Origin of the sequence: Flavobacterium petrolei (assembly GCF_003314435.2) — a bacterium.
GTDB classification, from domain to species: domain Bacteria; phylum Bacteroidota; class Bacteroidia; order Flavobacteriales; family Flavobacteriaceae; genus Flavobacterium; species Flavobacterium petrolei.
Window position 1 is genome coordinate 1 of record NZ_QNVY02000007.1, and the last position, 57671, is coordinate 57671.

General features: G+C 33.7%; 55 protein-coding genes (1 of these 55 running past the window's edge). 36 read left to right on the forward strand and 19 right to left on the reverse strand.

All coding sequences use genetic code 11. The features are described 5' to 3' along the window. Positions 1-150: 150 nt before the first annotated feature. The 3 genes from DR871_RS15535 to DR871_RS15545 all read left to right on the forward strand — a co-directional run bounded on the left by DR871_RS15535 (position 151) and on the right by DR871_RS15545 (position 2448). The gene (locus DR871_RS15535; RefSeq protein ID WP_129752554.1) at positions 151-819 is read left to right on the forward strand and encodes a hypothetical protein; all 669 of its coding nucleotides are present in this window, start codon (positions 151-153) and stop codon (positions 817-819) included. Between the two features lie 141 nt (positions 820-960). Beyond that, positions 961-1704, forward strand: coding sequence for a lipoprotein (locus DR871_RS15540; RefSeq protein WP_113667115.1), 744 nt, complete (start codon positions 961-963; stop codon positions 1702-1704). A 180-nt stretch (positions 1705-1884) separates the two neighbouring features. After that, positions 1885-2448, forward strand: a complete 564-nt coding sequence (locus tag DR871_RS15545; protein ID WP_129752555.1) for a hypothetical protein — start codon at positions 1885-1887, stop codon at positions 2446-2448. Positions 2449-2865: 417 nt separating this feature from the next. Here the strand turns inward: DR871_RS15545 and DR871_RS16470 are convergent, their stop codons facing one another. Both DR871_RS16470 and DR871_RS16475 read right to left on the reverse strand, forming a co-directional pair. Further along, positions 2866-3030 (reverse strand): hypothetical protein, encoded by a 165-nt coding sequence (locus tag DR871_RS16470; RefSeq protein ID WP_165355350.1) that lies wholly within the window; start codon positions 3028-3030, stop codon positions 2866-2868. 227 nt (positions 3031-3257) lie between these two features. After that, entirely contained in the window at positions 3258-3398 is a 141-nt protein-coding gene (locus tag DR871_RS16475) for a hypothetical protein (RefSeq protein ID WP_165355351.1), read from the reverse strand. A gap of 264 nt (positions 3399-3662) precedes the next feature. On the opposite strand from DR871_RS16475, the gene DR871_RS15550 reads away from it, so the two are divergent. The 7 genes from DR871_RS15550 (at position 3663) to DR871_RS15580 (ending at position 15418) form a co-directional block, all read left to right on the forward strand. Continuing rightward, positions 3663-4418 (forward strand): hypothetical protein, encoded by a 756-nt coding sequence (locus DR871_RS15550; RefSeq protein ID WP_113667113.1) that lies wholly within the window; start codon positions 3663-3665, stop codon positions 4416-4418. A 1561-nt stretch (positions 4419-5979) separates the two neighbouring features. Next, positions 5980-7755 carry an AMP-dependent synthetase/ligase gene (locus tag DR871_RS15555; protein ID WP_113667112.1) on the forward strand — a complete coding sequence of 592 codons (1776 nt, stop codon included), beginning with the start codon at positions 5980-5982 and terminating at the stop codon, positions 7753-7755. Positions 7756-7776: 21 nt separating this feature from the next. Then, the gene (locus DR871_RS15560) at positions 7777-8829 is read left to right on the forward strand and encodes a proline iminopeptidase-family hydrolase (RefSeq protein WP_113667111.1); all 1053 of its coding nucleotides are present in this window, start codon (positions 7777-7779) and stop codon (positions 8827-8829) included. A 511-nt stretch (positions 8830-9340) separates the two neighbouring features. After that, on the forward strand, positions 9341-9850 hold the full coding sequence (locus DR871_RS15565) for a MarR family winged helix-turn-helix transcriptional regulator (RefSeq protein ID WP_113667110.1): 510 nt from the start codon (positions 9341-9343) through the stop codon (positions 9848-9850). Between the two features lie 42 nt (positions 9851-9892). Then, complete coding sequence (locus tag DR871_RS15570) at positions 9893-12283, forward strand: 3-hydroxyacyl-CoA dehydrogenase/enoyl-CoA hydratase family protein (RefSeq protein ID WP_113667109.1); 2391 nt, start codon at positions 9893-9895, stop codon at positions 12281-12283. 83 nt (positions 12284-12366) lie between these two features. Beyond that, entirely contained in the window at positions 12367-13548 is a 1182-nt protein-coding gene (locus DR871_RS15575) for an acetyl-CoA C-acyltransferase (RefSeq protein WP_113667108.1), read from the forward strand. A gap of 64 nt (positions 13549-13612) precedes the next feature. Then, on the forward strand, positions 13613-15418 hold the full coding sequence (locus DR871_RS15580; RefSeq protein WP_113667107.1) for an acyl-CoA dehydrogenase family protein: 1806 nt from the start codon (positions 13613-13615) through the stop codon (positions 15416-15418). A gap of 83 nt (positions 15419-15501) precedes the next feature. Here DR871_RS15580 and DR871_RS15585 read toward each other — a convergent pair whose 3' ends face one another. Together DR871_RS15585 and DR871_RS15590 are read right to left on the reverse strand one after the other, a co-directional pair. Next, positions 15502-15930, reverse strand: a complete 429-nt coding sequence (locus DR871_RS15585; protein WP_113667120.1) for an META domain-containing protein — start codon at positions 15928-15930, stop codon at positions 15502-15504. Positions 15931-16065: 135 nt separating this feature from the next. Further along, a complete protein-coding gene (locus tag DR871_RS15590) occupies positions 16066-16983 on the reverse strand; it encodes a YihY/virulence factor BrkB family protein (RefSeq protein ID WP_113667106.1) in 918 nt (305 codons plus the stop codon). A 442-nt stretch (positions 16984-17425) separates the two neighbouring features. Here DR871_RS15590 and DR871_RS15595 point away from each other — a divergent pair, with 442 nt between their 5' ends. Both DR871_RS15595 and DR871_RS15600 read left to right on the forward strand, forming a co-directional pair. Further along, positions 17426-18058, forward strand: a complete 633-nt coding sequence (locus tag DR871_RS15595) for a superoxide dismutase (protein WP_455423247.1) — start codon at positions 17426-17428, stop codon at positions 18056-18058. 226 nt (positions 18059-18284) lie between these two features. Continuing rightward, entirely contained in the window at positions 18285-19484 is a 1200-nt protein-coding gene (locus tag DR871_RS15600; RefSeq protein WP_113667104.1) for an LETM1-related biofilm-associated protein, read from the forward strand. 44 nt (positions 19485-19528) lie between these two features. Here DR871_RS15600 and can read toward each other — a convergent pair whose 3' ends face one another. The 4 genes from can to DR871_RS15620 form a co-directional block, all read right to left on the reverse strand. Then, a complete protein-coding gene (can, locus tag DR871_RS15605) occupies positions 19529-20164 on the reverse strand; it encodes a carbonate dehydratase (protein ID WP_113667103.1) in 636 nt (211 codons plus the stop codon). 87 nt (positions 20165-20251) lie between these two features. After that, positions 20252-21922 (reverse strand): SulP family inorganic anion transporter, encoded by a 1671-nt coding sequence (locus tag DR871_RS15610; RefSeq protein WP_113667102.1) that lies wholly within the window; start codon positions 21920-21922, stop codon positions 20252-20254. Between the two features lie 87 nt (positions 21923-22009). Beyond that, on the reverse strand, positions 22010-22291 hold the full coding sequence (locus DR871_RS15615) for a hypothetical protein (RefSeq protein ID WP_113667101.1): 282 nt from the start codon (positions 22289-22291) through the stop codon (positions 22010-22012). 133 nt (positions 22292-22424) lie between these two features. Then, positions 22425-22904 (reverse strand): Dps family protein, encoded by a 480-nt coding sequence (locus DR871_RS15620; RefSeq protein ID WP_113667100.1) that lies wholly within the window; start codon positions 22902-22904, stop codon positions 22425-22427. A 98-nt stretch (positions 22905-23002) separates the two neighbouring features. Here DR871_RS15620 and DR871_RS15625 point away from each other — a divergent pair, with 98 nt between their 5' ends. Continuing rightward, complete coding sequence (locus DR871_RS15625) at positions 23003-23947, forward strand: hydrogen peroxide-inducible genes activator (RefSeq protein WP_113667099.1); 945 nt, start codon at positions 23003-23005, stop codon at positions 23945-23947. Positions 23948-23979: 32 nt separating this feature from the next. On the opposite strand, the gene DR871_RS15630 is transcribed toward DR871_RS15625, so the two are convergent. Both DR871_RS15630 and mnmD read right to left on the reverse strand, forming a co-directional pair. Further along, entirely contained in the window at positions 23980-24177 is a 198-nt protein-coding gene (locus DR871_RS15630; protein WP_113633621.1) for a hypothetical protein, read from the reverse strand. 169 nt (positions 24178-24346) lie between these two features. Then, a complete protein-coding gene (gene mnmD, locus DR871_RS15635; protein WP_113667098.1) occupies positions 24347-25009 on the reverse strand; it encodes a tRNA (5-methylaminomethyl-2-thiouridine)(34)-methyltransferase MnmD in 663 nt (220 codons plus the stop codon). Between the two features lie 300 nt (positions 25010-25309). Here mnmD and DR871_RS15640 point away from each other — a divergent pair, with 300 nt between their 5' ends. Then, positions 25310-26377, forward strand: a complete 1068-nt coding sequence (locus DR871_RS15640) for a branched-chain amino acid aminotransferase (protein WP_113667097.1) — start codon at positions 25310-25312, stop codon at positions 26375-26377. A gap of 90 nt (positions 26378-26467) precedes the next feature. On the opposite strand, the gene DR871_RS15645 is transcribed toward DR871_RS15640, so the two are convergent. Next, positions 26468-26857 carry a pyrophosphohydrolase domain-containing protein gene (locus DR871_RS15645; RefSeq protein ID WP_113667096.1) on the reverse strand — a complete coding sequence of 130 codons (390 nt, stop codon included), beginning with the start codon at positions 26855-26857 and terminating at the stop codon, positions 26468-26470. Positions 26858-27387: 530 nt separating this feature from the next. Here DR871_RS15645 and DR871_RS15655 point away from each other — a divergent pair. From DR871_RS15655 to DR871_RS15670, 4 genes are all read left to right on the forward strand, one after another. After that, positions 27388-28509 (forward strand): SRPBCC family protein, encoded by a 1122-nt coding sequence (locus DR871_RS15655; RefSeq protein WP_113667094.1) that lies wholly within the window; start codon positions 27388-27390, stop codon positions 28507-28509. Positions 28510-28570: 61 nt separating this feature from the next. Then, positions 28571-29113: an RNA polymerase sigma factor gene (locus DR871_RS15660; protein ID WP_113667093.1), complete on the forward strand. Its 543-nt coding sequence runs from the start codon at positions 28571-28573 to the stop codon at positions 29111-29113. Between the two features lie 32 nt (positions 29114-29145). Continuing rightward, entirely contained in the window at positions 29146-29559 is a 414-nt protein-coding gene (locus tag DR871_RS15665) for a hypothetical protein (protein ID WP_113667092.1), read from the forward strand. Between the two features lie 42 nt (positions 29560-29601). Beyond that, positions 29602-30060 (forward strand): sensor of ECF-type sigma factor, encoded by a 459-nt coding sequence (locus tag DR871_RS15670; protein ID WP_113667091.1) that lies wholly within the window; start codon positions 29602-29604, stop codon positions 30058-30060. Between the two features lie 84 nt (positions 30061-30144). Here DR871_RS15670 and DR871_RS15675 read toward each other — a convergent pair whose 3' ends face one another. Continuing rightward, positions 30145-31167, reverse strand: coding sequence for a quinone-dependent dihydroorotate dehydrogenase (locus DR871_RS15675; RefSeq protein WP_113667090.1), 1023 nt, complete (start codon positions 31165-31167; stop codon positions 30145-30147). A gap of 290 nt (positions 31168-31457) precedes the next feature. On the opposite strand from DR871_RS15675, the gene DR871_RS15680 reads away from it, so the two are divergent. The 4 genes from DR871_RS15680 to DR871_RS15695 all read left to right on the forward strand — a co-directional run bounded on the left by DR871_RS15680 (position 31458) and on the right by DR871_RS15695 (position 34715). Next, complete coding sequence (locus tag DR871_RS15680; RefSeq protein ID WP_129752556.1) at positions 31458-31958, forward strand: hypothetical protein; 501 nt, start codon at positions 31458-31460, stop codon at positions 31956-31958. A gap of 162 nt (positions 31959-32120) precedes the next feature. Beyond that, positions 32121-33374 carry a peptidase T gene (gene pepT, locus DR871_RS15685; protein ID WP_113667088.1) on the forward strand — a complete coding sequence of 418 codons (1254 nt, stop codon included), beginning with the start codon at positions 32121-32123 and terminating at the stop codon, positions 33372-33374. A 4-nt stretch (positions 33375-33378) separates the two neighbouring features. Further along, positions 33379-33963 carry a YdeI/OmpD-associated family protein gene (locus DR871_RS15690; RefSeq protein ID WP_113667087.1) on the forward strand — a complete coding sequence of 195 codons (585 nt, stop codon included), beginning with the start codon at positions 33379-33381 and terminating at the stop codon, positions 33961-33963. Between the two features lie 299 nt (positions 33964-34262). Then, complete coding sequence (locus DR871_RS15695; RefSeq protein WP_129752557.1) at positions 34263-34715, forward strand: hypothetical protein; 453 nt, start codon at positions 34263-34265, stop codon at positions 34713-34715. Positions 34716-34796: 81 nt separating this feature from the next. Here DR871_RS15695 and yajC read toward each other — a convergent pair whose 3' ends face one another. The 3 genes from yajC to DR871_RS15710 form a co-directional block, all read right to left on the reverse strand. Further along, positions 34797-35069, reverse strand: a complete 273-nt coding sequence (gene yajC, locus DR871_RS15700; protein ID WP_113634394.1) for a preprotein translocase subunit YajC — start codon at positions 35067-35069, stop codon at positions 34797-34799. 30 nt (positions 35070-35099) lie between these two features. Then, positions 35100-36011 carry a transcription antitermination factor NusB gene (gene nusB, locus DR871_RS15705; RefSeq protein WP_113667086.1) on the reverse strand — a complete coding sequence of 304 codons (912 nt, stop codon included), beginning with the start codon at positions 36009-36011 and terminating at the stop codon, positions 35100-35102. Positions 36012-36196: 185 nt separating this feature from the next. Continuing rightward, complete coding sequence (locus DR871_RS15710) at positions 36197-37303, reverse strand: Glu/Leu/Phe/Val family dehydrogenase (RefSeq protein WP_113667085.1); 1107 nt, start codon at positions 37301-37303, stop codon at positions 36197-36199. Positions 37304-37503: 200 nt separating this feature from the next. Here DR871_RS15710 and DR871_RS15715 point away from each other — a divergent pair, with 200 nt between their 5' ends. The 4 genes from DR871_RS15715 (at position 37504) to DR871_RS15730 (ending at position 42154) form a co-directional block, all read left to right on the forward strand. Next, positions 37504-39264: an ABC transporter ATP-binding protein gene (locus tag DR871_RS15715; RefSeq protein ID WP_113667084.1), complete on the forward strand. Its 1761-nt coding sequence runs from the start codon at positions 37504-37506 to the stop codon at positions 39262-39264. A 71-nt stretch (positions 39265-39335) separates the two neighbouring features. Next, positions 39336-39716 (forward strand): PUR family DNA/RNA-binding protein, encoded by a 381-nt coding sequence (locus DR871_RS15720; RefSeq protein WP_099715976.1) that lies wholly within the window; start codon positions 39336-39338, stop codon positions 39714-39716. A 94-nt stretch (positions 39717-39810) separates the two neighbouring features. After that, positions 39811-40635 (forward strand): sulfurtransferase, encoded by an 825-nt coding sequence (locus DR871_RS15725; protein WP_113667083.1) that lies wholly within the window; start codon positions 39811-39813, stop codon positions 40633-40635. A 598-nt stretch (positions 40636-41233) separates the two neighbouring features. Next, positions 41234-42154: a hypothetical protein gene (locus DR871_RS15730; protein ID WP_113667082.1), complete on the forward strand. Its 921-nt coding sequence runs from the start codon at positions 41234-41236 to the stop codon at positions 42152-42154. A gap of 1 nt (position 42155) precedes the next feature. Here DR871_RS15730 and DR871_RS15735 read toward each other — a convergent pair whose 3' ends face one another. After that, positions 42156-42491 (reverse strand): tRNA-binding protein, encoded by a 336-nt coding sequence (locus DR871_RS15735; RefSeq protein ID WP_113667081.1) that lies wholly within the window; start codon positions 42489-42491, stop codon positions 42156-42158. A 409-nt stretch (positions 42492-42900) separates the two neighbouring features. Between DR871_RS15735 and DR871_RS15740 the strand changes: the two genes are divergently transcribed. The 3 genes from DR871_RS15740 (at position 42901) to DR871_RS15750 (ending at position 45919) form a co-directional block, all read left to right on the forward strand. Continuing rightward, positions 42901-44454: an FMN-binding glutamate synthase family protein gene (locus DR871_RS15740; RefSeq protein ID WP_113667080.1), complete on the forward strand. Its 1554-nt coding sequence runs from the start codon at positions 42901-42903 to the stop codon at positions 44452-44454. Between the two features lie 6 nt (positions 44455-44460). After that, complete coding sequence (locus DR871_RS15745) at positions 44461-44850, forward strand: GreA/GreB family elongation factor (RefSeq protein ID WP_113667079.1); 390 nt, start codon at positions 44461-44463, stop codon at positions 44848-44850. 190 nt (positions 44851-45040) lie between these two features. Further along, complete coding sequence (locus DR871_RS15750; protein ID WP_113667078.1) at positions 45041-45919, forward strand: alpha/beta fold hydrolase; 879 nt, start codon at positions 45041-45043, stop codon at positions 45917-45919. A 112-nt stretch (positions 45920-46031) separates the two neighbouring features. Here DR871_RS15750 and DR871_RS15755 read toward each other — a convergent pair whose 3' ends face one another. After that, complete coding sequence (locus DR871_RS15755) at positions 46032-46964, reverse strand: peptidylprolyl isomerase (protein ID WP_113667077.1); 933 nt, start codon at positions 46962-46964, stop codon at positions 46032-46034. A 162-nt stretch (positions 46965-47126) separates the two neighbouring features. Then, positions 47127-47663, reverse strand: a complete 537-nt coding sequence (locus DR871_RS15760; RefSeq protein WP_113667076.1) for a lipocalin family protein — start codon at positions 47661-47663, stop codon at positions 47127-47129. A 360-nt stretch (positions 47664-48023) separates the two neighbouring features. Between DR871_RS15760 and trmD the strand changes: the two genes are divergently transcribed. From trmD to DR871_RS15790, 6 genes are all read left to right on the forward strand, one after another. Further along, positions 48024-48701, forward strand: coding sequence for a tRNA (guanosine(37)-N1)-methyltransferase TrmD (trmD, locus tag DR871_RS15765; RefSeq protein ID WP_091166587.1), 678 nt, complete (start codon positions 48024-48026; stop codon positions 48699-48701). A 179-nt stretch (positions 48702-48880) separates the two neighbouring features. Further along, complete coding sequence (gene rplS, locus DR871_RS15770) at positions 48881-49231, forward strand: 50S ribosomal protein L19 (RefSeq protein WP_073354306.1); 351 nt, start codon at positions 48881-48883, stop codon at positions 49229-49231. A gap of 265 nt (positions 49232-49496) precedes the next feature. Next, on the forward strand, positions 49497-51719 hold the full coding sequence (locus tag DR871_RS15775) for an NADP-dependent isocitrate dehydrogenase (protein ID WP_113667075.1): 2223 nt from the start codon (positions 49497-49499) through the stop codon (positions 51717-51719). A 141-nt stretch (positions 51720-51860) separates the two neighbouring features. Beyond that, on the forward strand, positions 51861-54242 hold the full coding sequence (locus DR871_RS15780; RefSeq protein ID WP_113667074.1) for a TonB-dependent receptor: 2382 nt from the start codon (positions 51861-51863) through the stop codon (positions 54240-54242). A 40-nt stretch (positions 54243-54282) separates the two neighbouring features. Further along, complete coding sequence (locus tag DR871_RS15785) at positions 54283-55104, forward strand: DUF4249 domain-containing protein (protein WP_113667073.1); 822 nt, start codon at positions 54283-54285, stop codon at positions 55102-55104. 213 nt (positions 55105-55317) lie between these two features. Next, positions 55318-55980, forward strand: coding sequence for a thiamine diphosphokinase (locus tag DR871_RS15790; protein ID WP_113667072.1), 663 nt, complete (start codon positions 55318-55320; stop codon positions 55978-55980). Between the two features lie 3 nt (positions 55981-55983). On the opposite strand, the gene DR871_RS15795 is transcribed toward DR871_RS15790, so the two are convergent. Beyond that, positions 55984-56850, reverse strand: a complete 867-nt coding sequence (locus tag DR871_RS15795; protein WP_113667071.1) for an alpha/beta fold hydrolase — start codon at positions 56848-56850, stop codon at positions 55984-55986. A 155-nt stretch (positions 56851-57005) separates the two neighbouring features. Here DR871_RS15795 and rlmF point away from each other — a divergent pair, with 155 nt between their 5' ends. Then, positions 57006-57671 carry the 5' portion of a 23S rRNA (adenine(1618)-N(6))-methyltransferase RlmF gene (rlmF, locus tag DR871_RS15800; RefSeq protein ID WP_113667070.1) on the forward strand. Its footprint extends 306 nt past the window's final position, so only the first 666 of its 972 coding nucleotides appear in the window; its start codon is at positions 57006-57008; its stop codon lies off the right edge, out of view.

Sequence of the window (57671 nt, forward strand, 5' to 3'; positions counted from 1 at the left end):
CATTTGTTGACGGGAAATACCTGTGATGTGTTGCATTCTTAAAAATACGAAAAATCTTCTTTTTATACTAGTATTTTGTTATATTTGATCATAAATACAACGGAGGTTTTTTCACAGACTGACGTTACCTGCAAGTATGAAAAACCGACCATGGACAATAAAGAACAATATATCAAACCGCTAATTAAAGTTATCGAGCTGAATGAAGACAAGTCATGGCTTGACGCTTTTCTTGGGTTAAGGACAGGAGGTTATTTACCAGGAGGTGGAGCGGGGTCTTTAAATGACTGGGGACCTTCTTATTTAGACAAGATAAAAAGCTCATGGTATTGTAATTTGTATGACATTTTGCGTCAGCTTTTTGACGATAATTTACCTGCTGAACAATCTAAAGAGCTTAAATTAATTAAATTCAGAAATAATATTAGAGTAATTAGATGCTTGAATTGTAATAAAAGCTATCAACACCCATCAGTTTTTGAATCATACATAGCATTAGATTTTTATTATAAAAACTTCATTGGACTTGCAGAAAATAAATTTTTATTAAATCTATTTATTCCAGAACTTACATATGAAAATCAAAAAACGAAAGATTTTAGAAGCTGGTTATTCAAACAATATGAAGCTAACAATATAAAAATTTATGACTTTGTAAATAACAAATACATTTGCCCTCATTGCGGAAAAGCACATGGAGAAACTGAACACGACCTATACTTTATAAAAATCGAAGGTATTGACAAAATGGAATTTCAACAAATAAAACTAAATGCAAATTGGGAAGACTTTGAGAGAATACCAGCAGGTAACAGCTAGTAAGCGATAGTCGGGAATTAGGCTGAATTTTAATGTTGTTTTGTATTTGGAGATATACCGATTAACCGAAATATTAGGATAACTTAGCCCGACCATCGCCTACTAGCAAAACGTTATGTGTAACTTTAACCAAAATGACGTATGAAAAAATATTTTTTGACATTATTTTTTGCTTTATTATTGACAAGTTGTTCCGGACAAACAAATAAGGAAAAATATGGGCGTCCAATAATTGCGCTTATTGAAACTGATCCTTGGCTTATGGTTATTGGCTCTGATGTTCCAACTTTCGCATTGTATGAAAATGGTCAAATCATTTATAAGAAAATTGTCGACAAGAAAACAAAATATTTTGAAGTAACAAATGATAAAGAAACAACTCAGAAAATAATTAAATCGTTTGGGATTACAGACAATTTGATGAAGCAAGAGGATTATATTGAAGCATCAACTGCGACTGATCAACCAACTAATGTTTTGCTATTAAACTTCGATCCTGTTAGACAATTAAGTGTTTATGGACAATTGCGTGACTTAAAAAACAAAGCAAGACAAAAAACTCCGACAGACTTTATTGATGTTTATGACAAAATAATCAAATTTGAAGACAATAAAGCGGTAGAATGGTTCCCAGACACTTTTGAAGTTATGGCTACAAAGTATAGTTATGCGCCTGAAAAATCGTTGAAATGGAATAGTAAATGGAATGATATTAAAAGTGAAACAACCGTAAAACGTAATGAAGATTTATATAGTATTTATTTAGATATAAAATACTATAGAGAATTTATAGAGCTTTCAAAAAGCGTAAAAGAAAAACAAGCTGTTGAAATCAATGGAGAAAAATATTCGTTGACCTATAGACTTCCTTTTCCAAATTTATAGCAAAAAGCAGCCCATAACCGCCATTTTGAGCTAGCTGGAGTTTAGTGGAATTATCGTTTCGCATCACGTTTTCGTTAATCCGAAAATGGAGCGGTTACGAATTTCCAGCCATCTCAAAGCCGCAAAACGTTATATGAGAGCTAATCAGAAAACATGAAACATAATTAAAATTCTATTGAAATGAGAAAATATACAATTTTAGCAGTCTTATTTTTTTTTAGTATGAATTTATTTGCGCAGAATCAAATCGAAAAAAATAAAAACTATTTATACCAAGAAAATGAAAATTATATTAAAAAATATAGTATTTTACCTACTAAACATTGGAGTTATTTAATCAAATTGAACACTCGTACTGGACAAATATGGCAAATCAAATTAAATCATAAAAACACGGATCAATTTGAAATCCCATTGACTAATTTGCCATTAGTTGAAAAACAAAATGAAGTAGATAATAGATTTAAACTATTTCCAGCTGATAATCAGAATTTCTTATTACTAGACCAAATTAATGGTAAGATCTGGCAAGTAACTTGGCATATTAATATTGAAAAAAATAAAATTTCAGTTATAAACAATACTTCTCTCATTGAAAAACAAAATATAAGTGAAAACAGATTCACGCTCAATCCAACTATAGATAGTAGATATTTTTTAATTCTTGATAAAATAAATGGTAAACTTTGGCAACTGAATTGGTCAGCAAAACGTGAAAAAAGTGAATTTTCACCAATTCGATAAATAATTTTATTCACACATTTATTCCAGTATAAGAATCATAAATTAGACGATCGAAAAAGTTATTTTATAAAAATTGAAACGTTAAAGTTGGAACCGAAAGCAAAAATGTCTAAATTAAATTGCGAGCATAATAAATACAAACTAAAAAGTAGAAACTTTAAAAATTTCGCATAAGAATTAAATTTTCCGTTCAAAATATCCCTCATATAACAGCTGTTTTGAACGAGCTGGAGTTTAGTGGAATTGCCGTTTCGCATCAAGTTTTCGTTAAGCCGAAAATTGAGCGGTTACGAACTTCTAGCCATCACAAAGTGGCAAAACGTCAGGTTGTGAAAAAACCTATTTTACTTTCAAAAACTTCAGATAATTCTACTCAAGAATTAAAAAAAAGGCACAATCACACAATCGCGTCGAGGGCTATGCCAAAAACTGACGGACTGCGCCTCTCACACCACCATACGTATAGGTTCTAGCATACGGCGTTTCGTCCCGAAGCTTCGGAATTACTTCAGATTCTTGTTTAACCTGTTCTGCTTTTCCGAGGCTATAACTTGCGTTATTCAGATGAAAATCAAGAACCACATTCGTTGGTCCTTCTTGTTTCTTATTCCTTTACCCTTTTTATTGGCAACTCGTTCCCCAAAGTACAATGACTTCTGCTGACTTCTATACTTAACCAACTCGTGGTTGCAAAGACTTCCCTCTGTAAGCATTTACTCTTTACTTCTATCCCTAACGCATCTACAAACTAAACCTGTTGTCTCAAGGCTTTGCATTGCTGTGTACAGTTACTTAATTTCATTAGCCTCTTATGCGCTTAACTCACGCTTTGCTATTGCTTTTTTTGTATTCGTTATGCGCTTCACTTGATTGCGTTCCTCGGTATAGACTTTTACCGTTTGACTTCCTTCAGCTTTTCTTGCAAAAGCTACAACTTTGCTCGTTTCCATAGCCTGTCCCGTTTTCACGGGATACTGCTCAAAAAACCGTAATGACGGATGTTGACCAAAATTTATTAAATTCTGGCTTTAATTCTGGGACTCTAAAAGCGATTTATAGACTATTTTAGTTTAATAATCATAAAGCGAATTTTATCAGAAAGAATTTTAATTACAGTTTAAATCATATACATTTACTACTTGATTTACTAAATACAATTCGTTTGGACGTTTTTAGACGAACTGACTTTAGCGACCATTATAAAAATACACAGAATGAAATTCAGATTATTATTTTTACTAGTACTTGTTTCCAAAATTGGTTATTCTCAAAGTGAAAAACTTGACGACAATAAAACAAACAACATCAAAAATGTTATAGCTTTATTCAAACAGAAAAACATTCACAAAATATCAAACATAATTTCTTTTCCTTTACGTAGAGAATATCCAATACCAAGCATTAATGACAAAAATGAATTTAAACAGCGGTTCAGTCAAGTTTTTGACCAAACTCTTGTAGACAAGATTGTTAATTCAAAAATTAAACAATGGTCAGAAGTTGGATGGAGAGGAATTATGTTGGACAATGGCATTGTATGGATAGAAAGTTATGAAGGTAAAATAACCGCAGTAAATTATCAGAGCACCTTTGAAAAAAAGTTACAAAAAGACTTGATAGCAAAGGAAAAAGAAAACTTGCATGTTTCATTAAAAACTTTTAATAACCCAACATACAAAATAAAAACTAAAAATTATTTGATTAGAGTTGACGAACTATCTAATTCCAAATACAGATATGCTTCTTGGAAAATAAACAAAATAGAATCTTCAAAACCTGACATAATTTTAAACAATGGAGTATTAGAATTTGAAGGAAGTGGCGGAAATCATGTTATTACTTTTTCAAATGGAAGCTACACATACAAAGTTTACAGAAATATTATTGGAGAAAAAAATGCTCCAGATATTACATTTGAAGTTGAAAAAGACGGAAAAATAATTCTTACCGAAGACGGAACAATAATGTAATAATAACAGTGAACCGCTATCATACTCTTGGTAAGATTTTTTTTTTGCTAAATTTAGAATTAGTTTTTAATTGTAAAATTCAGTTTTAAACTAAAAGTTTTGGTTTTCTTAATCCCCAACCTCGCCAAGCGCCAGGACATAATAAGGTAATCTGGACATGCTCTTAGCCATCATATAGAGTTAAGAGATAATCTTAATTGTAGCCTATAAAACAAGTTTGGAAATTTATGATAAAGCTTTTAAAGAGAATAATTACGCTGCACTCCTAAATTGCGTTCAAAAATTTTACACTGTAATTTTATTTTTTTCTAAGCCACCATCTGCATCACTACTTTTTCATTCTAACATCTACTTACACAAAAAGCTTAATTAAGTACTTTGCACTATAATAGATTTCTGAGAATAAAATTTAACACTCTTCAAAAAAAATAGTAGAACCGCTGTGTTTAAATAACACAAATAAGCCAGAACTCATTGCAAATGAGTATCAAAAGAAATACTATTGTAGTAGCCCTGCATGCAAAATTTGCCATTTAGAAATAATGGAAGCTTTGAAATATCAGTTTTAAACCTATCAACTATAACTGACTTTATATTTTAGAGGTGACAAATTACAGAAACCTATGCCAGATGTAGTACTTCATAAAATCATAGGTAAGATTTACGTAATTAACATTGGCAATATTGCAACTGAAAAATAGATATTTAAATACAAATGTGTTGTTTGTAACACTATGCCATGCTCCTAGATTTATTTGCTTAAAGCTGAATAGAAAATAAGCCAATTAAAGTATTATAAATTTATTTTATGCAAATAATAAAAAACATTAATAAAAACTTATTATAAAAAAATACCACATTTGTAATTAGTTAATTAATAGGATCACTCAAATAATAAAAAATAATTTAAATGTAATGAGTGGGTCAAAAAAATTGTTAATGGAATTGCGGTACGTACTTACGTATTAGAAATTTGCGCTGTATTATTTTCCTTTTCTAATATTTTGAATTAGTAAGCAAATACTAGAACCCAAGCGATAAAGACAGATGCCTATTGTGTTCGCTTAGCTTTTAACTAACCAAAAGTTGAGCGAAGCAATTCCTTTACGCTATCATCATAAAAAATTATTGATGAAAAGATAAATAGTTAACCAAATCATTAGAAATTTATGTGGCAAAAAGTTATTTTTAGAGGATTAAATTATAAAAAAGTACTTCCATTCTACTATTTAAACAAGATGCTTGAAAAACTACTTCCATTAAACAATAAAACTTATGTTGATGTTTGAAAAGTAAATCGTATACCATCCAAAAATGCCTTAAGAAAAGTTTAATTTAAACTTTTTACAAAACTTGAATTATCTAAAATTGCAAAAAAGGAGCACAATTACTTTAGAAAACAAATGCTTTTTTATCAGTAAAATCTATTTGACAATCCCTTAAAGAAAACGATTTCGTTGATAATCAACAATCCATTCAAAATTTTGCGATATAATTTCCAATTTTTAAAATTTATCCCTATTTTTTTTTTAATTTGCAAGCAAATCCAACATTATCCATAATGATAAATATCACCCGCCTCTTTGATTTCCCTTATTATCAGCAAGAAAAATACAATTCCATTCCGGATGCTTTAGTAAGCAAACAGAACGGTGTCTGGGTAAAAACCTCGACCCAGGAATACATAGCCAAAGCCAACGCCATTTCAAGAGCATTACTGCGATTAGGTGTTAATAAAGATGATAAAATTGCCATCATTTCCTCTAATAACAGAACCGAATGGAATATTATGGACATTGGTGTGCTGCAAACTGGCGCACAAACTGTTCCCATTTATCCGACTATTTCCGAAGAAGATTACGAATATATCCTGAATCATTCCGGTTCTATATATTGTTTTGTATCAGATGCTGAGGTTCTTCGAAAAGTAAACCTCATCAAACATAAAATTCCTACGCTAAAGGAAGTGTATTCATTCAACGAAATTGAAGGTTGTACCAACTGGAATGATTTGTTAATTCTTGGTGTAGACACCGGAAATCAAGACGAAGTGGAACTACGCAAAAACAACGTAAAAACCGAAGATTTAGCGACTATCATTTATACTTCGGGAACAACAGGAAGACCAAAAGGCGTTATGCTTTCGCACAAAAATATTGTATCTAATGTATTGGATAGTGCTTCTAGAATTCCATTTGAAGCCGGAAAAAGCCGCGCGTTGAGCTTCCTTCCTATTTGTCATATTTTCGAAAGAATGATTTTGTATTTATACCAATATTATGGTGTTTCCATTTATTTTGGAGAATCCATTGAAAAAATCAGTGACAACATCAAGGAAGTGAAACCAACAGTAATTACAGCTGTTCCAAGACTTTTAGAAAAAGTATATGATAAAATTTATGCCAAAGGAACGGAGTTAACCGGAATCAAAAAGAAATTATTCTTTTGGGCGATTGACTTAGGTTTAATCTATGAGCCGTATGGCAAAAATGGATTTTGGTACGAATTCCAACTTAAAATTGCGCGCAAACTGATTTTCAGCAAATGGAAAGAAGGTTTGGGCGGAAACCTCGATTTAATGGTTTCTGGAAGTGCTGCTTTGCAACCAAGATTAGCCCGCATTTTTGCCGCTGCAGAAATTCCGGTTATGGAAGGTTACGGTTTGACTGAAACTTCTCCCGTAATCTCCGTAAATGACATTAGAAATGGCGGATTCAGAGTGGGAACTGTGGGTAAAGTAATCGACAATGTGCAAGTTATTATTGCTGAAGATGGCGAAATCCTCTGTAAAGGTCCTAACGTAATGATGGGGTATTTCAAAGATGAAAAATTAACAAACGAAGTAATCACGGATGGATTTTTCCACACGGGAGATATTGGAATTTTTGACGAAGACGGATTCTTGAAAATCACCGATCGTAAAAAAGAAATGTTCAAAACCTCAGGAGGAAAATACATAGCGCCACAATTAATTGAAAATACAATGAAACAATCCCGTTTCATTGAACAAATCATGGTTATTGGTGACGGACAAAAAATGCCGGCAGCCTTTATTCAGCCAAGTTTTGATTTTATCAAAGAATGGGCCGTTATTCACGGAATCAACATTGGAAAAAGTAATGAAGAAATAATTGCCAATGAAAAAGTAATCGAAAGAATCCAGTTGGAAGTGGACAATCTGAACGAAAAATTCGGAAACTGGGAGAAAATAAAACGTTTTGAGTTAACACCGGATTTATGGTCTGTGGAAGGCGGGCAACTTACCCCAACCCTGAAACTAAAACGAAAAATAGTAATGGAAAAGTACATTGATTTATTTCATAAAATCTACAACTAGCCGTTATAAAACCGTTCCGTTATGAAACTAAAATTCTTAATTTGCTCCGTTATCAGTGTGTTCTTTTTTTCTAATTGTCAGGAAAAACCAAAGGAAGATCCTATCAAAGCAAATTATTTAGATTTCTCAAAACGGGACGACCAACTCACGGGCGGTATCAAAATGATTCCGATTCAAACACCAAAAGGCACGTTTAAAGTCTGGACCAAACGAGTGGGCAACAATCCTAAAATAAAAGTGTTGTTGCTGCACGGCGGTCCCGGTTTGACACATGAATTGTACGAGGCCTTTGATGGTTATTTCCCTAACGAAAGTATTGAATACATTTATTACGACCAATTGGGCTCGTATTACAGCGACCAACCCAACGACAATAGTTTGTGGACCAATGAACGTTTTGTGGAGGAAGTCGAACAAGTACGCATCGCATTAGGATTAGACAATTCTAATTTTTACCTGATGGGACAATCTTGGGGCGGAATTCTGGCAATGGAATACGCATTGAAATACCAAAAAAACATGAAAGGCTTGATTATCTCGAATATGATGGCGAGTGCTCAGGAATATAACGCTTACGCAAAAGACGTTCTGGCACCGCAAATGGATCCTAAAATCCTAAAGCAATTGCAGGATATCGAAAAAAATAATGATTTTGATAATCCAAAATACAGCGAATTACTGTTCAAACATTACTACACGGAACACATTTTGAGAATGCCTCTCGAAGAATGGCCGGAATCCATCAACAGATGTTTCAAGCACATTAATCCTAATGTATATGTGTTTATGCAAGGCCACAGTGAATTTGGTATTACTGGAAATGCGACCCTTAAAAATTGGGATGTCAAAGCCAGACTAAAAACGTTGACCGTTCCTACATTGAGCATTGGTTCTAAATACGACACGATGGATCCTGAACACATGAAATGGATTGCAAACGAAGTCCAAAACGGACGTTTCTTGTTTTGCCCTAACGGAAGCCACCTTTCGCAATACGATGATCCAAAAACCTATTTTCCGGGCGTGATTAAATTCTTGAAAGATGTAGATAATGGAGAGTTTAAAAAGTCTTAGAAAAAATATTTAGTTTACAAAAAACCACGAATTGATGTTCGTGGTTTTTTTATACTTTTTTCATCTAAAATTAATCTAGCGACCTGACTAATTCTTTTGAGTTTAAATTCTTTTTCGATAGAACAATTAACGGTCAGGAACATCTATTGATAAATTATTCAAAATAATTATCGCCAATCTTGTCATGCTGACGATGGAAGCATCTCTTTAGCAGATCTTACGGCTAAATCCCCAATCATTCTCCTTTGCAGGATTCGCGTAAGGGATGGAAGTGGCATCCTTTTATAAATCCTCATCCCGAAGCCTCGGGATGGGGATTTATAAAAGATACAACGAACAGCCAGACCCGCAGGGATACGCCCAAAAAATATTAATTACTCTTAAAAAACGGTATAATCTCCTCAATTTCAGCGGGGATTTTTTATATTTAATGCTTTTTAACAAAAAAATATTTTAATATATTATGCATGCATAGTATTTTTTATTATATTTGAAATCGATATAGTTACTTATGAAAGATAAAACGATAGATTATATTTTACGTGCCACCTGGCAAGCAGTGGCCAGAATGTATAATGAAGAAGCATCAAAATACGATGCGAGCATGGCTACTGGTTTCGCTTTATTGAGTATTGATAAGGAAGGTGGAACGCCATCGACCTCGTTAGGTCCAAAAATGGGAATGGAAGCTACGAGCCTGACCAGAACCCTGAAATCTATGGAGGAAAAAGGCTTAATCATTCGCAAGAAAAACCCTGTGGATGGCCGTGGGGTTTTGATTTACCTGACAGATTTTGGTAAAGAAAAAAGAGAATTGTCAAAAAATACGGTATTGAAATTTAATGAAACGGTGAAACAAACTATTTCGGCAGAGAAACTGCAGCACTTTATAGAAGTAGCGGAAACCATCAATGAATTAATTCAAGACAAAAATATATTTACACATACGAGCGTCAGCGAACTGGCGGAACAAACTGAAAAAACAGAGAATGACACTGCTAAAATTGATTCCCATCAATAAAATAGCGCTGTTGTTTTCTAATGAAAATCAAATATTATTTATATGAAACGCACAATTAAAAAAGTTGCAGTAATTGGATCCGGAATTATGGGTTCAGGAATTGCCTGCCATTTTGCTAACATTGGAGTTGAAGTCCTATTATTAGACATTGTTCCGAGAGAACTTACCGAAGCGGAAGCTAAAAAAGGACTAACTTTAGAAAGCAAAATCGTTAGAAACCGATTGGTAAATGAGCATTTGGCCAATTCCCTGAAATCGAAACCCTCTCCTATTTACAGTCAGAAATTTGCCAGCAGAATCACAACTGGAAATACTACTGATGACATGGCGAAAATCGCTACTGTGGATTGGATTATTGAGGTTGTAGTGGAACGTTTGGACATCAAGAAAATGGTTTTTGAACAAATTGAGAAATTTAGAAAACCGGGAACCTTAGTGACTTCAAACACGTCTGGAATTCCAATTCACTTTATGAGTGAAGGAAGAAGCGAAGATTTCCAAAAGCATTTCTGCGGGACACACTTTTTTAACCCTGCGCGTTATTTAAAATTATTCGAAATCATTCCTGGTCCACAAACAGCAACGGAAGTTTTGGATTTCCTAACTGATTATGGTTCAAAATTCTTAGGAAAAACTTCGGTCGTGGCCAAAGATACTCCGGCGTTTATTGGGAACCGAATCGGGATTTACGGGATTCAAAGTTTGTTTCATTTGGTAAAAGAAATGGGATTGACGATTGAAGAAGTGGATAAATTGACTGGTCCAGTTATTGGAAGACCAAAATCGGCTACTTTCAGAACGGTTGACGTGGTTGGATTGGATACTTTGGTACATGTTGCCAACGGAATCTACGAAAACTGCCCGAATGACGAGCAACATGAGTTGTTCAAACTTCCGGACTTCGTTAACAAAATGATGGAGAACAAATGGTTGGGAAGCAAAACAGGTCAAGGTTTTTATAAAAAAGTAGACAAGGATATTTTGTCTTTGGATTTAGATACTTTGGAATACCGTGCTGCTAAAAAAGCTTCTTTCGCCACTTTGGAACTGACAAAAACGATTGATAAACCAATTGACCGTTTTAAAGTTTTGGTAAAAGGAAAAGACAAAGCGGGAGAATTTTACAGAAAAAGTTTTTCTGGAATGTTTGCTTATGTTTCCAACAGAATTCCTGAAATCTCAGATGAATTATATAAAATTGACGATGCAATGAAAGCCGGTTTTGGATGGGAAAATGGTCCGTTCGAAATTTGGGATGCCATCGGTGTCGAAAAAGGAATCGAAATCATGAAAGCGGAAGGTCTTGAGCCAGCTGCTTGGGTTACTGAAATGTTAGCTTCGGGAAGTACAAGTTTTTATTCTATTAAAGAAGGAGCTACTTTTTTCTACAATATCCCTACAAAATCACAAACTAAAGTTCCCGGTCAGGATGCCTTTATTATCCTGAACAACATTCGCGAAAGCAAAAAAGTGTGGAGCAATAGCGGAGCAATTATACAGGATTTAGGAGACGGAATCTTGAATTTAGAATTCCAATCTAAAATGAATACGATTGGCGGCGATGTTTTACAAGCTATCAATAAAGCGATTGACTTATCTGAAAAAGAATATCAAGGATTGGTTATTGGAAATCAAGCAGCGAATTTCTCTGTTGGAGCTAATATCGGAATGATTTTCATGATGGCAGTCGAGCAAGAATACGATGAGTTGAATATGGCGATCAAAATGTTCCAGGACACGATGATGCGCGTACGTTACTCCGGAATTCCAGTTGTGGTTGCGCCACACGGAATGACTTTTGGCGGTGGATGCGAAATGAGTTTGCATGCTGACAAAGTTGTTGCTGCAGCAGAAACGTATATGGGATTGGTAGAATTTGGCGTTGGGGTAATTCCTGGCGGTGGAGGATCGAAAGAAATGGCATTGCGTGCAGCTGATTTATTTCATAAAAATGATGTTGAGCTGAATGTTCTTCAAGAATATTTCTTGACAATCGCTATGGCCAAAGTATCTACTTCAGGTTACGAAGCTTTTGATACCGGACTTTTACAACAAGGAAAAGATATCATTGTGGTAAACAAAGACCGTCAGATTGCGGAAGCGAAGAAACATGCATTACTTATGGCCGAAGCGGGTTACACACAACCAATTCGCAGAAGCGATGTTAAAGTTCTTGGAAAACAAGCTTTGGGAATGTTCTTGGTAGGAACGGACCAAATGGAAGCTGGGAAATACATCTCGGAACACGACAAAAAAATCGCAAATAAATTAGCGTATGTTATGGCTGGTGGTGATTTATCTGAACCAACTTTAGTAACTGAACAATATTTATTGGATTTGGAACGTGAAGCTTTCTTGTCTTTGTGTACCGAAAGAAAAACATTGGAGAGAATCCAATTTATGTTAACCAAAGGGAAACCGCTACGTAATTAGAAAATAGAACAAAGAGAATAGAGTATAAATTTAAGATATTCTATTTTCTATTCTCTATATTCTCAACTCTTAAAAGAAAAAAAATGAAAACAGCCTATATAGTAAAAGCATACAGAACAGCCGTGGGGAAAGCTCCAAAAGGCGTGTTTAGATTTAAACGTCCTGATGAATTGGCAGCAGAAACGATTCAGTTTATGATGAATGAGTTGCCTGATTTCGACAAAAAACGTATTGACGACGTAATGGTGGGAAATGCGATGCCGGAAGCAGAACAAGGACTAAACGTGGGACGATTAATTTCCTTGATGGGATTGAAAATCGAAGATGTTCCGGGTGTAACCGTAAATCGTTACTGTGCGTCAGGATTAGAAACTATTGGTATGGCTACAGCCAAAATCCAATCTGGAATGGCGGATTGTATTATTGCCGGTGGTGCTGAAAGCATGAGTTTTATTCCGATGGGAGGTTACAAACCAACTCCGGATTATGCTGTTGCAAAGGCAGGTAACGAAGATTACTATTGGGGAATGGGATTGACTGCGGAAGCGGTTGCCAAACAATTCAATGTATCTCGTGCCGACCAAGATGAGTTTGCGTACCAATCACACATGAAAGCCTTGAAAGCGCAAGCTGAAGGCAAATTTGACAAACAAATTGTTCCTATTACTGTTGAACAAACGTTTATCAATGAAAATGGTAAAAAAGAAACAAAATCGTATATCGTAAATAAAGATGAAGGTCCTAGAGCAGGAACTTCTGTAGAAGCTTTGGCAGGTTTAAGACCGGTTTTTGAAGCGAACGGAAGCGTAACTGCAGGAAACTCTTCTCAAATGAGTGATGGAGCAGCATTTGTTCTAATCATGAGCGAAGAAATGGTAAAAGAATTGAACCTTACTCCTATTGCCCGTTTGGTAAACTTCGCATCAGCTGGAGTGGAACCAAGAATCATGGGTATTGGACCGGTAAAAGCAATTCCAAAAGCATTGAAACAAGCAGGATTAACATTAAATGATATTGATTTAATTGAGTTAAACGAAGCTTTTGCATCACAAGCATTAGCAGTAACGAGAGAATTAAATCTAAATCCTGATATTATCAATGTCAATGGTGGAGCGATTGCATTAGGTCACCCACTAGGTTGTACCGGAGCAAAATTGTCTGTTCAATTATTCGACGAGATGCAACGCAGAGGAAGCAAATACGGAATTGTGAGTATGTGTGTAGGAACAGGACAAGGTTCAGCAGGGATTTACGAACTTTTGTAGTCATACATTTCCATCCCTTTATTGAGGATTTAGATTATAAATAAAACATATAAAAAAATAAAAAATGGCAGATACAGTTGAAAAAAACGTAACCCGTGGCGGTCAGTTTTTGGTTAAAGAAACAAAATGCGAAGATATCTTCACTCCAGAAGATTTTTCAGAAGAGCAATTAATGATGCGTGACTCTGTAAAAGAGTTTGTAGACAAAGAATTATGGGCACATAAAGATCGTTTTGAGAAAAAAGATTATGCCTATACAGAAGAAACCATGAGAAAAGCAGGAGACTTAGGACTTTTAGGAGTTGCAGTTCCTGAGGCTTATGGTGGATTAGGAATGGGATTTGTATCAACAATGTTGGTTTGTGATTATATTTCGGGAGCAACGGGATCTTTCTCGACTGCTTTTGGAGCACATACCGGAATTGGAACGATGCCAATCACTTTATACGGAACAGAAGAACAAAAACAAAAATACGTTCCTAAATTAGCTTCTGGCGAATGGTTCGGTGCCTATTGTCTGACAGAACCAGGCGCAGGATCGGATGCTAATTCTGGAAAAACGAAAGCCGTTTTATCAGAAGATGGAACACATTACAAAATCACAGGACAAAAAATGTGGATTTCAAATGCAGGATTTTGTTCTTTGTTTATCGTTTTCGCCCGTATTGGCGATGACAAAAATATTACTGGTTTTATTCTTGAAAACACTCCAGATAACGGAATTTCAATGGGTGAAGAAGAGCATAAATTAGGAATTCGTGCGTCTTCTACACGTCAGGTTTTCTTCAACGAAACAAAAGTTCCTGTTGAAAACATGTTGTCTGAAAGAGGAAACGGTTTCAAAATTGCCATGAACGCTTTAAACGTAGGTCGTATCAAATTAGCTGCTGCTTGTTTGGATGCACAAAGGAGAGTGATTACAGGTTCAGTGAAATATGCAAATGAAAGAATCCAATTCAATACTGCGATTTCTCAATTTGGTGCTATTCGTGCAAAACTAGCAGAAATGGCTACTAGTTGTTATGCTGGAGAAAGTGCTTCTTATAGAGCTGCAAAAGATATTGAAGATCGTATTATTGCTCGTGAAGCTGAAGGAGTTTCTCATCAAGAAGCAGAATTAAAAGGAGTTGAGGAATATGCAATCGAGTGTTCAATCTTAAAAGTAGCGGTTTCTGAAGATGTACAAAACTGTGCCGATGAAGGAATTCAAATCTTTGGTGGAATGGGATTCTCAGAAGATACTCCTATGGAGAGTGCTTGGAGAGATGCGCGTATAGCACGTATTTACGAAGGTACAAACGAAATCAACAGAATGCTTTCTGTAGGAATGTTGATCAAAAAAGCGATGAAAGGTCATGTTGATTTATTAGGACCTGCAATGAAAGTTTCTGAAGAATTAATGGGAATTCCATCTTTTGACACACCTGACTATTCTGAATTATTTGCTGAGGAAAAAGAAATCGTTAGAAATTTGAAAAAATCATTCTTGATGGTTGCCGGAAGTGCTGTTCAAAAATTTGGCGCAGACTTAGACGCTCACCAACAATTATTGATGGCAGCTTCAGATATGTTAATAGAAGTATATATGGCAGAAAGCACCATCTTACGTACTGAAAAACTGGCTAAAAAAGAAGGAGAAGATAAAGTACAAGAGCAAATTGCAATGGCAAAATTGTATTTATACAAAGCGGTAGATATTGTGAATCAAAAAGGAAAAGAAAGCATTATCTCTTTTGCCGAAGGCGATGAACAGCGTATGATGCTTATGGGATTACGTCGTTTTACAAAATACACGAATATGCCAAATGTAGTGGCATTGAGAGAAACAATTACAGCAAAATTAGTAGCTGAAAATGAATATTGTTTCTAATAAAAATTAGTTTTTAGTTTTTTTTTTAACCGCCTTGTTCCTGAAAACAAGGCGGTTTTTTTATTTCTACAAAAGTCTATGATCTATTTTTTCTCAAAACGCATCATTACAACGTCTCCCATTATAAAATTCAGCGTTTTTCCATCTTCAGAAACAGAATAAGAATCTATTTTTTGAAGGGTGTTCATGTAAACATTCTCCCCTTCTCCCGGACAAAACATTTTTGTTACCATCATCGGTTCTTTGAAACTAATTTTACTACCATCAATATTTAATTTCCCTGAATAGCTATTACAACTGTTATGTCCGGATACAGTTGTCTCTTCTAAGTTGAAAGTGATGGATGGTTTTTTATCTGGATACAATCCTGCGAAAGCTATTCTTGGTCCTGTGATATAATTTAACTCCCAACTTCCTTCAATAGAAGAAGTTTTACTCGATACTGATTTCACCGAATTACAAGAAACAAATGCTAGAGAAAGGACGGCTAATGCCAAAATTATTTTTTTCATAAAATCATCTTTAATATTTATACTTCTATAATAGAACAATAACATTGCCAGTTTACGGAGAAAAAAAAATAACATCAAAATAAGTATTCTTTTAAAAACTCAAACACTGTCAAATATTAAAAAATCGGCACTCTTTTATTTCTTTTTAATTTCAGTCACTTCAACTTTAATCCCCACGGCATAAGCATTTGGAATAATTTTTTTTCCATGTGAATTAGCGTATACTTTAGTAAATTCGGCTCCAAAATATAAGATTATAGCTGAATAATACACCCAAATTAAAATAATGATTACGGATCCAGCGGCACCGTAAACAGTAGCAACGGTAGAGCTTCCTAAATAAAAACCAATAGCAAATTTACCAAACATAAAGAAAAACGATGTAAAACTGGAACCAATTAAAGCGTCTTTCCAAGCGATATTTCCGTCTGGTAAGGTTTTAAAAATGATGGCAAATAACATGGTTGTCGTAGCAAATAATATCAAGATATTGAAAATATAAAATATGTAAACCGTGGTGTCCGGGAAATAAATAAGCAATCGTGCATTGATAACATCCATTACCGTATTCACCATCAAACTGACCATTAATAAAAAACCAACAGACGCAATCATGGAAAATGACATCAATCTGTTTTTAATAAATTTCATAATTCCTTTATTGGGCTTTGCTTTTAGACCCCAAATATAATTGATGGAACTTTGTATTTCAGCAAACACACCTGAAGCACCTATAAGTAACATTATACCTCCAAAAATGGCCGCAAAAGTGTTGCTATTAGACAATTCAATATTTTTTATGGTTTCCTGAATTTGAATCGCAGCTTCATTACCTACCATTCCATTGATTTGACCAAAAAAACGTCCTGTGACAGCTTCACTTCCAAAGAAAAAACTAAAAATCGACATAATAATAATCAATAAAGGCGGCAACGAAAATATGGTATAGTACGATAATGATGCACTCAATTTTATTGCATTATCATCATCAAATTCCTGATACGTGCGTTTTAATAAATCCCAACTTATAACTGCTATTTCTTTCTTCTTCATCTTAACAATGCTCTTTTATATTCATATACAACATCAAATTTAGACCTATCATTTTACCTGAATTCAAAAGCGAAGATGATACGCGGAAATCCTTTGTACTTTCATTCAAAATTACAAAGATTATTTTTATCAATTTGAACTGAATTTTACATAATTCCCATCCTTTCAAGTTGAGAAAAATACATTTTAAACAAAAAAATGAAACCAAACTTTAAGTCTTTATTAACCCATCTCTATCTTTAAATGTCTAATTTTATAGAAATATTAATACCTCTTTTAGGATAAATTTATCATTATGGAAAATAATAATACACGAAGAAATTTTTTAAAACAAACAGCCATACTTTCAACAGGGACTATTATTGGGTCTAGTTTATTTAATTCTGCTTTCGCTAATGAAACAGAATTAAAAATTGAAAATAAAAATTCAGCTTCCGAAATAATTAATGCGGCGGCAGGAATTTACAGTCTACCAAAATTAGCATACGCCTACGACGCATTAGAGCCACATATTGATAAAGCCACCATGGAAATTCACCATGGAAAACACCATCAAGCGTATGTTACAAACTTGAATAAAGCCCTTGAAACACTGGATGAAAAACTAGTTGATGATTCGAAATCCTTAGAAAGTATTTTTGAAAAAATGTCTAAATTTCCAGAATCTATCCGAAACAATGGTGGTGGACATTACAACCACAGTCTTTTCTGGACATTATTGAAACCTAATGGCGGCGGAAATCCAAAAGGAAAATTGGCAGAAGCTATAACTAGCGCTTTTGGTACTTTTGATGAATTCAAAAAACAGTTTAGTGATGCGTCTATGAAACGATTTGGTTCCGGATGGGCTTGGCTAGTGGTACAAGATGGAAAATTAGTCATTGGTTCAACGGCAAACCAGGATAATCCGCTGATGCGATTAAGAGGAAAAGGACTAAAAGGGAAACCCGTTTTAGCATTGGATGTTTGGGAACACGCATATTATCTTAAAAATCAAAACCGAAGAGCAGATTATATTGCTTCTTTTTGGAATGTTGTCAATTGGGATGAAGCAGAAAAATTATTCAATTCATAAAAAATACATTAAAAAAAGCCCTGAATTATACATCTATATTTCAGGGTTTTTACTTTTAAAAAACGACAATACACCCTGATAAATTCCTAAGATTATCCACTATAAATTATTCAAATTCAAATTCTAAAAAAAACAGCATCAATTAAATTTAATATCTGTGTTAAACTAAAAACACCCTTTAAAACTATCGCAAAAAAGTATAGCTTTGTACCTTCAAAATAAAGCAATGATTAACCCTTCAGCATCCGGTTGGATAGATAAATTTTTTATTGAACAAAAATTTTCAAAAGATACTGTTTCTAAAACTACTGATATTTTTTATCAAAAAGTGAGAGATACAGGATTTATTTATGGACATATAATTGCTTTTGAAACCGCAACCCCTATACAAACGAAAGGTTGGTTTAAAGAAGAGATTTCAAAAGTTGCACTTTTGAACACTTTATATCACGTTTTTTGTTTGACTAATGAAGATATTAGTCCCGAGAATTTTATCAAACAAGGAAATGCTTTTTACAATCAAATGAATCCTCAAGGTTTTAATTTGTTTAAAAAAATTCTTCCGAAAAACTCTCCTGCTTTAACTTTAGAAAAAATCATTGACGAACGTGTACAGACTAATGACAGCATCATCAGTAAAAGTTTCTCTCATCTGGTGACAAACGCATTATTATTTATTGACGTGCTTGCTTTTAGGCAATATTTGATTCACGGTGAAATTCCCGAAAAATATCTAAAAAAGATTGAAGAAACGGTCGTTAATATTGTAACACTTGCGCTAAAAATCAAGTCGAGAAAATCACAATATGATGATTTGTTAATCAAACTTTTTGAGGCTTCCATTCGCTACAGCAAATTCTCTAAAGTTTCTGTTCAAAGTTTAGAAACGCTACATTTAGATTACTTTACAAATGAATTGGAAAAATATTATTTGATAGATATTGCCGGAATGGCTTTGTGGAGCGATGGAAAAGTAGAAAATGATGAGAGGTATTTTTTGCATTCGCTAGCTGAAATTGTATTGGTTCCAGATTCCTTTGTTGACGAAAGTATCGATAGTACCAATGAATTTATTACCAAGCACAAAAAAGAAATTCCTTATTTCAATTACTCAAATCCTGTCAAACACTTCTATGACCAAACAACACAGAGCGTGGTTACACTTATTGGCAGGAACAAAAACCGATTGATTAAGGAAATTGTCCAAAGTAAAGAATTGATGGTGCTGCTTGCCTACTCCACCCGAAGAGATTTGGACGAAAAAGAAAAGAAAAAAGTCAAAAAACAATTACTGGAAATCTGTAAAACCATTCCGTCACTAACCATTTTTCTGCTTCCTGGCGGTAGTTTATTGTTGCCTATTTTAATCAAATTCATACCTACGTTATTGCCTTCTGCTTTTAATGAAAATCTGGATACCGAATAAAAAAAAATCCGCTTAAAAGCGGATTTTATACTATAATTCTTTTATTAAAATTTTAACTGGTAAACCGCATCCAAATCTTTTTCGGAACTGATGTTAACCTCTAAATCTGTTACAAAACCCGAGTTAAGTCCATAAGCCCATCCGTGTAAAGTCAAATCTTGACCGTTTCTCCAAGCTGCCTGAACGATTGATGTTTTAGCTAAATCAAAAACCTGTTCTTTTACGTTCAATTCTACAAAAGTATTAAAACGATCTGTTTCATCCTCAATTGAATCTAAATAAGCACTATGCAAACGATATACATCTTTGATGTGACGAATCCAGTTATCAATAATACCAATAGAATCATTGCCCATTGCCGCTTTAACACCACCGCAACCATAATGTCCACAAACTAAAACGTGTTTTACTTTCAATACATTCACGGCATAATCCAAAACACTCAACATATTCATGTCAGAGTGAACGACCATATTAGCAATGTTTCTGTGTACAAAAACTTCACCTGGTTTTGCTCCGACAATTTCATTAGCAGGAACACGACTATCCGAACACCCAATCCATAATAATGGTGGTGTTTGACCTTTGGCAAGATCTTGGAAATAATTAGGGTCACTTGCTAAGGAAGTTTCCACCCATTTTTTATTGTTTTCTAATATTTTTTTATAAAAATCGCTCATAATTTTTGTTTAATTATTATTTTAATACAAACGTTCTGTGACTGTACTACAATGTAAAGGAACTATTTTTCAGCTTGAATTCCTTACTTAGTTGCCATTATCTTGTTTAAGAAATTCTACGTCGGTGATTTCTTTTTTAACCATAACTCTTTTAGCCGCATCATAATAGTGCTCAATTGAAACATGATTCTGAGTTTCAATACTATTTTCCAGATGATAGGCTTTTTTAAATCCTTTTAATTTTACCTTAATGTTGTTGTCTAACGCTCTTGTAGTTTTAAACTCGTAGATTAAATCCAAAATATCATGTGCAATGTAAACCGTATCTTTTGCATCAATGATCACTTTTGAATTCTCCGGAAGATGATTCAAGGTTTGTTTAATGGCTGCTTTATTCAAAAAAGAGACTTCTTGAGCCAAATCAATATGAATCACATCACCATCGGCATATTGTTCTTTTCTAAAAAAGTAAGCTCTCTTGAGATTTCCCTTTAAAACAAAAATAATACTGATGATAATCCCCAAGGTTACACCTTTCAATAAATCTAAAAATACTACAGCTAGTAATGTGGCAATAAAAGGCACAAACTGATATTTCCCTTTTTCCCAAAAATGTATAAATGTTGCCGGTTTTGCTAATTTATACCCTACCAAAATTAAGATAGCTGCCAAAGTAGCCAAAGGAATTTTGTTCAGAATCGCTGGAATAGCAAGTACACTTACTAATAACAATGATCCGTGAATAATAGTCGACAGTTTAGATTTTGCCCCCGAATTGCTGTTCGCAGAGGAACGCACAATCACTGATGTCAATGGTAAACCACCTAAAAGTGAACTCACCATATTACCAATTCCTTGCGCTTTTAATTCCATATTCGTGTCAGTGTACCGTTTTTGTACATCCATTCGATCGGCAGCTTCTATACTCAATAATGTCTCAATAGACGCTACAATAGCTATGGTCAATGCAACCACCCATACTTTAGGATTCATTACTCCAGAAAGATTTGGCGTAACAATAATTGCTTTAAATTCCTCGAAAGAAGATGGAACCGGTAGCGAAACTAAATGTTCTTTTCCTATAGCTAATGCACTTCCGCTAGCCATGAAAATCTCATTTAAAATAACACCCAAAGCCACCGCAATTAAAGCTCCTGGAACTAATTTTAATTTTTTCAAGAAAGGAACTTTATCCCAAGAAATCAAAATAACCATAGAAACTACTGTGATTACAATTGAGCCAATTTGAATGTAATCAAAAATACTAAACAGCGTAGAAAAGGTGTTGCTGCCATCCGTTTGTGAAAACGCTTGATCTCCTTCAAAATCATTATCGTATCCAAAAGCGTGTGGCAATTGTTTGAGAATAATGATAATTCCGATACCTGCCAGCATTCCCTCAATAACATTCGTGGGGAAATAATTAGAAATACTTCCCGCTTTTGCAAATCCTAATATTAATTGTACCAGACCTGCGATGAAAACTGCAGTTAAAAAAATATCAAAAGCACCTAAATCCGTGATTGCCGTAAGAACAATAGCTGTTAAACCCGCAGCTGGACCGGATACGCTTATATGTGAAGTACTTAAATATCCTACTACTATTCCTCCTACAATTCCTGAAATAATTCCTGAAAACAAGGGAGCTCCTGAAGCCATTGCAATACCTAAACACAATGGTAGCGCCACCAAAAAAACCACTAAACCAGATGCGAAATCGGATTTAAGGTTAGCAAAAAGATTAATTTTTTTTGACATAATACCTAACTAAAATTGAATACAGCGTTTTTTTCGCAGAAAGTAATGCGAGGAAAGATTTTGAAATAATTCAAAATCATACTTGTATTAAACCTCGTTGGGTGGGGGAATAAATATCGAGGACGTGATCTTATCTTGCTTTGATAGATTTTCAGATAGAATGGCGCTAGAAGATGATTCTACTGGAACAATAACTTCTGAAAAATAATCGGTATAAAGAAAAGCCTTGATTTCTTTAAGCGCATGTTCTTCTTCTGAGATGCCATAGAAAATAGATATATCAGCGCTTTTCTCAATCACAGTAACAATTGTTGGTGTGACAAGAAATGCGAAAAATATGATTAAAAATATTTTAGATATAATTTTCATTGTCGCAAAAATAGAATTAAGTTCATTAGAAAAAACATAAGTTCTAATAAATTTAAAAAAAAATTAACATTCAAAAAAAAACCAGAATACAATCTTATGATTCCATCTGGCTTATTCTATTTCGTTCCTAAAACTATAAGGTTTCTTCCAACCAAGCTTGCATCATCCAAATTGTTTTTTCTTGCTCTGATATAAAATCACTCATCATTGAGTTGGTTCCTTCATCATTAATTTCCCCAGATTTAGTAAGAATCCCTCTTTCTATTTTTAGCAAATGTGACAATGAAGTAACAATCAAATGAACCGCTTTCTCGTCGTTTGAAACATTCTTCCCTACTACTAATTGATTATTTTTTATGTAATCCTCAAAAGTATGCAGTGGAGTTCCCCCAACTGTAAGAACCCTTTCAGCGATTAAATCAATTTTGATTTGGGCATCTGTGTACAATTCTTCAAATTTAACATGTAAATCAAAAAAACGTTTCCCTCTTATATTCCAATGAATTCCTCTTAAATTTTGATAATACACTTGAAAATTAGACAACAAAATATTCAATTCACTCACGATCAATTCTGATTCTTTAACTGGTAATCCTAAAATATTTGTTTTCATAATTTATTGTTTTAAACAAAAATACGCAAGAAAACGCCACTTTACACTATAAGTCAAATTGATTGTTTTTATATTTGCATTAGATATTACTATAAAAAATGACAATAACTCAATTAAAATATGTTTTGGCTGTAGCCGAACACAAAAATTTCACTCTTGCGGCCGAAAAATGCTTTGTAACTCAACCTACATTGAGCATGCAAATTCAGAAAATTGAAGAAGAGTTAAGCATTCAGATATTTGACCGATCCAAAAAACCAATTCAACTTACTGATATCGGTCAAAAAATAGTCAATCAAGCTAAAAATATCGTCAACGAAGCTGATCGTATACAAGATATTGTAGAACAGCAAAAAGGATTTATAGGCGGCGAATTCAGATTAGGAATAATTCCTACTATAATGCCTACTTTATTACCAATGTTCCTCAATAATTTCATTAAAAAATATCCAAAAGTAAAACTCATCATCGAAGAGTTGAATACCGACGAAATTATTACAAAACTTAATAATGGTCATCTGGATGCAGCCATAGCCGCAACTCCATTATTAGAAGATAAAATCAAGGAAATAGTATTGTATTTTGAACCTTTTGTGGCGTACATTCCGGAAACTCACCATAATTTTCAAAAGGAAGAAATAGAAGTTTCCGATCTAAACTTAGACGAGATTCTGTTATTGCAAGATGGTCATTGTTTTAGAGACGGAATTTTAAATTTGTGCAAAAACAACAGCAGCAAAAATGAAATTGGACATTTTCAATTAGAAAGTGGCAGTTTTGAAACCTTAATAAAACTAGCCGATGAGGGTCTGGGAACAACATTACTTCCTTATTTGCATACACTGGATTTAAAAGATAAAGATAAATTAAAGCTTCGCCATTTCAAGGAACCAAAACCGGCACGGGAAGTCAGCCTTATTTTTCCTAAAAGCGAATTGAAAATTCAAATAATTGAAGCTCTTAGAAGTACAATTGCCGGAGTCATAAAAGGTGCAATTGTTTTTCAGAACGTACAAATTATAAGTTCTATTCATAAAAAATAAAAAAAAGGAACCGTTTTTGCGGTTCCTTTTTTTTATGAATTTACAATAAGTAAACATTGTTTTAACTCTGGTTTTCCTATCGTATAGTTCAATAACCATTCTCGCAATTGTTCCATTTCATAAGGCAACAACATTTTGATGGCTTTTTCTAACTCTTTGCAAAAAAGCAACGGATCAAAACTTACTCTTTCTAGGACTGATTTTGTATAATCATACATGATTTTCGACATAGTAAATGAAGATTTTAAGTTAGATTTTAATAATAAATCGGTGTAAAAATACATTAATTATAATTGTAACATAATTATTTAACGTAGTTTTTAGTTTTTTATTTCAGATACAATTTACATCAATAAAACAAAAACAAACTATTGAAAACAAAGGTTTTAACAACTCTATTTAGTTTTTTGTAGCCCGAAACATTTCTCTTTTTCCCGGTGGCCCTGCGAGTTTTTCAACAGTAAAACCTACTTCAATCATGCTCCTTTTTACCACACCTCTGGCTGCATAGGTAACCAGCACTCCATTTGGTTTGAGCGCATTATACATTTTTTCGAAAATTGCTGTACTCCACAATTCAGGTTGTACTCTATATCCAAAAGCATCGAAATAAATCAAGTCAAATTTATTTTCATCATTGATTTCTTCAAAAAATTGTTTTCTTTTCGTCAATGTGAAATCATCATCCAGAATAATTTTTTCTTCCCAATTACTTTGATGCATGGTGTCAAAAATTGAACTTTGTTCCACTGCATTAAGTTCTTCTACATAATTCATCGACACTATTTCCTCTACCGTAATTGGATACGCTTCCACTCCAACATAATCAATGCTTTGATTCCTTTTTTTTGACTCCAAAAAAGTAATAAAAGCATTAAGGCCGGTACCAAAACCAATTTCTAAAATAGAAACATTCCTGTCTGGAAACAGCGAAAGTCCGTTTTTTATAAATACGTGCTGCGCTTCCTGAATGGCGCCATGTTTAGAATGATAACATTCGTCCCATTCCGCTATGTGGATGGTTGTTGAACCATCAAGTGTTTGGATTATTTCTCTTTTCAAAATTATTTTCTAAAGTTATTCGAGTGTGAAATTTTTTAAACTTGTCAAAATTAATGAAAACTAATGCGTTTACTGCTGATAAATCACTATTTATTATGTAATCGATAGAATTAAGCTCATTTTTTTTTTATTTTCTAAAACGTAAACAAATCGTAGTCAAAGGCTATAATTAATATTGTTTTGATAAGTAATTTGCTGATTTTTATTTAATTTTGCAAATATTAAACGCCAATTTATAGAAACCAGATTTTTTAAGCTTTAGCTAAAACTTTAAAAAAAATTAAAAAACAATACATTATTATGAGTACCACTCAAACTAACAAAATTGAAATTATAAAATCCGCTACTTCAAAAATAAGTGAAGTAGATTTTGAAAACTTAAGCTTTGGTTCCGTTTTCACAGATCATTTATTTGAATGTGATTTTAAAAATGGAGAATGGCAACAACCGGTCATTAAACCTTATGCTCCCTTTTTGTTAGACCCATCAACAAGAGTTTTTCATTACGGCCAAGCTATATTTGAGGGCATGAAAGCCTACAAGGATAGGAATGATGCTGTTTGGCTTTTTAGACCTGACGAAAACTACAAACGTTTCAATAAATCCGCAGTGAGAATGGCCATGCCTGAAGTTCCTGAAGAAATATTCATGAATGGGTTGAATCAATTGTTGCAATTGGATGAAGCTTGGATCAAAAAAGGTAAAGGGAACGCGATGTATATCCGACCATTTATGATTGCTACCGGAACAGGTGTGATTGCAAATCCATCCAATGACTACAAATTCATGATCATTTTATCTCCAGTAACATCTTATTACTCTGGTGATGTCAAAGTACTTATAGCGGAACATTTTAGTAGAGCTGCTAATGGAGGAATTGGAGCTGCAAAGGCTGCGGGTAATTACGCTGCGCAGTTCTATCCGACTGAATTAGCTAACAAGGAAGGATTCCAACAAGTAATTTGGACAGATGATGCCACGCATACCAAACTAGAAGAAGCAGGAACAATGAATGTTTTCTTTAGAATAAACGAAACGCTTTTGACTGCTCCGGTTAGTGAAAGAATTCTTGATGGTGTTACTAGAAAAACACTAATCGACTTGGCTAAAAGTGAAGGAATTGCTGTAGAGGTTCGTCCGGTTTTAGTTTCTGAACTTGTTGAAGCTGCGAAAAACGGAACTTTAAAAGAAATTTTTGGTGCAGGAACAGCGGCTGTAATAAGTCCGATATCAGGATTTTCATACCAAGACGTATACTATGAATTGCCAAAAATTGAAAAAACAGTAGCAATTCAGTTGAAAGACAAATTGACTAATATTCAAAATAAACTAGAAGAAGATACTTTTGGATGGACTGTTAAAATATAATTTTTCAACATTATGAATGCATACAAAAAGCGATTTTCACCATGAAAATCGCTTTTTGTATTTTGTAGATATTAAGACTCCGCCAATACTCTATTTATGTTCTAATATTTTAGAAAAATCAGGTTTAAAATAATTTGGTCCTTTCATCACTTTGCCATCTTCACGGTAAATAGGGTTCCCGTCTTCGCCTAACTTACTCATATTACTACGTTGGATTTCGTCAAAAACTTCCTCTATTTTGTGTTGTAAACCATGTTCAATAATGGTACCGCAGAGAATGTACATCATGTCCCCTAATGCGTCCGCAATTTCTATTAAGTCATTATTTTTAACTGCTTCAAGATATTCTTCGTTTTCCTCTTTCATTAAATTAAAGCGAAGTTCATGCTTACTTTCGCCTAAATTAGCTATTGGAATTTCACTGTGTCCAATTTTAAAAGCAGTATGAAATTCTTTCACTGAGTTTATCTGTTTTTGCATCTTTTTATTTTGTTAAATGAAAAGGCAAATTAGCAACTATTTCTAAACTATTAACTAAATTTGCCTGAAATAATTTAAACTATGTTCAGTCAAGGTCAATTAGTGTTTGCAGGCTTGTTTTTTGTTGCATTTGTTATTGCTGCAATTTATTCCTATCGAAAGGATATCAAAATACACAATGAGTTTTACAAGGGGAACTACAAAATTGTAATAGGATTTGTAGTTTTTATTGGTATTTTGTTCCTGATAAAAGTATTTTTTAAACGTTAGTTTTCTCTAAACAAAGAATCCAATTCCACTGTAAAGTGGATTTTTTTGTTTTGAAAAACATCGGAATTAACTATCAAAATTCTTGTTTTTGTATGAAATTTTAAATTTAATACATTTATAATCAATTCTTTAACCCCATCAGTACATACACAAACTATACATCCATTTTTTTAAACAAATTACCATCATATTTATTTAACACTTTCTGCTACTTGTAAATTAAATCTTTAACTTTACAAAAATTAATAAACCTGTGTATTATGAGGATTTTAAAATATTTATTTCTTTTACTGCTGCTTAGTTTTGTGGCTTTATCCATTTTTGTAGCTACTCAAAAAGGAGATTTTACCGTAGAAAGAAGTAAAATCATAAATTCTCCAAAATCAAACGTTTTTAATTTTGTCAATGATTACAGAAACTGGGAAGATTTTGGTTCATGGATTACCGCAGATCCAGAGATTAAAATTAATTATCCAGGTAAAACAATTGGTCCAGGAGCATCGTATTCATGGGAAGGAAAAGATGGAAACGGCGATATGAAAACTCTTTTTGTAAAAGAAAACGATAGTATTTCTCAGAAAATGAACTTTGGTGGTTCTGAATCTTCGGTTTTTTGGAAATTTAAAGATACCATTGGAGGAACAAAAGTAACTTGGAAAACAATTGGAAAAATGAGTTTTTCTATGAAAGTATACACCGCATTTAATGGCGGTATCGATAAAATCATTGGTGAAATGTATGAAAAAAGCTTAGCTAATCTTGATAAAACGCTAGATTTTGAAATAAACACCTATACGGTAAAAGTGAACGGACCAGCTAAAAAAACTGGAACCTTTTATTTGAAACAAACCTTCAACAGTAAAATTTCGACCGTTATTAAAAATTCAAGAATCGTATTTTATAAAATCATTACGTTCTGTAAACAAAATAATATCGAGTTGAATGGAAAACCATTTTTACTCTATCACACCTATGATTTAGCAAGTGGATTGACCAAAGTTTCGTTTTGTGTGCCCATAAAAACTCAAATTTTAACAAGTTCAGGAAGTGATATTTTAGCTGGAAAACTTGAACCATTCGACGCCATTAAAACAACATTAAACGGTAATTATTCCCATACTCAAAAAGCACTGGATCAAACAAAAATATACCTTAATGCTAATAAAATTGTAACAGATCTTGCGTTTTCACACTTGGAAGTTTTCACAACAGGTATAGCAGAAATTAAAAATCCTTCAAAATGGGTCACTGAAATTTACTATCCTTTGCAGCCAAAAATAATTCCAGTCAAATCTTATGTTCCAGCTGCCATTAAGAAAGTAGAGCCAGCAATAACTCCTGAACCAGTTATGAATAAGGAAGAAGAGCAATCTGAATTTTAAATTATTATTGAGTGGATTAAACCTTTTTGAAAAATTACACTCTAACCTATAAATAATAATTTTGCAAGAGGAACAGGAATTTATTCAGCAATTGTTATCCCCTAAAACGCATAATCAAGCGTTTCAGCGGTTGATTGCAGATTATCAAAGACCACTTTACAATCACATTCGTAATATCGTTTTGAACCACGATGATACAGATGATGTTTTGCAAAATACTTTTATTAAAGTATTTCAAAATTTAAAGAATTTTAAAGGCGAAAGCAAACTATTTTCATGGATGTATCGTATTGCTACCAATGAAGCTTTGACTTTTTTAAAACAAAAATCAAAAATAAGTGGCATCTCATCTGAAACATTGCAAAACAAAACGTTGGATAATCTAGAAGCTGATGTGTTTTTTGACGGAAATGATATTCAAATAAAATTGCAAAAAGCTATTGCACTATTACCTGAGAAACAACAATTGATTTTTAAAATGAAATATTTTGAAGAACTCAAGTATGAAGAAATTTCTGAAATCTTAGGAACTTCCGTTGGTGGATTAAAAGCATCCTATCATATCGCAGTAAAAAAAATAGAAGCTTTTGTATCTACTAATTAAACCTTTTTATACTAACTACGTCTAAAGAAAATATGAAAACATTTAAATTAGAAAACGAGCCTAAAATTGAAACCGGATTTAAAACACCGGATCATTATTTTGAAAATTTCTCAGTCAAAATGATGCAGCAATTGCCTGCAAGGGAACCAAAAGTTATTTCTATTTTTCAAAAAAGGAAAAATTTAATTCTTATGGTGGCAGCCGTTTTAGTACTTGCTATGATGATTCCAATTTTTAATTACTCATCTGCCAGCAGCAATGAATTGGATGCAACTGAATTAGAAAATTATATCACCTATCAATCTAATCTAAATCAATATGATTTGATAAGTGGCCTAGAAGATGAGGACATTAACAACATGAATACAAGTATTGCAATAGAGGATGAAGCGATAGAAGATCTTTTATCTGGAAATTCAAATTTGGAAAATCTTATTTTAGAATAAATAACAAACTTGCTTTTTAAGCTTTAATTAAAAAATCACAAAATGAACGTTAGAAAATTATTACCCCTACTCTTTTTATTTGTTTCATTCAGCTTTTACGCTCAAGGCGAAAGTATGAAAGAAAAAAGAGAAAAAATAAAAGCGTTGAAAGTAGCTTTTTTTACCACTGAGCTTGATTTTACAGCTAATGAGGCTGAAAAGTTCTGGCCGCTTTACAACACATTTGATGACAAACAATTTGAACTAAGACATCAAAAAATGCGCGCTTATATGAAAAGAATGAGTGATGGCTCATTAGATAAAATATCTGAAAAAGAAGCTAATAATTTCTTAGTTCAAATGGAAGAAACTGAAGAAGAGTTATTTTTATTGCGAAAAAAATTCACTCAAAATTTGCGAGGCGTATTACCTTCAGTGAAAATCATTAAACTTAGAAAGGCTGAAGAAGATTTCAATAGAAAATTGCTCCATCAATATCGTAATAAAAGCCAAAAAAAATAATTGCTTTAATTTTATTAGTTCAACGAAAAGAGACTCTATATTCATAATTGATACAGAGTCTCTTTTTATTTAAGTAAAGTAAAACTACTGTAATCTTTCTAAAAGTTTCTTATTTATGGCCTTTACCAATGCTGGTCCTTCGTAAATAAAACCGGTGTACAACTGAATTAAACTTGCTCCGGCATCTAGTTTTTCAATTGCATCTTCAGCAGAATGAATTCCTCCTACTCCAATAATAGGGAAGGCTTTATTGCTTTTTTGAGATAAAAATCGGATTACTTCAGTAGAACGATGTGTCAATGGTTTTCCTGACAATCCACCCATTTCTGTTTTATTTTCGGATTGCAACCCTTCACGAGAAATCGTGGTATTAGTAGCAATAACCCCCGCAATTTTAGTTTCTTTTACAATATCAATAATATCAAGCAATTGTTCATCTGTTAAATCTGGGGCAATTTTTAATAAAATTGGCTTTTGCTTTGGCTTAGCCAAATTCTTATTTTGGAGCGTCTGCAAAAGTTGTGTCAACGGTTCTTTATCTTGTAATGCTCGAAGATTTGGTGTGTTTGGCGAACTCACATTAACCACAAAATAATCGACATAATCGTATAAAGCGTCAAAACATATTTCGTAATCAGAAGTCGCTTCTTCGTTTGGTGTCAACTTGTTTTTCCCAATGTTTCCACCAATCAAAACGCCTTTGTTTTGTTTCAAACGTTCCACTGCTTCTTGAACTCCGCCGTTGTTAAATCCCATTCGGTTGATGATGGCGCTGTCTTCTTTCAAGCGAAACAATCGTTTTTTGGGATTTCCTTCCTGACCTTTTGGAGTCAACGTTCCTATCTCGATAAAACCAAAACCAAAATTGGACAATTCCTTATACAATTTTGCATCTTTATCAAAACCTGCTGCAAGACCTACTGGATTTTTAAATTTTAATCCGAAAACTTCGGTTTCTAATTTGACATCATTTACTTCATAAAGCGCTTTAAAAAGAGCTGTAAATCCGGGAATTTTAGACAAAAAGCGAATCAATGAAAAAGTAAAATAATGCACTTTTTCAGGATTAAACCAAAAAAGTATAGGGCGTAAGAGTAATTTGTACATGTTGGTGTTGTTGTGTTGTGCAAAAATAGAATTATCTAACCGATAAATAAATATTTGGAAAATAATTTTTAAATCATTTTGCCAAATCAAAAAGTGGTTATAAACATATTTTATTTGGCTTTAGCCAACGAAGAAAATGCCAATAAAGAATCCTTTTCTTTCTATCTATCTAAAATGATACAATTATAGAAGAAACACTTTAGATTAACCGATCGAATCGTTTTATAAAAATTACATTTTTTAATTAAATATTTACTCCCATGAGATTGAAAATTACAACAACGCTTTTTTTGTTTTTTATAGTTCAGGTCTTTTTTGCACAAAAAGTAAAAAATGAAACTATAAAAGTGGATGCAAAAAATAATGTAATTCCAGCAGTTAATTCAACTCAAATTGCAGCAACAGCAACGGCAATAAGCAGTAAAACCAAAGAAGATACAAAATACTTAAATGACCAACTTAAGTCCGAAAAGAAAGCTTTAAAGGAAGCTAAAAAAATTGAGAAAGAACAAGAGCGTTTTGAAAAAGAAAAAAAGGACTTTAACAAAAAGCAAAGCCGAATTTTTTCCGGAGAGAAATCCGTTCGGAATATAAAAGATAAAATAAATAAGTCACAACGAAACTTGATTACAAGCAAGGAAAAATTAGATAAGAAAATTGCCAAAGGCAGCCTTTCTTCTACTCAAATTGAAAAAGAAAATATAAAGATCAGTAAGCAACAAATTAAAACCAATAAACTGGAAGAAGATCTTGAGAAAGCTGAAAAAAAATTAAATAAAGTAAGAAACTAAATTTCAACCACCTTTGGGTGGTTTTTTTATGACTACTCTATTCCGTTGCAAATTAGCATACAATCCTTCTTTCATTCAAAATTACATTAAACAAAATTTAGTCTTTACTTTACTTCTAAATCCTCCTAAAAAAAAGATTATATTTGCATAAAACAAAGAAAAATGCAACATATCATAGACCGTTTCATCAGTTATGTAGTTATTGATACAGAATCTGACGCCAATTCAGAAACTACGCCAAGCACAAAAAAACAATGGGATTTAGCTAATAAACTAGTTGAAGAATTGAAAACTATTGGAATGCAAGACGTTTCAATAGATGATAAATCATATATTATGGCAACGTTGCCTAGTAATGTAGCGCATGATGTACCTACAATTGGGTTTATTTCACACTTTGACACATCTCCAGATTTTTGTGGTGCAAATGTAAAACCGCAAATAGTCCCAAATTATGATGGTAAAGACATTGTATTAAATGCGGATAAAAACATTATCCTTTCCCCTAATTATTTCAAAGATTTACTGCTTTACAAAGGACAAACTCTAATCACTACAGACGGCACAACCCTATTAGGCGCCGATGACAAAGCCGGAATCACGGAGATTGTCACCGCTATGGAATTCCTCATCAAAAATCCTGAAATCAAACACGGAAAAATCAGAATTGGTTTTACACCTGACGAAGAAATTGGTCGTGGCGCCCATCATTTTGATGTAGAGAAATTTGGAGCGGATTGGGCCTATACAATGGACGGAAGCCAAGTAGGAGAACTGGAATACGAAAATTTTAATGCGGCTGGAGCCAAAATTACTTTCAAAGGAAAAAGCGTTCATCCTGGTTATGCCAAAGGTAAAATGATTAATTCCATGTTGATTGCAAATAATTTCCTAAATGAATTGCCCTCTGGAGAAACTCCCGAAGAAACCAAAGGATACGAAGGTTTTTTTCACGTGCATCACCTAACAGGAAGTATTGAAGAAACTGTTTTGGAACTTATCATTCGCGATCATAACAAGAAAAAGTTTGAAAAACGAAAAGAACTAATTGAAAAAATAACCAAAAAAATCAATAATAAATTTGCAAAACAATTTGGTGAAGATATTGTTACTGCCGAAATAAAAGATCAATATTACAATATGAAAGAAAAGGTTTTGCCTGTAAAACATATTGTAGATATTGCTGAAAAAGCAATGAAGGAGATTGGAATCAAACCGCTAATAAAACCTATTCGTGGTGGAACTGACGGTTCTCAATTATCGTATAAAGGTTTACCTTGCCCAAATATTTTTGCTGGTGGACATAATTTTCACGGAAAATATGAATATGTTCCTGCTGAAAGCATGCAAAAAGCAGTTGAAGTTATTGTAAAAATAGCCGAATTGACTGCACTAGAAGTAGCTATTAAAAAATAATCTATTGGAATGCTCAAAAGCGACTCACATTTGGGATAAAAACAACAGTTGGTTAGAAGAATTAGAATTTCTAAAATCAATTATTGTCAAAACTGAACTTGAAGAAACTAGCAAATGGGGCGGAATTGTTTATGTCCTCAATGGCAAAAATGTAATAGGAATTGCTGGATTCAAAAATTACTTTGCCATTTGGTTTTTCAACGGTGTCCTATTGGAAGACAAAAAAAAGTTGTTAGTGAATGCACAAGAAGGTGTTACAAAAGCATTGCGGCAGTGGCGTTTTAAATCAAAAGAAGAAGTCAATGAAGGTGATGTCCTGAATTATATAAAGGAAGCCATTGAAAATGAAAAGCGAGGAAAAACGAGTAAGCCTGAAAAGAAAATGCCAATTTTATCCGAGTTTTTCCAAAAAGAATTAATTGCCAATCAAAAATTAGCAGCGGCTTTTCAGAAATTCTCAGCGTACAAGCAATATGAATTCATGGAATATATTGAAAGTGCAAAACGAGAAGAAACTAAACGTTCCCGGATTGATAAAATCATCCCAATGATACTCGATAGCATTGGTCTTAATGACAAATACCGATAAGATTAAGTCCCATTACTGAAATTTCAGGAATGGGACTTTTTTTATTAAAAAAAATCAAACTTAGCAATGATTTACTTTACTAATTGATGCTAAAATTAATCTCTAATTTCTGCTTATATTTTTTAGTTGGCTTACTTCGTTGTCATGTATTCGTACAAATTTAGATTCAAATAAAGAAAAGCTTAACATTGGACAATTGATTAAATCACTATATTTACTTACAATAACTTAACAATTTATTAAAACAAGAAGAAACATTAGTTTTAATAAAGCAAAATCTAATACTAAAAACACAAACTATGATACAAAAAGAAGAAGAAGAAGAGACGATACAACCGTCTTTGGAAAAACCTGAAGTTGTAAAACCAACCCGAACCAGAAAACCAAAAATTATTAACCCTGAAGTGGTACCTGCCGAAATTATCGAACCTGAAAATGAAACTGTAATCACTGAAATTATTGAAGAAATGATAACCATTTCTGCTGAAAGCAACGATGATACTGCTGCACAACCAAGTAAAAAGGACACTAAAAAAGACACTAAAAAGAAGATAAAGATGAAAGATAAAGACAAGAAAAAGGTTAAAAAAGCTGACGCAAAAGAAAAAGCAAAGCAAAAAGCAAAAGCCAAAAAGGCAAAAAAAGCGAAAAAGGACAAAGCGAAGAAAGCAAAAGTAAAAGCGAAGATCAAAGCTAAAAAAGCCAAAGCAAAATCTAAAAAAGCAAAGAAGAATAAAAAGAATAAAAAATAATATTATTCTTTTTTATGCAAAAAAAAAGTCTCAATCCGAATATTTTCCGGTTGAGACTTTTTTTAATTTATAAAATGAAAATTATTTTTTGTTCAAAATAGCACTCATTTCCATAGAAATCGCAGAACGCTCCATTTTCAATTTTCCTGACATCGTTTCTACAACAACAGTTGTATCTGCAAGCTCAGAAACTTTTCCGTGAAGTCCACTTTTGGTGATGATTTTATCACCTACTTTTAGTGTACTTTCAAATTCTTTTTCTTGTTTTGCTTTTTTCTGTTGTGGTCTGATCATAAAGAAATAGATCACCACAAACATTAATATAAACGGTGCAAATTGAGTTAACTGTTCCATAATTTTGATTCTCTTTTTATTTGTTAATTATTACATTAGACCACGACCGGCTTTTATAATTCTTTTGCTGGTTTGCAGTTCTTTTACTAAATTGTCTAAAATTCCGTTGATAAAAATACTACTTTTTGGTGTAGAATATTCTTTGGCAACCTCTAAATATTCGTTAAGTGTAACTTTTACAGGAATAGAAGGGAATTTCAAGAATTCACAAATTGCCATTTTCAGAATAATAGTATCAATCTCGGCAATTCTCTCACTGTCCCAATTAGGCGTTTTATCTACATATTCTTTAGCTAATTCTGATTCGTTAAGCACTGTTTTTCTAAACAAATCTTTCACAAAATCTTTGTCCTCATTGTCTTTATACAATTTTGGAACTCGGAAATTATCATCTTCACCAGCCTTAATCGCTTTCAATTGCTTGATAATATGTGTATTCACTAACGGAATATCATCAACCCAAGTCAATTTATCATCCTCAAGATAGTCATACAATTTCTCGTTTGGAACAATAACTTCCATGAATAAATCAACGATAAACTGTCGGTCTTCCTCAAACGTGTTCACGTCATTACTCATGTATTGCGCATACAATGGACTCGCCTTGATATCATTCAAAAGCAATAAAATATAATCGTCGTTTAAAGTCCAATTATTGATCTTACGGTTTTCCAGAGCAATACTTAATGAATTATTTTCGGAAAGAATTTGAAAAATCCTGTTTTTGATGAATTTTTCGTTAGGCTTGCGTTCCTCAGGAGTTGCAAGATGTTTCAAACTTGATTTGTGCAAAAAGATAGTTTCTGTTTTGCAAATTTCAATCAGCGAAGAAAGCATTATAAGGTATAAATCTTGAATATTGTCGATACTGTAAAAAAGGAATTTTTCTTCTTTTTCCAAATTATCTGAACCGCTTTGATGCATCGCATAAATGGACTGCATGACTTTAACGCGAATGTGTCTTCTATTTACCACCTTGTAAGAACTTTTATTAATTAGGGTGCAAAAATAAGTATTTCATTTTTTAAAATAAAATATATAATCGCTTATTTTACTGCAATCAATCAACAGTACTCAGTAAATGCTACTAAAACATCCCCTGAATACTGATAATTGAGCACTGAAAACTACTTTTTACTGTTCTCTATTTTTCTTTGATTGATTCTATTTTGGGCAATAGTCAAAGCAGCATGATGTGTTGTCATGTTGTTAGCAATTGCAAAATCAAAAATCTCCAATGTTGTGTTATAGATATTTTCTGTTTTACGCATGATTTCTGCTTTGTCATAATGCGCTAATTCAGCGTAAACATTGATGATTCCACCTGCATTAATCAAGAAATCGGGAGCATATAAAATCCCTCTTTCCTGTAAAATTGCACCGTGAACATTCTCATCAGCTAATTGATTATTAGCAGCTCCGGCGATTACTTTTGCTTTAATTTTATAAACTGTATTGTCATTTAAAGTTGCTCCCATGGCGCAAGGCGCATAAATATCAACATCTGCACTGTACAAATCGTCTCCTCTGAAAATTTCTGCATGGTACTTCGCTCCTACTTCATTCAGTTTTTCTTCATTGATATCAGCAATAGTAACGATTGCTCCTTCTTTGGTCAAATAATCAACTAAAGTTTCACCAACATGACCAATTCCTTGAACCAATACTTTCTTGCCACTCAAAATATCAGAACCAAATTGTTGTTTTGCAGCTGCTTTCATTCCTAAATATACTCCGTAAGCCGTAACAGGCGACGGATTTCCAGAACCACCTCTTGATTCAGAAATTCCGGTAACATATGGTGTTACATCTCTAACGATATCCATATCTGCGGTTTCCATTCCCACATCTTCAGCAGTAATATATCTTCCGCTTAAACCGTGTACAAATTCACCAAACTTGCGCATCAACTCGGGCGTTTTTTGCGTTTTTGCATCTCCTATAATCACAGCTTTACCGCCACCAATATTTAATCCTGTAATCGCTGCTTTAAAAGTCATACCGCGTGAAAGACGCAAAACATCATTTAATGCTTCCCATTCATTGGCGTAATTATACATTCGCGTACCTCCTAAAGCTGGACCCATTACCGAATTATGAATACCAATAATTGCTTTTAAACCTGTATCTTTGTCGTTGCAAAATACAATTTGTTCGTGATCATCAAATGATAATTGACCAAAAACGGGATCCATTTTTTGAAGTTCCTTTCCAGTTGTGAAAGCTGCATTCATAGTGTAAGTTTTTATAGTGATAAATTACGAATTCGTCAAAAAGACATTTCAAATTTACATAAAATATAAATATGCATCAACATTTTGTCTAAAATTTGTTAATTCATCAATTAGAGTAATCGAAAATTTATCGGTAAAAATAATAAAAACAAATTTTTAACTTAGAAATAAAATCATTTCAACACAGAATATCATAAAAAATGAAAGAATTACGTTATTTAAATAAATACTTCGTCAAATACAAATACAGTTTCTTACTGGGAATTATTTTTACCATTATTGCACAGATTTTCATGCTTTTCACCCCAAAGTTGATCAGCAAATCTTTCAAGGTAATTGAGGCTTTTGCCAAAGATAAAACCATAGCCAAATCAGTCATTCATGAGGAATTAATTTCGAATATTTTACTGATTATTGCCACAACAATCATTGCCGGATTTCTTACTTTTTTGATGAGACAAACCTTAATTGTCATGTCCCGACACATAGAATTCGATTTGAAAAACGAAGTTTTCCGCCAATATGAGAATTTATCTCAAAATTTTTACAAGCAAAATCGTACCGGAGATTTAATGAACCGCATCAGCGAAGATGTTTCAAAAGTAAGAATGTATGTGGGTCCTGCGGTAATGTACACGATTAATACTGTTATTCGTTTTGCAATCGTAATTGTCTATATGTATAATGTATCCCCAACTTTGACACTTTATACGCTGTTACCTTTACCCATTTTATCGTATACAATTTTCAAGTTAAGTTCCGAAATCAATATAAGGAGCACCATTTTTCAGCAATATTTATCTAAAGTTTCCAGTTTTTCGCAAGAAATATTTTCAGGAATCCGTGTGATAAAAGCGTATTCACTGGAAGGCCAACATCAAAATAACATGGTGAGCTTAGCCAATGAAAGCAAAAGTAAAAGCTTGAATTTAGCCAAAGTACAATCCTTATTCGGTCCTTTAATGTTAGCGCTTATCGGTATCAGTAACTTGGTGGTAATTTATTTTGGAGGTTTAATGTACATCAACGGTTCCATAAATAGCATTGGAACCATTGCTGAATTTATTTTGTACGTCAACATGCTGACGTGGCCTGTAGCTTCACTTGGCTGGGTTTCTTCGATGGTTCAGGAAGCAGAAGCGTCTCAAAAAAGATTAAATGAATTCCTTAAAATTGAACCGGAGATAAAAAATAAAAACGAAAATAAATCCATAATCGAAGGCTCGATCTCTTTCGAAAACGTAAGCTATACATATGAGGATACTAATATCAAAGCGTTGCAAAACATATCTTTCACCGTTAAAAAAGGAGAAACTTTAGCTATTTTAGGGAAAACAGGATCTGGAAAATCTACCATTTTATCCTTAATTTCCAGAATGTATGATGTAACCGATGGAAAAATAACCATTGACGGAAGTGAAATAAGCAACGTCAATCTTTTTGATTTGCGAAACAGCATTGGTATCGTTCCGCAAGATGCGTTTTTATTTTCAGACAGTATTAAGAATAATATTATGTTTGGCAAGGAGAATGCGAGCATCCAAGAAGTGGAATCAGCAGCAAAAAGTGCCGTTGTTCATGATAACATCATGGGCTTTAATAAACAATACGAAACTGTGTTGGGTGAAAGAGGAATTACACTTTCCGGAGGTCAAAAACAAAGAGTTTCCATTGCCAGAGCCATTATTAAGAATCCTCCTATTTTACTTTTTGATGATTGTTTGTCGGCCGTTGATACGGAGACAGAAGAAGCGATATTGAATAACCTGCACGAAATTTGTAAAGACAAAACAACTATAATTGTAAGCCACCGTGTGTCATCAGCTAAAAATGCTGATAGAATTATAATTATTGATAAAGGACAAATCATCCAACAAGGTTCTCATAATCAATTGATAAATCAAGAAGGGTATTATGCGGCTTTGTATTTGAAACAACTTTCAGAAAAAGAAATGCTATAATTGTTGTATAATACATATTTTTTATAGATTTTTGGGTACTAGTTAACAACCATAAATTGATAGAAAGGATTATGAGAGAACATGACATGTTAGAAAAAGAAGAGATTTTTTCTAAAGTTTTAAGAGCTGGAAGAAGAACCTATTTCTTTGATGTGAGAGCGACAAAAGCAGATGATTATTACATTACCATTACAGAAAGTAAGAAATTTACCGAAGAGGATGGATCTTTCCATTTCAAAAAGCATAAAATTTATTTATACAAAGAAGATTTCGCTGCTTTCGCAGAAATTTTAGGAGAAATGACATCTTACGTTTTGAACCACAAAGGCGAAGAAGTAATCTCAGAAAGACACCAAAAAGATTTCAAAAAAGAATATGCATCTGAAAAATCAGATGATGAAATTATACCGCAAACATCAACTTTTACAGATATAGAATTTGATGATATTTAATTTTTAGTTACTTACTTACCAATAAAAAAGTCCAAAAGTCATTTGATTTTTGGACTTTTTTTGTACATTTCACTAAACAGTAGAAACAACTAAAATGACAGAACCAATCGTAAGTACAGCATGGCTTCAAGCAAATCTAAAAGATCCAAACTTAATACTCCTCGATGCCAGTTTCAAAGAGAAGCAATCCAATATAGAAACAGATCTTGAAAATATTCACATCAAAGGCGCTCGTTTTTTTGATATAAAAAACACGTTTAGCGATACCAATAATCCTTTACCCAACACGATTCCTAATCCTGAACAGTTTGAATTTGAAGCCAGAAAACTAGGGATTAACAAGAATAGTATCGTTGTAATTTATGACAATCTGGGCGTTTATTCCAGTCCAAGAGCATGGTGGTTGTTTAAAGTAATGGGACATCAAAATGTTGCTGTTCTGGATGGCGGTCTACCGGAATGGATTAGTCAAAAGTATCCCGTTGAACCAATACCGGAAATTCTAAACTATACTATTGGGAATTTTGAAGCCAAATTTGATCCAGAATTGGTCAAAAGCAAAGAACAAATTTTAGAAAACATACAAACTAAAGACTCGGTTCTGATTGATGCTCGTACGGAAAACCGATTTAAAGGAATTGGCAGTGAACCCAGACCCGGATTGCGAAGTGGCCATATTCCCGGCTCCCTAAATATGCCATACACACAACTTTTAAGAAACGGCAAATTTTTACCAAAAGAAGAATTAGTCAAAATTCTGAAAACTGACAGCAGACCTCTAATATTTACTTGTGGTTCCGGAGTTACTGCCTGCATCGATTTAATTGCTTATGAATTGATTGGTAAAAATCCCAAATCCGTCTACGATGGTTCTTGGACAGAATGGGGACAACTGGAAAATCTTCCAATTGAAAATTAAAATGTATTATTTTTTAATACTAATGGTACGAATTTTTTAAATAAAAACTGATTTTAAATTGTAAATCACATTACGACCGCTAATTCCGGGAGTAATTTAAAAAATAGTGTGTTATAAACAGCTTAACAAAGAAATTAGCATTCATTATTATACAATGTCAGTACGTTTTTAATTTAAATGGAATAACTAACTTCCTTGCTTTCTAGCGAAAATAAGCCACAAATTCGTGCTAATAAATTTATTCTTTCCAAATAGTAAATTAACTATTTAAAAATTTCAGCATCAAATCTGAGCTTAACTATTACCGAAATTCATGCAATTCTCCTCTTTAAACGGAAGTTAAAAGATTGTTTTCCAGATAATTTTACATGTTATTTAATTACATTTATCCAATACTTACAATAATGAAAATCTACGTTCAAATATTTTTGTGGATTAACGCAGAGCTAAAAGGTAGTGAGAGCCTTTTTTAATAGAAATTTTCAGGGCTTAATCTCATCTTTTTTGAGACTTTATTTAAAATTATTTGAACCTCTGACAAATTATCGTAAAATAGCAATTAAACCGAACGAAAAGCATTTAAAATTACTGACAACACATGAAAGAAGCCAATTCATTATTTAGTTTTTTATACGCCGCACTTTTATCTGAAAAAACTAAAAAAAGAGCTGAAATTTTCTTTGTTTCGTTAGCAATAATAAGTTTTTTATTGCATTTAGCAATCATTGCCTTAGTTGACCTTAAAATTATTTTGATCAATGATTATTCCAAATTATTAAGTAATCCAATATCTGCAATTTACACTCCATTCTCCTTTATTTTGATTTATGAAGTTTACCTATTAGTCTATTATCTTCCTAAATCGACAACTATCTATATTGGCAAACAATATGAAATTATCACTCTAATTATCATCCGAAGAATTTTTAAAGACTTAACCAAATTAGAATTAAACTCTAATTGGTTTGATTCGAAAGCTAATGTGAATTTTACCTTTGACATTGTGTCTACAATAATATTGTTCTTTTTAATATTTATCTTTTACAACCTCAACAAAAAAAATGAAATTAATCAGTCTAAACTCCAAAAAACGTTGGACATCAATTCATTCATAAAGCTAAAAAATATTTTTGCTATCGGGCTCATCCCTATATTTTTGGTGCTTTCAATATACAGTTTAGCCCACTGGATTTACGAAAATTTCTTTTCAATTACGCAAATCGTTGTTAAAATTAAAGACATTAATAAAATTTTCTTTGCTGATTTTTTTACAATTCTGATTTTAATTGAAGTGCTTTTACTATTGTTTTCCTTCTTCCTTTCAGATAAATTCAATAGAGTCATTCGCAATTCAGGTTTTATCATATCAACAATATTAATAAAGCTTTCTTTTGGCACAGAAGGAGTTTTGAATGCAATACTTATTGTAGCTGCAGTATTGTTTGGCGTTATAATCTTAGCTATTCACAATAAATATGAGACCTTAGAGGTAAAAAGAGTCAGTACTTTAGAGTCATAAATCACCCTATTTGCAATCCATTTTCAATTTTAAAATCGGGCGCCAATAAAATCACATCTCCTTCTTCCCCTACTGCACCCAAAACCAAGCATTCGCTCATGAATTTCCCAATTTGTTTTTTAGGAAAATTGATTACCGCTACGATTTGGCGGTTGAGTAAATCTTCTTTCTGATAACGTTTGGTTATTTGCGCCGATGTTTTTCGGATTCCGATTTTGGTTCCAAAATCAATCGTTAATTGGTACGCTGGTTTTCTTGCTTCAGGAAAATCATTTATTTCTAAAATGGTTCCCACACGCATTTCTACTCTTTCAAATTCAGTCCAAGTCAGTTCCATCTAATTTTGATTTAATTTTGATTTAATTTCGAATTATAAAGTTACATTTTACAAAATAAAAAACTACTCATTATAAGAAGATATTTACTAATTGAAAGCAATCCTAAACTAATCTGACGTGTTAAATACACGTTAAACGTCTTAGAACTAAAAAAAATGAGTGTATTTTTGCAGTGCGAAATTTAATTTTCATGAAAATCTTTCCAAATACAACACCAACTTGCACCTCTCTTTTTAAAGAGATTTTCGTGCTTGGTGCTAAGTTTTCGCATTCAAAAGCCTTTGTTGATTAGACCTTCGTCTATATAACAACAAACTACTACTTCGAGACGAAGGTTTTTCTTTACACCATTTATTTAATCTGAAATTTTAAAAGTTCTCTTTTTAAAATTCAATATAATTTTAAAACATGTTTTTAAAAAAATTAGCAGCGCACCAAATTATTTGGGCGTCTACCCTTTCGTTTCTAGTAATCAGCAGTGTATTAATTTATTTCGATTATCTTGATTATTTATTTTTGGCTGTTCCACTTTTATTAGTCTATTTACTAATTTCAGATACTTTTCAATCCAAGCATACCGTTAAAAAAAATTACCCAATTGTGGGTCGATTCAGGTATTTCCTAGAATCTTTTCGTCCGGAAATGCGTCAATATTTTTTTGAAGGCGAATTAGACGGAAAGCCATTTAATCGCAGACAACGCACAATCGTTTATCAAAGAGCCAAAAATGTAAAGCAAACTATCTCTTTCGGAATGCAGGATGATCCAAACAGAATTGGTTATGAATGGGCGGCGCATTCTATTTATCCAAAAAGAGCCGACAAACAATTTTTCAGGACCACAGTAGGCAACAGCAAGTGTTTGCAACCGTATAGCGCCAGTATTTATAACATTAGCGCCATGAGTTATGGCGCATTGAGCAAAACTGCTATTTCTTCTTTGAATAAAGGAGCTCAAAAAGGTGGATTTGCGCATAACACAGGCGAAGGAGGAATCAGCGATTTTCACTTAGAAGGCGGTGATTTAATTTGGCAAATCGGAACAGGATATTTTGGATGCAGAAAAGATGATGGTACTTTTTCGGAAGAATTATTTACAGAAAAAGCCAACTTTCCACAAGTTAAAATGATTGAGTTGAAACTCTCGCAAGGAGCAAAACCCGGGCATGGAGGATTATTACCCGGTGAAAAAAACACGCCTGAAATTGCTAAAATTAGAAATATCCAGCCTCACATTGCAGTACATTCTCCTGCGGGACACACTGCTTTTTCAAATAGCACTGAATTATTGCTTTTTTTGAAGAGATTAAGACACTTGTCAAATGGAAAACCTGTTGGATTCAAAATTTGTATTGGTCGCCAAGATGAATTTATTGACATCATTAAAGCCATGAAAGAAACAGGAATTATACCTGATTTTATAACCGTTGACGGAGCAGAGGGAGGAACTGGAGCAGCACCTTTAGAATTTATTGATTATATGGGAATGGCACTTTCGGATGCTTTGATTTTTGTTTCCAAAACCTTGCAACAATTTGAACTCAGAGATCAAATTAAAATTATGGCTTCTGGAAAAATCATTACTGGTTTTGATATCGCCAAAGCGATTTCACTTGGTGCCGATGCATGTTACAGCGCACGAGGAATGATGTTTGCATTAGGTTGTATTCAAGCGTTGCAATGCGACAGTGGTAAATGTCCTGTAGGTATTGCAACCCAAGATAAAGCATTATACAAAGGATTAGATATTACCGAAAAAAGTGTTCGCGTTGCTCATTTTCACAACAACACACTAAAAGCTTTTGCCGAATTCATTGGAGCTTGTGGATTTGATTCTCCAAAAGCTATTACTCCAGATGTTTTTTACCGCAGAATTGACCATAAAACGAATGAAAGTTTTACATCACTATTTTTTAATGATTTTAAAAATAAAGCTAAAACCGAAAAAATAAACTTAAATTAAATCGATATGAAACCAATTCCAGTTTTAACAATTACCGATTATAACATTCTTCGCAAATTAGTAAAAAATGCAAAAGACAGCACAAATATTAGAGAGATTGCCTTACTTACACAAGAATTAGATCGCGCAATCATCAAAAAAGAAGGTGTTCTTGACGAGTCAATTATTCGAATGAATTCTCATGTAACAGTCAAAGACATCAAGACAAAACAGCAAATGAATATTCAAATTGTTATGCCTTCACAATCCAATATAAAAGATGGAAAAGTTTCTATTTTGGCTCCTTTATCCGTAGCTATAATTGGATTTAAAGAAAATGACGAAGTGGAATGGCAATTGCCTGCCGGCATTAAAAATTTAAAAATAATTACCGTAACTAATACTGCAAACGACTAATTATAACCTTTTTTAAACACCTCATTTTATGAAGGTGTTTTTTTTCGTTAAGCAAAAACCCTCCCTTTTTATTTTCAAAAACAAATAAAGTTACAACTATTTAAACTAATTCTGTAAAACTTTCTGTGTGAAATAGTTATAATTTTACAAAAGGCGAATACTAAAATTCATCTTTTAAATAGTAATTATTATGGAAATGAGTCAAATGAATGACAGCAAAATGCGCAAAGAAAGTAATTCTGGTATAGACTTGTACATTGAGACAGCGCCTAACGTAAAATTATACGTGAAAGATTATGGTCAAGGAAAACCCGTAATTCTTATTCATGGTTGGCCATTATCGAATGAAATGTGGGAATACCAAATTGATGCTTTAATACAGAATAACTGTAGAGTTATTACCTATGACCGTAGAGGTTTTGGGAAATCATCACAACCTTGGGATGGCTATGATTACAATACTTTGGCTGACGATTTGAAAGCCATTATTGAACATTTAGATTTAGATGATGCAGCGCTCGTTGGATTTTCGATGGGTGGCGGAGAAGTAGTTCGTTATTTCAGTCGTCATGGTGGTAAAGGAATTTCAAAGGCGGTTCTTATTGCATCGGTAACCCCTTTTCAATTACAAACAGATTCAAATCCAAACGGAGTTCCACAAGAGAAATACGACGGAATGGCGGAACAAATTAAAGCCGACCGAATTGGTTTTCTGGATAATTTTGGAAAAACATTTTTCGGCGTGAGTTTCATCAGTAAGCCAATCAGTACTCCATTATTGGATTATTATAGAATGTTGTGTTCTTTTGCGTCACCTCGTGCAACTTTGGAATGTGCCGTATCATTTTCAACAACCGATTTTCGCTCAGAAATGGCATCTGTAAATGTTCCTACCTTGATTATTCATGGGGATGAAGACAAAACTGTTCCCATTGAAATTACGTCTGAAATTGCTGCGAAATTAATTCCGGATAATAAATTTATCGTCTATGAAGGAGCACCACACGGGTTATTTTACATTGAAAAAGATAAATTAAACAAAGATTTAGTTGAATTTTTAAATTCATAAGTAAGTAGCACATTTTATTTTAAAATGGCTACAGCTTTAATTTAATCCACAAAAAAACCCAAAACTTACGTTTTGGGTTTTTTAATTTTATAAGGACTTTGAATAGTTTAAACTATTTAACTTCCATTAATTCTACATCAAAAATCAAAGTAGCGTTAGGTGGAATTGCTCCTCCTGCACCACGAGATCCATATCCTAAATCCGATGGAATCACGAAACGTGCTTTGTCACCTACTCGCAACAACGCAATTCCTTCATCCCAACCTTCGATAACCTGACCTTGACCCAATCTGAATTCGATTGGTTTTTTTCTTGGATACGATGAATCAAAAACTTTACCGTTCTCTAATGAACCTTCATAATGAACAGACACTGTTTTTCCGCTTTCTGCTTTTTTACCTTCACCTCTTTGGATAAATTGGTAACGCAAACCACTTTCTGTTTTTTCAAAACCAGCTGCTAATTTTTCCATAGCTGCTTCCACTTCTGCTTTAAGAGCTGCATCACGTTTGTTACGAGATCCTTTAAAAGTGATGAAAGCTTCAATTGCATTCCAATTTTTAGCTTCTTCACCTTCTCTGATGATTTCCAAAGACTCTAAAACATCTCCTTGCTCTACAGCATCTACCACATCCTGACCTTCGACAACATGGCCAAAAACAGTATGTTTGTTATCCAACCAATCCGTTGGAATATGCGTGATGTAAAATTGAGAACCGTTGGTTCCAGGTCCTGAGTTGGCCATTGCCAAAACGCCCGGACGATTGTGTTTCAAACTTGGGTGAAATTCATCATCAAATTTATATCCTGGATCTCCAGTTCCAGTTCCTTGCGGACAACCACCTTGAATCATAAAGTTAGGAATTACTCTGTGGAATTTTAACCCGTCATAAAATTTAACCCCTTGCGGTTTTACTTTGTTTTCCAAGTTTCCTTCAGCCAATCCTACGAAGTTCCCAACAGTTCCAGGAGTCAAATCGTGTGTTAGTTTTACTAAAATAGCACCTTTTGTGGTGTTGAATTTAGCATATATTCCGTTTTCCATTTTTTTTAATTTTTGTTAAAGCGCAAATTTACGAATTAAATTAGACAATTTGAAAATTCTCATTAAATCGATTCACTTAATTGAAGACCATTTTTTAGTGATTGTGCTGAGCCATTTTGGCAAAAAAAGACTGTAAATAATTCACTCTTCTATTTGTAGAAACTAATCGTGTTTTACCCAAATGAGTTCGGAAGTATTGTAACCAAGATCTTTCGCCGTTTTTAAATACGCTTCTTTTACCTCTTGTGGCATTGTTTTATCCCGCGAAAGCAACCACAAATACTTCAGACTTTTCCCTGCAACCAAAGCATATTTATAGTCTGAATCAAGTCCAATAATGTTGTATCCCGAATAAAATGGTCCAAAAAAAGAAACTTTTAATTTTCCTTCCTTTGAATCACCTGCAAACTTCACTTTACCTGTTGATGCTACATAATTGTTCTTTATGTAATTATACCCTCTATTTACCACCTTTATGGTTCCATTCTCGTTTAATGAATATTCTGCTGTTGTATTGTTCAAATTTTTTTCAAAAATAAAATCTAGCCGTGCAATTTCGTACCAGTTGCCTAAGTATTTATCTTTTTCAAAATCTTGAATTACCATAGCGCCCTTAGGTATAGAGCTGCAGGAATTCATAATCAACAGACTTGCAGAGAGCAGTGATATACTTCCTAAAACTCGAATTTTATTTTTCATCATCTTTCATTGAATATCAAAATTCAGAAATAAAAAGTTGTAAATCAATACAATTTAGAATACTTTAGGATTTGCTAAAACAAAACAAACCTCTACATCAGTCATAGCAGTTTTGTTAGTGGTGCTATCTCGCAAAGTCTTTATAATAAGTAAAAAGTTTTAATTCAACTAAACCCTAGCCCAGATTGAAACAACATCCTTTTCTTGATTTCTTTAAGCAAGAAAAGATAGCGTGTAAAGCTGGAAATAGCTCCTGAAGAAAAGTTTAATCGTTGAATTGGGTATTTGGTTATTTGAAAACCTCAGCATCTTTGTACCTTTGCTCCCGAATCCTCGGGATTGAAACTTATAAAAGAAATTATGCGCATTGATATTGTTACTGTTCTCCCAGAATTATTGCGAAGTCCGTTTGAGGCTTCGATTATGAAACGTGCTATTGACAAAGGATTGGTGGAAGTTCATTTTCATAATCTGCGGGACTATACGACCAACAGACAGAAAAGTGTGGATGATTATCCTTATGGCGGTGGTGCTGGTATGGTAATGACGGTACAACCTATTGATGCCTGCATTACGCATTTGAAAAGCGAAAGAACCTACGACGAAATCATTTATATGTCGCCAGACGGGGAAACCCTGAATCAGAAAATGGCGAATACGATGTCAATGTATGAGAATATTATTATCCTTTGCGGACATTATAAAGGTGTGGATCAACGCGTACGCGACCATTTTATCACGAAAGAAATCTCTATTGGTGATTATGTTTTGTCTGGTGGTGAGTTAGGAGCTTTGGTATTATCGGATGCCTTGATCCGACTGATTCCTGGCGTTTTGAGTGACGAAACCTCAGCACTGACGGATAGTTTTCAGGATGGATTATTGTCGGGACCTATTTACACTCGCCCTGCGGATTACAACGGATGGAAAGTTCCGGAGGTTTTGACCAGCGGGAATTTTGCCAAAATTGATAAATGGCGTGAGGATATGGCCTACGAACACACAAAGAATAGAAGACCGGATTTGCTTGAAGATTAAAAGTTTGTTTAAAGTTTAAAGTTTTTCTTGTTTAAAGTTGGTATTCAAGAACTTCTAAACTTTAAACAAGAAAAACTTTAAACTTTAAACTTTTTTATCTACTTTTGCGCCCACATTAGTTTAACCTCTGGCGAGATCCGTGAATGTTGATTTAATGCAACCCATAATTAAAAAATATCATGGCAGATTTAATGAAATTCGTTCAAGACGAATTCGTAACAAGAAAAGAATTCCCAGTTTTTGCAGCTGGAGATACTATCACCGTTTACTACGAAATTAGAGAGGGTGAAAAAACTAGAACACAGTTTTTTAAAGGAGTTGTTATTCAAAGAAGAGGTTCTGCTAATACAGAAACTTTCACAATTCGTAAAATGTCAGGTGCTATTGGAGTAGAGCGTATCTTCCCAGTAAACTTACCAGCTTTACAAAAAATTGAAATCAACAAAAAAGGTGCAGTTCGTAGAGCTAGAATTTTCTACTTCAGAGAACTTACTGGTAAAAAAGCTAAGATTAAAGACAAAAGAAGATAGTCAAATATCTCTTTACTATAAAAGTCCCAACAGTGTTGGGACTTTTTTTTGTTTACTATTTTCCTTATAAATTAATAATTTAGGATTATTGAACCCCTAAAACTAACAATATAAGAATAACAAGTTAGTAATCTTAAAATTCGTATTTTTCTGTGCAAAATCCACCTTCTATTACATCTGATTTTCATATATTTGTCCGCCTTATTTTAAGTGAAATACCTTATGTAAGCTACATTTAACTTGATTCGATTATAAAAATAAAAAAATGACACAGAAATCAAAAATTTTTTACACACTTACTGATGAGGCGCCTTTATTGGCAACATATTCATTTTTACCTATTGTACAAGCATTTACATCAACTTCTGACATTGAAATTGAAACTAGAGACATTTCTTTAGCCGGAAGAATTTTAGCAAATTTCCCGGAGTTCTTATCCGAAGATCAAAAAACAGGAGATGCTTTACTAGAACTTGGAACTTTAGCAACAACTCCAGAGGCTAATATCATAAAATTACCAAATGTATCGGCGTCAGTTCCTCAATTAAAATCTGCTATTGCTGAATTACAATCTCATGGCTATAATTTACCAAACTTCCCTGAAGAGCCACAAAACGAAGCGGAAACAGCTATCAAAGCTAAATACTCAAAAATATTAGGTTCAGCAGTGAATCCTGTTTTACGTGAAGGAAATTCTGATCGTAGAGCACCAAAAGCAGTAAAAAATTACGCTAAAGCAAACCCACACTCTATGGGAGCTTGGTCTGCTGACTCAAAAACACACGTAGCTTTTATGGAAAGTGGTGATTTTTACGGAAGTGAAAAATCAGTTACTGTTGCTGACGCAACCGATGTAAAAATCGAATTCGTAGCTAAAGATGGTTCAACTACCGTTTTAAAAGCAAGTACTCCACTAAAAGTGGGCGAAATAATTGATAGTTCAGTAATGAATCTGAACGCCTTAAAAGCTTTTGTTGCCAAAACAATTGCTGAAGCAAAAAAATTAAACGTACTACTTTCAGTTCACCTGAAAGCGACAATGATGAAAGTTTCAGATCCAATTATTTTTGGAGCAATTGTAGAAGTATATTTTGCAGCTGTTTTCGAGAAATACGCTGCCTTATTTAATGAATTGAACATTGACACCAGAAATGGTTTGGGTGATGTATATGCAAAAATTGCAGGACATCCGATGCAAGCTGAAGTAGAAGCGGCATTAAACCAAGCAATTGAAAATGGTCCGGCATTAGCCATGGTAAATTCTGAAAAAGGAATAACAAATCTTCATGTTCCTTCGGATGTGATTGTAGATGCTTCTATGCCAGCAATGATCCGTACTTCAGGACAGATGTACAATAAAGAAGGTAAACTACAAGATACTGTAGCCATGATACCGGACAGATGTTATGCAGGTGTTTATACAGCAACTATTGATTTTTGTAAAAAACATGGTGCTTTTGACCCAACAACCATGGGAAGTGTTCCTAATGTAGGTTTGATGGCTCAAAAAGCAGAAGAATATGGTTCTCATGACAAAACATTCCAAATGACTGCTGACGGTGTAGTGCGTGTGGTAGATACAAACGGAAACGTTTTGATGGAACAAGCTGTTGAAGCAAAAGATATTTTCAGAATGTGTCAGGCAAAAGATGCTCCGATTCAAGACTGGGTTAAATTAGCTGTAAACAGAGCACGTTTATCTAATACTCCTGCTATTTTCTGGTTGGATAATAATAGAGCACACGATAGAGAACTTATAGAAAAAGTTACTAGATATTTAAAAGATCATGATACAACTGGTTTAGATATCCAAATCTTGAATCCTATTGAAGCTACAAACTTCACATTGGAACGAATAATCAAAGGATTAGACACTATTTCTGTAACAGGAAACGTATTACGTGATTACTTAACCGACTTATTCCCAATTTTAGAAGTGGGAACATCAGCAAAAATGCTATCTATTGTTCCATTAATGAACGGCGGTGGTTTATTTGAAACTGGTGCAGGTGGATCAGCTCCTAAACACGTGGAGCAATTTACGGCTGAAGGTTATTTACGTTGGGATTCTCTTGGTGAGTTCTTGGCTTTGGGTGCGTCATTGGAACATTTAGGACAAACTTTAAACAATTCTAAAGCTATTGTTTTAGCAGAAACTCTTGATGTTGCAACGGAGAAATTCTTAGCAACTGATAAATCTCCAGCGCGTAAACTAGGAGGAATTGATAACCGAGGTTCTCATTTTTACTTAGCAATGTACTGGGCGGAAGCTTTGGCAGCGCAAGATAAAGAGCCTGCTTTAAAAGCTATCTTCACTCCTATTGCAGCAGAATTTGCAGCAAACGAAGCGAAAATTAATGCCGAATTGATTGCAGCTCAAGGAAAACCTCAAGACATTGGTGGACATTACCAACCAAATCCTGAAGCAACAAGCAAAGCAATGCGTCCTAGCGAAACTTTCAATACTATATTGGCAAAAATCGCTTAATCAAGTTATTAACTATATTTAAAAGACAACCCGAAACGGTTGTCTTTTTTTTATATTAGCAATACCTTAACACTTGTTATATGACAATTGCTATTCAATTTATTGTACTTTGCGTTTTTTCATTTCGATAAAATTTAAACAATGACTCCAAAGAAAATTATTACCTTTTTAGTTGTATTACTGTCCGCGCTCTCCTCTTTCGGGCAAGAGAAATTTACACTAAGCGGAACTATTATTGACGCCAACAGCAATGAAACTTTAATAGGTGTCAACGTCGTGATTCCAGAGTTAAAAACTGGCGTAACCACCAATGAATACGGATTTTACTCCATTACGATACCAAAAGGAAATTATACGGTTCAAATAAGTTATTTGGGTTATCTAACCATTTCCGAATCGATATCTCTAAACCAAAATATAAAAAACAATTTTAATTTATTCAGTAATGAAACCGCTTTACAAGAAGTCATCATTACTGATAATAAAACAAAAATAGACATCAAAAAACCAGAAATGAGCGTAAATAAACTCTCCATTTCAGCTATCAAAAAAATGCCAGTTGTGCTGGGTGAAGTGGATGTTTTAAAATCTATTTTGTTACTTCCCGGAGTTACAAATGCTGGCGAAGGCGCCTCCGGTTTCAATGTTCGTGGTGGCGGAGCGGATCAGAATTTAATTTTATTGGACGAAGCGACTATTTTTAATTCCTCGCATGTTTTTGGATTTTTCTCTGTTTTTAATCCGGATGCAATCAAAGATTTAAAATTATACAAAGGCGGAATTCCGGCTCGCTACGGCGGAAGAGCGTCTTCTGTTTTAGATATTTATCAAAAGGACGGTAATAGCAAAAGTTTTCATGTTAATGGCGGAATCGGATTGATTTCCAGCCGCATTTTGGCCGAAGGACCATTGGTAAAAGACAAAGGATCGTTCCTTATTGGCGGTAGAAGTTCCTACGCGCATTTATTCCTAAAACTTTCCGAAGAACAAAAAAACAACTCTGCTTATTTTTATGATTTGAATACCAAGTTGAGTTATAAATTGGATACTAACAACAGTCTTTATTTATCGGGTTATTTTGGTCGTGATGTTTTCAGTCTGAATAAAAGTTTTACCAATATTTATGGAAATGCGACTTTAAACTTGCGTTGGAATCACCTGTTTTCTGAAAAGTTGTTTTCGAATTTATCACTTATTTACAGTGATTATTATTACGGTTTGGACCTAGATTTTGTGGGTTTCAAATGGGATTCCGGCATTAGAAACTACAATATTAAATACGATTTCAAGAATTATATTTCGGATAAATTCAAATTAAATTACGGGATAAACGGAATTTACTACGAGTTTAATCCGGGAACCATCAAACCATCTGATGAGAACTCCGGTATCAATTTTGCTCAATTGGATAAAAAATATGCTTTTGAACCTGCAGTTTACATTAACGCTGATCACGAAATCTCCGATAGAATAGCGCTTTCTTATGGACTTCGTTACAGTATGTTTTACCGTTTAGGACAATCTACCGTGAATATTTATGCCGACAATAATCCTGTCACGTTCAATTCCACTTTACAGATTTATGAAAAAGCAACTCCAATAGGCACTAAATTTTACGACAGAAATAAAGTCATGAAAAGCTATAATTATTTGGAACCGCGTTTTTCTTTGGCCTACCAAATCAATGACGAGCAGTCTATAAAAGCGAGTTATAACAGAATGGTGCAGTATTTACAACTGATTTCAAATACCTCATCGCCTACTCCGCTTGATATCTGGACGCCAAGTGATAGTTTTATAAAACCACAAATTGCGGATCAGGTTGCTTTGGGTTACTTTAAAAACTTCAACGATGACATGTATTCTCTTGAAGTAGAAACCTATTACAAAGAAGTACAAAACCGATTGGATTATATTGACGGCGCTGATTTGATTGCCAATAAAGCCATCGAGCAAATAATCCTGAACGGCCAATTACGATCGTACGGTTTAGAAATCATGTTCCGAAAAAACGAAGGAAAATTTAATGGCTGGATTTCCTATACATTATCAAAATCCGAGCAACAAACTCCAGGAAGAACTTCAGTAGAAACTGGAATCAACAATGGTCAATGGTATAATTCAGTATACGACAAATTGCATAATGTTGCTGTAACCACATCGTATAATTTGAATGAGAAATGGTCTTTTGGAGCTAATTTTGCCCTGCAAACCGGACAGCCAGTAACGTATCCTGTTGGGCAATATGACTACTTAGGAATCAATGTTCCCAGTTACGGATTGAGAAATGAAAATCGTCTTCCGTCTTACCATCACTTAGATATTGCCGCTACTTTGACTCCAACAAAAAACAAAAATAGGGAATGGAAAGGCGAATGGGTTTTTAGTATCTATAATTTATACAATCGGAAAAATGCGGCTTCCATCAATTTCAGACAAAATACAGATACCGGAAGCAATGAAGCTGTAAAAACTTCGATTTTTGGTGTAGTTCCAGCAGTGAGTTATAACTTTAAGTTTTAAAGGCAGCATCGATTAATAGCACAAAATAAAAAATAAAATCATGAAAAAAATAACACTATATCTGGTACTTTTAATCGCTATTTTTTCGGCGAGTTGTGAAGATGTTATCGAAGTAGATTTAGATAATGCAGCACCAAAACTGGTTATTGAAGCAGCTATCAATTGGAAAAAAGGAACGACCGGAAATCAACAGAGAATAAAACTAACCACTACAACCGGTTTTTACAACACAGAAATTCCAAAAGTTTCCGGAGCCACAGTTTCCATAAAAAATAGCGCTAATGTAGTTTTTAATTTTTCCGAAATTGCGAGTACTGGCGAATATACATGTACTACTTTTATACCGGTAATCAACGAAACCTATACACTGACAGTCATCAGCAATGGCAATACCTACACCGCTACCGAAACATTGAAACCCGTTACGCCAATCACAAAAATTGCTCAAAACAATCAAGGTGGTTTCACTGGAACCGACATTGAAATTAAGACATTCTATCAAGATCCGGCGGGAGAAACCAATTATTATCTTTACAAATATGTATATTCAAACCAGGTAAAATCAAACTTTTATGTAGACCAGGATGAGTTTTTCAACGGAAATGAATTCTTCAGCATCTCTCAAAATGACGAATTAAAAAAAGACGATAAAATTGAAGTAACGCACTACGGAATTTCAAAAGCATACTACAATTACATGAGTGTTTTGGTAAGTATTGCAGGAAATAGTGGTGGCGGACCATTTCAATCACCGCCAGCAACCGTAAGAGGAAATATCATCAATACCACTGATTCAGCAAATTATCCATTAGGCTATTTCTCCCTAAGCGAAGTCGATGTTAGAAATTACATTATTGAATAATTTGGAGCTAATCCAGCTGTTCATTACAACTAAAACAGGTTCTAAACAGTTTTCCAGTCCGTATAAGGAGCTTCCTTTGGTCGCTGTTCTACTGCCGCAAAACTAAAGTTTACAACCTGTTTTGGTTTTCATTGCCATCCGGGCTAGTACGTGAGAGATAAAACAAGAACTTTTATTTACTTTTACGTCACAATTTATAATTAATACTTCATTATGTCTTCACACCATATCGTCCGCGACGACCAAGAACCTGCTTTAATCATTGCCAATGGCGCTTCCTGCAATCCAGAACTATTGGGTCAATTATTGGAATGGTCGCCGCTTGTTGTCGTATTAGATTCGGCTATGGTGCGTGTTATGGAATTAGACATCAAAGTCGACGTCCTTTTAGGAGATTTCGATAGAGGATTTGATCCTGAAATTTATAAAACGTCACAATATCCCATAGAAATCATTCATACGCCGGATCAAAACAAAACCGATTTAGAGAAGGCTTTTGACTATTTAATCGAAAGAAAAATTCCTGCCGTAAACGTCGTTTGGGCAACCGGACGTAGAGCCGATCATACGATTACCAATCTGACCAACATCACACGATACAGAGATCTATTGAAGATTGTTATTCTGGACGATCACTCGAAAGTGTTTTTATTGCCTAAGAAATTCGAAAAATGGTACACGGCGAACACTCCTATTTCATTAATTCCAATCGGTCACGTGACTGGAATTCATTCCGATAATTTATTTTATCCGTTGAAAGATGACAGTTTAACCATTGGTTACAGAACCGGAAGCAGCAATCACGTCATCAAAGACGGAATCGTAACAATAGAACATGAAGAAGGTGATTTATTGATGATGGAATGTTTGGATTAAAATTTATTGAATAGTCAACAAAGCATTTCTCACAATCTCATAATGACTCCAAGGAATAAAATGATTCGCTTCTTTAATCGATATTGTGTCGATTGATTTAGCATTGACAAACTTTTTTTGCATAAAGGCAACATTACTGTACGGTACCAAAGCATCTTTTGTTCCATGGATAATGGTAACATCGCAAGTAATCTTTTTCAGCTCTGGCTCTAAGTCCACCAAATCTTGTTTGAGCCACCACAACTCATCATTAGAAGGCCTTAATGCTCCGGGAATTAAATAACGCAAAGGAGAAGCCATGATAACAGTTCTCCATTTCTCTGGGTTTTCAGCTTTCGGGTCTAATGATCCTGCCAGTATCACCAATCGTTTGTACCAAGACGGATTATTTACAGCTAACTGAGCTACAACTGGCCCGCCAACGGAATGTCCTACTAAAATTAGCGGCTTTTTGTTATCTATTTTTTTGATAAACTCAGCTATTCTTTGAGATTGTACCTTTAAATTTTGAGCATCCCCAAAATCACTGAATCCAAAACCCGGTCGGTCAATAGCAACCATTCGGTATTTTTTAAGCAACAAAGTATCCTGAAGATATTCTTTGAAGGCATTCCAACTACCAGGCGAGCCATGCACAAAAAACAAAGTCGGGTTTTGCACATTTCCCGTTGCTACATAATGTATTTTATAGCCTTCAAAAGCAATTGTTTTATCCTGAAATTCTGTTTTAGATGCACCAAAAAATTTTGTTGTTTCTTTATTTGAAAAACGCATCGTCATACAAGATTGACAAATTACGATATACAAAAACATCAAACTGTAAACTATGTATCTCTTTTTGAAATGAAATGAAGCGGGCATAAAGGTCATTCTGATAGTATTTTTTATAAAAGTAACCGTTTTTATGTTTCGGAAAAAACGCAACGTTCTAATTTTATGATTTATTTTCCATCTGTTTATTGCTTAAAGTCTTCTTAACGCTTTTACAAAATAGTTATGACTATATTTGCATCGAAATAAAGAAAATGAAAGCGAAAACGATTACCGAAAAGACTAATTTACATTCCAGAAATCTGGATAGATTTGGATATAATTTTGAGGAACTAATTCAAAAATCTCCTGAATTAAAGCCTTTTATTTCTACTAATAAGCACAATCCCGACGCTTTAGAAGAAACCATTGATTTTAGTAATCCCGATGCGGTAAAGTCGCTTAACAAAGCATTATTGTTATCCCATTATGACATACAAAACTGGGATATTCCTAAAAATTATCTTTGTCCGCCCATCCCGGGAAGAGCGGATTACATTCATTATATAGCAGATTTATTAGCCTCAGGTAATAACGGAATCGTTCCTGAAGGGGAAGCCGTTCAGGGTTTAGATATAGGTGTGGGTGCAAATTGTATTTATCCTATAATTGGTAATTCAGCTTACGGATGGAGTTTTGTAGGAACCGATATTGACTTAAAAGCAATTGAAAACTGCAGCGCCATCATTGAAGAAAACCCAAAACTGATTGATGCCATCAGTTTACAACAGCAGACAGAATCGCGTTTTATTTTCAAAAACATAATCACTCCCGAAGATAAATTTACGTTTACTATTTGCAATCCTCCTTTTCATTCCTCACAAGATGAAGCTACGAAAAGTTCGGTTCGAAAAATCAATAATTTAGAATCTCGAAGCGCC

What these genes read in the sequence shown, in the direction of transcription:
- DR871_RS15535 (WP_129752554.1), top strand. Translation starts at nt 151, where the DNA reads ATGGACAATAAAGAACAATATATCAAACCGCTAATTAAAGTTATCGAG.
- DR871_RS15540 (WP_113667115.1), top strand. Translation starts at nt 961, where the DNA reads ATGAAAAAATATTTTTTGACATTATTTTTTGCTTTATTATTGACAAGT.
- DR871_RS15545 (WP_129752555.1), top strand. Translation starts at nt 1,885, where the DNA reads ATGAGAAAATATACAATTTTAGCAGTCTTATTTTTTTTTAGTATGAAT.
- DR871_RS16475 (WP_165355351.1), bottom strand. Translation starts at nt 3,398, where the DNA reads ATGGAAACGAGCAAAGTTGTAGCTTTTGCAAGAAAAGCTGAAGGAAGT.
- DR871_RS15550 (WP_113667113.1), top strand. Translation starts at nt 3,663, where the DNA reads ATGAAATTCAGATTATTATTTTTACTAGTACTTGTTTCCAAAATTGGT.
- DR871_RS15555 (WP_113667112.1), top strand. Translation starts at nt 5,980, where the DNA reads ATGATAAATATCACCCGCCTCTTTGATTTCCCTTATTATCAGCAAGAA.
- DR871_RS15560 (WP_113667111.1), top strand. Translation starts at nt 7,777, where the DNA reads ATGAAACTAAAATTCTTAATTTGCTCCGTTATCAGTGTGTTCTTTTTT.
- DR871_RS15565 (WP_113667110.1), top strand. Translation starts at nt 9,341, where the DNA reads ATGAAAGATAAAACGATAGATTATATTTTACGTGCCACCTGGCAAGCA.
- DR871_RS15570 (WP_113667109.1), top strand. Translation starts at nt 9,893, where the DNA reads ATGAAACGCACAATTAAAAAAGTTGCAGTAATTGGATCCGGAATTATG.
- DR871_RS15575 (WP_113667108.1), top strand. Translation starts at nt 12,367, where the DNA reads ATGAAAACAGCCTATATAGTAAAAGCATACAGAACAGCCGTGGGGAAA.
- DR871_RS15580 (WP_113667107.1), top strand. Translation starts at nt 13,613, where the DNA reads ATGGCAGATACAGTTGAAAAAAACGTAACCCGTGGCGGTCAGTTTTTG.
- DR871_RS15585 (WP_113667120.1), bottom strand. Translation starts at nt 15,930, where the DNA reads ATGAAAAAAATAATTTTGGCATTAGCCGTCCTTTCTCTAGCATTTGTT.
- DR871_RS15590 (WP_113667106.1), bottom strand. Translation starts at nt 16,983, where the DNA reads ATGAAGAAGAAAGAAATAGCAGTTATAAGTTGGGATTTATTAAAACGC.
- DR871_RS15600 (WP_113667104.1), top strand. Translation starts at nt 18,285, where the DNA reads ATGATTAACCCTTCAGCATCCGGTTGGATAGATAAATTTTTTATTGAA.
- can (WP_113667103.1), bottom strand. Translation starts at nt 20,164, where the DNA reads ATGAGCGATTTTTATAAAAAAATATTAGAAAACAATAAAAAATGGGTG.
- DR871_RS15610 (WP_113667102.1), bottom strand. Translation starts at nt 21,922, where the DNA reads ATGTCAAAAAAAATTAATCTTTTTGCTAACCTTAAATCCGATTTCGCA.
- DR871_RS15615 (WP_113667101.1), bottom strand. Translation starts at nt 22,291, where the DNA reads ATGAAAATTATATCTAAAATATTTTTAATCATATTTTTCGCATTTCTT.
- DR871_RS15620 (WP_113667100.1), bottom strand. Translation starts at nt 22,904, where the DNA reads ATGAAAACAAATATTTTAGGATTACCAGTTAAAGAATCAGAATTGATC.
- DR871_RS15625 (WP_113667099.1), top strand. Translation starts at nt 23,003, where the DNA reads ATGACAATAACTCAATTAAAATATGTTTTGGCTGTAGCCGAACACAAA.
- DR871_RS15630 (WP_113633621.1), bottom strand. Translation starts at nt 24,177, where the DNA reads ATGTCGAAAATCATGTATGATTATACAAAATCAGTCCTAGAAAGAGTA.
- DR871_RS15640 (WP_113667097.1), top strand. Translation starts at nt 25,310, where the DNA reads ATGAGTACCACTCAAACTAACAAAATTGAAATTATAAAATCCGCTACT.
- DR871_RS15645 (WP_113667096.1), bottom strand. Translation starts at nt 26,857, where the DNA reads ATGCAAAAACAGATAAACTCAGTGAAAGAATTTCATACTGCTTTTAAA.
- DR871_RS15655 (WP_113667094.1), top strand. Translation starts at nt 27,388, where the DNA reads ATGAGGATTTTAAAATATTTATTTCTTTTACTGCTGCTTAGTTTTGTG.
- DR871_RS15665 (WP_113667092.1), top strand. Translation starts at nt 29,146, where the DNA reads ATGAAAACATTTAAATTAGAAAACGAGCCTAAAATTGAAACCGGATTT.
- DR871_RS15670 (WP_113667091.1), top strand. Translation starts at nt 29,602, where the DNA reads ATGAACGTTAGAAAATTATTACCCCTACTCTTTTTATTTGTTTCATTC.
- DR871_RS15675 (WP_113667090.1), bottom strand. Translation starts at nt 31,167, where the DNA reads ATGTACAAATTACTCTTACGCCCTATACTTTTTTGGTTTAATCCTGAA.
- pepT (WP_113667088.1), top strand. Translation starts at nt 32,121, where the DNA reads ATGCAACATATCATAGACCGTTTCATCAGTTATGTAGTTATTGATACA.
- DR871_RS15695 (WP_129752557.1), top strand. Translation starts at nt 34,263, where the DNA reads ATGATACAAAAAGAAGAAGAAGAAGAGACGATACAACCGTCTTTGGAA.
- yajC (WP_113634394.1), bottom strand. Translation starts at nt 35,069, where the DNA reads ATGGAACAGTTAACTCAATTTGCACCGTTTATATTAATGTTTGTGGTG.
- nusB (WP_113667086.1), bottom strand. Translation starts at nt 36,011, where the DNA reads ATGCAGTCCATTTATGCGATGCATCAAAGCGGTTCAGATAATTTGGAA.
- DR871_RS15710 (WP_113667085.1), bottom strand. Translation starts at nt 37,303, where the DNA reads ATGAATGCAGCTTTCACAACTGGAAAGGAACTTCAAAAAATGGATCCC.
- DR871_RS15715 (WP_113667084.1), top strand. Translation starts at nt 37,504, where the DNA reads ATGAAAGAATTACGTTATTTAAATAAATACTTCGTCAAATACAAATAC.
- DR871_RS15720 (WP_099715976.1), top strand. Translation starts at nt 39,336, where the DNA reads ATGAGAGAACATGACATGTTAGAAAAAGAAGAGATTTTTTCTAAAGTT.
- DR871_RS15725 (WP_113667083.1), top strand. Translation starts at nt 39,811, where the DNA reads ATGACAGAACCAATCGTAAGTACAGCATGGCTTCAAGCAAATCTAAAA.
- DR871_RS15730 (WP_113667082.1), top strand. Translation starts at nt 41,234, where the DNA reads ATGAAAGAAGCCAATTCATTATTTAGTTTTTTATACGCCGCACTTTTA.
- DR871_RS15735 (WP_113667081.1), bottom strand. Translation starts at nt 42,491, where the DNA reads ATGGAACTGACTTGGACTGAATTTGAAAGAGTAGAAATGCGTGTGGGA.
- DR871_RS15740 (WP_113667080.1), top strand. Translation starts at nt 42,901, where the DNA reads ATGTTTTTAAAAAAATTAGCAGCGCACCAAATTATTTGGGCGTCTACC.
- DR871_RS15745 (WP_113667079.1), top strand. Translation starts at nt 44,461, where the DNA reads ATGAAACCAATTCCAGTTTTAACAATTACCGATTATAACATTCTTCGC.
- DR871_RS15750 (WP_113667078.1), top strand. Translation starts at nt 45,041, where the DNA reads ATGGAAATGAGTCAAATGAATGACAGCAAAATGCGCAAAGAAAGTAAT.
- DR871_RS15755 (WP_113667077.1), bottom strand. Translation starts at nt 46,964, where the DNA reads ATGGAAAACGGAATATATGCTAAATTCAACACCACAAAAGGTGCTATT.
- DR871_RS15760 (WP_113667076.1), bottom strand. Translation starts at nt 47,663, where the DNA reads ATGAAAAATAAAATTCGAGTTTTAGGAAGTATATCACTGCTCTCTGCA.
- trmD (WP_091166587.1), top strand. Translation starts at nt 48,024, where the DNA reads ATGCGCATTGATATTGTTACTGTTCTCCCAGAATTATTGCGAAGTCCG.
- rplS (WP_073354306.1), top strand. Translation starts at nt 48,881, where the DNA reads ATGGCAGATTTAATGAAATTCGTTCAAGACGAATTCGTAACAAGAAAA.
- DR871_RS15775 (WP_113667075.1), top strand. Translation starts at nt 49,497, where the DNA reads ATGACACAGAAATCAAAAATTTTTTACACACTTACTGATGAGGCGCCT.
- DR871_RS15780 (WP_113667074.1), top strand. Translation starts at nt 51,861, where the DNA reads ATGACTCCAAAGAAAATTATTACCTTTTTAGTTGTATTACTGTCCGCG.
- DR871_RS15785 (WP_113667073.1), top strand. Translation starts at nt 54,283, where the DNA reads ATGAAAAAAATAACACTATATCTGGTACTTTTAATCGCTATTTTTTCG.
- DR871_RS15790 (WP_113667072.1), top strand. Translation starts at nt 55,318, where the DNA reads ATGTCTTCACACCATATCGTCCGCGACGACCAAGAACCTGCTTTAATC.
- DR871_RS15795 (WP_113667071.1), bottom strand. Translation starts at nt 56,850, where the DNA reads ATGACCTTTATGCCCGCTTCATTTCATTTCAAAAAGAGATACATAGTT.